The sequence below is a fragment of the Streptomyces sp. MA5143a genome (assembly GCF_900290235.1).
In the GTDB taxonomy this organism is placed as follows: Bacteria; Actinomycetota; Actinomycetes; order Streptomycetales; family Streptomycetaceae; genus Streptomyces.
Map to the genome: position 1 here is coordinate 57,672 of NZ_OLMK01000061.1, position 57,671 is coordinate 115,342.

Annotated in this window: 47 protein-coding genes (2 of these 47 cut by a window edge); 28 read left to right on the top strand and 19 right to left on the bottom strand. The window is 70.9% G+C overall.

Annotation, left to right across the window (positions count from 1 at the left end; genetic code table 11):
• From SMA5143A_RS24385 to SMA5143A_RS24400, 4 genes are all read left to right on the top strand, one after another.
• Window positions 1-634: the final stretch of a sensor histidine kinase gene (locus SMA5143A_RS24385; protein WP_107464984.1), read on the top strand. The gene continues 1,904 nt to the left of window position 1, outside the view; the window shows 634 of its 2,538 coding nt (coding positions 1,905-2,538); its start codon lies beyond the left edge, outside the window; the stop codon is at window positions 632-634.
• Entirely contained in the window at window positions 631-1,068 is a 438-nt protein-coding gene (locus SMA5143A_RS24390; protein WP_107464985.1) for a roadblock/LC7 domain-containing protein, read from the top strand. Before SMA5143A_RS24385 ends, SMA5143A_RS24390 begins: the two co-directional genes overlap by 4 nt.
• A 19-nt stretch (window positions 1,069-1,087) precedes the next feature.
• Window positions 1,088-1,504 carry a DUF742 domain-containing protein gene (locus tag SMA5143A_RS24395; protein ID WP_107464986.1) on the top strand — a complete coding sequence of 139 codons (417 nt, stop codon included), beginning with the start codon at window positions 1,088-1,090 and terminating at the stop codon, window positions 1,502-1,504.
• Between the two features lie 213 nt (window positions 1,505-1,717).
• Window positions 1,718-2,323 carry a GTP-binding protein gene (locus tag SMA5143A_RS24400; protein WP_107464987.1) on the top strand — a complete coding sequence of 202 codons (606 nt, stop codon included), beginning with the start codon at window positions 1,718-1,720 and terminating at the stop codon, window positions 2,321-2,323.
• A gap of 47 nt (window positions 2,324-2,370) precedes the next feature.
• On the opposite strand, the gene SMA5143A_RS24405 is transcribed toward SMA5143A_RS24400, so the two are convergent.
• Entirely contained in the window at window positions 2,371-2,799 is a 429-nt protein-coding gene (locus SMA5143A_RS24405; RefSeq protein ID WP_107464988.1) for a PPOX class F420-dependent oxidoreductase, read from the bottom strand.
• A 96-nt stretch (window positions 2,800-2,895) separates the two neighbouring features.
• On the opposite strand from SMA5143A_RS24405, the gene SMA5143A_RS24410 reads away from it, so the two are divergent.
• Entirely contained in the window at window positions 2,896-3,309 is a 414-nt protein-coding gene (locus SMA5143A_RS24410; protein ID WP_107464989.1) for a roadblock/LC7 domain-containing protein, read from the top strand.
• Window positions 3,310-3,435: 126 nt separating this feature from the next.
• Entirely contained in the window at window positions 3,436-4,389 is a 954-nt protein-coding gene (locus tag SMA5143A_RS24415) for a DUF6397 family protein (protein WP_107464990.1), read from the top strand.
• A gap of 52 nt (window positions 4,390-4,441) precedes the next feature.
• Here SMA5143A_RS24415 and SMA5143A_RS24420 read toward each other — a convergent pair whose 3' ends face one another.
• Both SMA5143A_RS24420 and SMA5143A_RS24425 read right to left on the bottom strand, forming a co-directional pair.
• On the bottom strand, window positions 4,442-5,317 hold the full coding sequence (locus tag SMA5143A_RS24420; protein ID WP_055521406.1) for an acyl-CoA thioesterase: 876 nt from the start codon (window positions 5,315-5,317) through the stop codon (window positions 4,442-4,444).
• Window positions 5,318-5,336: 19 nt separating this feature from the next.
• Window positions 5,337-7,850, bottom strand: a complete 2,514-nt coding sequence (locus SMA5143A_RS24425) for a DEAD/DEAH box helicase (RefSeq protein ID WP_107464991.1) — start codon at window positions 7,848-7,850, stop codon at window positions 5,337-5,339.
• 166 nt (window positions 7,851-8,016) lie between these two features.
• Between SMA5143A_RS24425 and SMA5143A_RS24430 the strand changes: the two genes are divergently transcribed.
• Window positions 8,017-8,811, top strand: coding sequence for a metal-dependent hydrolase (locus SMA5143A_RS24430; RefSeq protein ID WP_099969087.1), 795 nt, complete (start codon window positions 8,017-8,019; stop codon window positions 8,809-8,811).
• 26 nt (window positions 8,812-8,837) lie between these two features.
• On the opposite strand, the gene SMA5143A_RS24435 is transcribed toward SMA5143A_RS24430, so the two are convergent.
• From SMA5143A_RS24435 to SMA5143A_RS24445, 3 genes are all read right to left on the bottom strand, one after another.
• Complete coding sequence (locus SMA5143A_RS24435; protein WP_107464992.1) at window positions 8,838-9,308, bottom strand: DUF5709 domain-containing protein; 471 nt, start codon at window positions 9,306-9,308, stop codon at window positions 8,838-8,840.
• 387 nt (window positions 9,309-9,695) lie between these two features.
• Window positions 9,696-11,477, bottom strand: coding sequence for an ABC transporter ATP-binding protein (locus tag SMA5143A_RS24440; RefSeq protein ID WP_107464993.1), 1,782 nt, complete (start codon window positions 11,475-11,477; stop codon window positions 9,696-9,698).
• Window positions 11,474-13,330, bottom strand: a complete 1,857-nt coding sequence (locus tag SMA5143A_RS24445) for an ABC transporter transmembrane domain-containing protein (protein WP_107464994.1) — start codon at window positions 13,328-13,330, stop codon at window positions 11,474-11,476. The genes SMA5143A_RS24440 and SMA5143A_RS24445 overlap by 4 nt, the downstream gene beginning before the upstream one ends.
• Window positions 13,331-13,624: 294 nt before the next feature.
• Between SMA5143A_RS24445 and SMA5143A_RS24450 the strand changes: the two genes are divergently transcribed.
• The 3 genes from SMA5143A_RS24450 (at window position 13,625) to SMA5143A_RS24460 (ending at window position 17,711) form a co-directional block, all read left to right on the top strand.
• Window positions 13,625-14,335, top strand: coding sequence for a L,D-transpeptidase family protein (locus tag SMA5143A_RS24450; protein WP_181362004.1), 711 nt, complete (start codon window positions 13,625-13,627; stop codon window positions 14,333-14,335).
• Window positions 14,336-14,438: 103 nt separating this feature from the next.
• The gene (locus tag SMA5143A_RS24455; RefSeq protein ID WP_107464995.1) at window positions 14,439-16,133 is read left to right on the top strand and encodes a peptide-N4-asparagine amidase; all 1,695 of its coding nucleotides are present in this window, start codon (window positions 14,439-14,441) and stop codon (window positions 16,131-16,133) included.
• A 144-nt stretch (window positions 16,134-16,277) separates the two neighbouring features.
• Window positions 16,278-17,711 (top strand): cation:dicarboxylate symporter family transporter, encoded by a 1,434-nt coding sequence (locus tag SMA5143A_RS24460; RefSeq protein ID WP_107464996.1) that lies wholly within the window; start codon window positions 16,278-16,280, stop codon window positions 17,709-17,711.
• A gap of 144 nt (window positions 17,712-17,855) precedes the next feature.
• Here the strand turns inward: SMA5143A_RS24460 and SMA5143A_RS24465 are convergent, their stop codons facing one another.
• Window positions 17,856-18,311 (bottom strand): MarR family winged helix-turn-helix transcriptional regulator, encoded by a 456-nt coding sequence (locus tag SMA5143A_RS24465; RefSeq protein WP_107464997.1) that lies wholly within the window; start codon window positions 18,309-18,311, stop codon window positions 17,856-17,858.
• Between the two features lie 199 nt (window positions 18,312-18,510).
• Here SMA5143A_RS24465 and SMA5143A_RS24470 point away from each other — a divergent pair, with 199 nt between their 5' ends.
• Window positions 18,511-20,445: an ABC transporter ATP-binding protein gene (locus SMA5143A_RS24470; RefSeq protein ID WP_258193712.1), complete on the top strand. Its 1,935-nt coding sequence runs from the start codon at window positions 18,511-18,513 to the stop codon at window positions 20,443-20,445.
• Window positions 20,446-20,488: 43 nt separating this feature from the next.
• Entirely contained in the window at window positions 20,489-21,379 is an 891-nt protein-coding gene (gene mltG / locus SMA5143A_RS24475; protein WP_107464998.1) for an endolytic transglycosylase MltG, read from the top strand.
• Between the two features lie 51 nt (window positions 21,380-21,430).
• Here the strand turns inward: mltG and SMA5143A_RS24480 are convergent, their stop codons facing one another.
• The 5 genes from SMA5143A_RS24480 to SMA5143A_RS44790 all read right to left on the bottom strand — a co-directional run bounded on the left by SMA5143A_RS24480 (window position 21,431) and on the right by SMA5143A_RS44790 (window position 25,799).
• Entirely contained in the window at window positions 21,431-22,591 is a 1,161-nt protein-coding gene (locus SMA5143A_RS24480) for an NAD(P)/FAD-dependent oxidoreductase (RefSeq protein WP_258193713.1), read from the bottom strand.
• Between the two features lie 43 nt (window positions 22,592-22,634).
• Window positions 22,635-23,681: an ABC transporter substrate-binding protein gene (locus SMA5143A_RS24485; protein ID WP_107465000.1), complete on the bottom strand. Its 1,047-nt coding sequence runs from the start codon at window positions 23,679-23,681 to the stop codon at window positions 22,635-22,637.
• Between the two features lie 130 nt (window positions 23,682-23,811).
• A complete protein-coding gene (locus tag SMA5143A_RS24490) occupies window positions 23,812-24,585 on the bottom strand; it encodes an ABC transporter ATP-binding protein (protein WP_107465001.1) in 774 nt (257 codons plus the stop codon).
• Entirely contained in the window at window positions 24,558-25,499 is a 942-nt protein-coding gene (locus SMA5143A_RS24495; RefSeq protein ID WP_107465002.1) for an ABC transporter permease, read from the bottom strand. The genes SMA5143A_RS24490 and SMA5143A_RS24495 overlap by 28 nt, the downstream gene beginning before the upstream one ends.
• Window positions 25,500-25,715: 216 nt before the next feature.
• A complete protein-coding gene (locus SMA5143A_RS44790; RefSeq protein ID WP_317992269.1) occupies window positions 25,716-25,799 on the bottom strand; it encodes a putative leader peptide in 84 nt (27 codons plus the stop codon).
• Window positions 25,800-25,973: 174 nt separating this feature from the next.
• On the opposite strand from SMA5143A_RS44790, the gene SMA5143A_RS24500 reads away from it, so the two are divergent.
• Window positions 25,974-26,396 (top strand): secondary thiamine-phosphate synthase enzyme YjbQ, encoded by a 423-nt coding sequence (locus SMA5143A_RS24500; protein WP_107465003.1) that lies wholly within the window; start codon window positions 25,974-25,976, stop codon window positions 26,394-26,396.
• Between the two features lie 309 nt (window positions 26,397-26,705).
• Here the strand turns inward: SMA5143A_RS24500 and SMA5143A_RS43105 are convergent, their stop codons facing one another.
• Both SMA5143A_RS43105 and SMA5143A_RS44080 read right to left on the bottom strand, forming a co-directional pair.
• Window positions 26,706-26,882, bottom strand: a complete 177-nt coding sequence (locus tag SMA5143A_RS43105) for a hypothetical protein (protein WP_181361995.1) — start codon at window positions 26,880-26,882, stop codon at window positions 26,706-26,708.
• Between the two features lie 98 nt (window positions 26,883-26,980).
• Window positions 26,981-27,724 carry a peptidoglycan-binding protein gene (locus SMA5143A_RS44080; RefSeq protein ID WP_258193714.1) on the bottom strand — a complete coding sequence of 248 codons (744 nt, stop codon included), beginning with the start codon at window positions 27,722-27,724 and terminating at the stop codon, window positions 26,981-26,983.
• Between the two features lie 477 nt (window positions 27,725-28,201).
• Here SMA5143A_RS44080 and SMA5143A_RS24515 point away from each other — a divergent pair, with 477 nt between their 5' ends.
• From SMA5143A_RS24515 to SMA5143A_RS43110, 4 genes are all read left to right on the top strand, one after another.
• A complete protein-coding gene (locus tag SMA5143A_RS24515; protein ID WP_107465004.1) occupies window positions 28,202-28,564 on the top strand; it encodes a hypothetical protein in 363 nt (120 codons plus the stop codon).
• The gene (locus SMA5143A_RS24520) at window positions 28,564-30,027 is read left to right on the top strand and encodes a M14 family zinc carboxypeptidase (RefSeq protein WP_146193947.1); all 1,464 of its coding nucleotides are present in this window, start codon (window positions 28,564-28,566) and stop codon (window positions 30,025-30,027) included. The genes SMA5143A_RS24515 and SMA5143A_RS24520 overlap by 1 nt, the downstream gene beginning before the upstream one ends.
• A 280-nt stretch (window positions 30,028-30,307) precedes the next feature.
• A complete protein-coding gene (locus tag SMA5143A_RS24525) occupies window positions 30,308-30,769 on the top strand; it encodes a hypothetical protein (RefSeq protein WP_219923606.1) in 462 nt (153 codons plus the stop codon).
• Entirely contained in the window at window positions 30,769-33,396 is a 2,628-nt protein-coding gene (locus SMA5143A_RS43110; protein ID WP_107465006.1) for an ATP-binding protein, read from the top strand. The genes SMA5143A_RS24525 and SMA5143A_RS43110 overlap by 1 nt, the downstream gene beginning before the upstream one ends.
• 115 nt (window positions 33,397-33,511) lie before the next feature.
• Here SMA5143A_RS43110 and SMA5143A_RS24535 read toward each other — a convergent pair whose 3' ends face one another.
• A complete protein-coding gene (locus SMA5143A_RS24535; protein WP_181361996.1) occupies window positions 33,512-36,130 on the bottom strand; it encodes a DEAD/DEAH box helicase in 2,619 nt (872 codons plus the stop codon).
• A gap of 125 nt (window positions 36,131-36,255) precedes the next feature.
• On the opposite strand from SMA5143A_RS24535, the gene SMA5143A_RS24540 reads away from it, so the two are divergent.
• The gene (locus SMA5143A_RS24540; RefSeq protein WP_219923607.1) at window positions 36,256-39,252 is read left to right on the top strand and encodes a helicase-related protein; all 2,997 of its coding nucleotides are present in this window, start codon (window positions 36,256-36,258) and stop codon (window positions 39,250-39,252) included.
• 141 nt (window positions 39,253-39,393) lie between these two features.
• Here SMA5143A_RS24540 and SMA5143A_RS24545 read toward each other — a convergent pair whose 3' ends face one another.
• The 3 genes from SMA5143A_RS24545 to SMA5143A_RS24555 form a co-directional block, all read right to left on the bottom strand.
• Window positions 39,394-40,995: an alpha/beta fold hydrolase gene (locus tag SMA5143A_RS24545; RefSeq protein ID WP_107465008.1), complete on the bottom strand. Its 1,602-nt coding sequence runs from the start codon at window positions 40,993-40,995 to the stop codon at window positions 39,394-39,396.
• Window positions 40,992-42,200 carry a serine hydrolase domain-containing protein gene (locus SMA5143A_RS24550; protein WP_107465009.1) on the bottom strand — a complete coding sequence of 403 codons (1,209 nt, stop codon included), beginning with the start codon at window positions 42,198-42,200 and terminating at the stop codon, window positions 40,992-40,994. The genes SMA5143A_RS24545 and SMA5143A_RS24550 overlap by 4 nt, the downstream gene beginning before the upstream one ends.
• Before the next feature lie 221 nt (window positions 42,201-42,421).
• Entirely contained in the window at window positions 42,422-43,786 is a 1,365-nt protein-coding gene (locus tag SMA5143A_RS24555; RefSeq protein ID WP_107465010.1) for a pyridoxal phosphate-dependent decarboxylase family protein, read from the bottom strand.
• Window positions 43,787-43,937: 151 nt separating this feature from the next.
• Between SMA5143A_RS24555 and SMA5143A_RS24560 the strand changes: the two genes are divergently transcribed.
• Complete coding sequence (locus SMA5143A_RS24560; protein ID WP_107465011.1) at window positions 43,938-44,420, top strand: MarR family winged helix-turn-helix transcriptional regulator; 483 nt, start codon at window positions 43,938-43,940, stop codon at window positions 44,418-44,420.
• A 212-nt stretch (window positions 44,421-44,632) separates the two neighbouring features.
• Here SMA5143A_RS24560 and SMA5143A_RS24565 read toward each other — a convergent pair whose 3' ends face one another.
• Window positions 44,633-45,538 carry a glycoside hydrolase family 16 protein gene (locus SMA5143A_RS24565; protein WP_107465012.1) on the bottom strand — a complete coding sequence of 302 codons (906 nt, stop codon included), beginning with the start codon at window positions 45,536-45,538 and terminating at the stop codon, window positions 44,633-44,635.
• Window positions 45,539-45,798: 260 nt separating this feature from the next.
• Here SMA5143A_RS24565 and SMA5143A_RS24570 point away from each other — a divergent pair, with 260 nt between their 5' ends.
• From SMA5143A_RS24570 to SMA5143A_RS24605, 9 genes are all read left to right on the top strand, one after another.
• Complete coding sequence (locus SMA5143A_RS24570) at window positions 45,799-48,183, top strand: SpoIIE family protein phosphatase (RefSeq protein ID WP_107465013.1); 2,385 nt, start codon at window positions 45,799-45,801, stop codon at window positions 48,181-48,183.
• Window positions 48,184-48,249: 66 nt separating this feature from the next.
• Window positions 48,250-49,905: an AMP-binding protein gene (locus SMA5143A_RS24575; RefSeq protein ID WP_308812046.1), complete on the top strand. Its 1,656-nt coding sequence runs from the start codon at window positions 48,250-48,252 to the stop codon at window positions 49,903-49,905.
• 98 nt (window positions 49,906-50,003) lie between these two features.
• Window positions 50,004-51,191 carry a YihY/virulence factor BrkB family protein gene (locus tag SMA5143A_RS24580; RefSeq protein WP_258193715.1) on the top strand — a complete coding sequence of 396 codons (1,188 nt, stop codon included), beginning with the start codon at window positions 50,004-50,006 and terminating at the stop codon, window positions 51,189-51,191.
• A 57-nt stretch (window positions 51,192-51,248) separates the two neighbouring features.
• A complete protein-coding gene (locus tag SMA5143A_RS44085; RefSeq protein ID WP_258193716.1) occupies window positions 51,249-51,434 on the top strand; it encodes a hypothetical protein in 186 nt (61 codons plus the stop codon).
• A complete protein-coding gene (locus SMA5143A_RS24585) occupies window positions 51,422-51,793 on the top strand; it encodes a phosphatase PAP2 family protein (RefSeq protein ID WP_258193717.1) in 372 nt (123 codons plus the stop codon). The genes SMA5143A_RS44085 and SMA5143A_RS24585 overlap by 13 nt, the downstream gene beginning before the upstream one ends.
• Window positions 51,794-52,018: 225 nt before the next feature.
• Complete coding sequence (locus SMA5143A_RS24590; protein ID WP_258193725.1) at window positions 52,019-52,900, top strand: cyclase family protein; 882 nt, start codon at window positions 52,019-52,021, stop codon at window positions 52,898-52,900.
• Between the two features lie 157 nt (window positions 52,901-53,057).
• On the top strand, window positions 53,058-55,922 hold the full coding sequence (locus SMA5143A_RS24595) for a SpoIIE family protein phosphatase (RefSeq protein WP_107465016.1): 2,865 nt from the start codon (window positions 53,058-53,060) through the stop codon (window positions 55,920-55,922).
• 117 nt (window positions 55,923-56,039) lie between these two features.
• Entirely contained in the window at window positions 56,040-57,587 is a 1,548-nt protein-coding gene (locus tag SMA5143A_RS24600) for a sugar ABC transporter ATP-binding protein (RefSeq protein WP_107465017.1), read from the top strand.
• A protein-coding gene (locus tag SMA5143A_RS24605; protein WP_107465018.1) for an ABC transporter permease crosses the window boundary here: on the top strand, window positions 57,584-57,671 show its 5' portion. Its footprint extends 1,004 nt past the window's final position; 88 of the gene's 1,092 nt are visible here — the first part of the coding sequence; it begins with the start codon at window positions 57,584-57,586; its stop codon lies beyond the right edge, outside the window. The genes SMA5143A_RS24600 and SMA5143A_RS24605 overlap by 4 nt, the downstream gene beginning before the upstream one ends.

A 57,671-nucleotide genomic window follows, 5' to 3' on the forward strand; every position in this document is an offset into this window, starting at 1 on the left:
AGCCCTCGACCTCTTCGACAGCGACCGTCTCGGACTGTTCGTGGTGAGCCGACTCTCCTCCCGCCACGGCATCAAGGTCCATCTGAGGCCCTCTCCCTACGGCGGCACCACAGCCGTGGTCCTCCTGCCGACCGCTCTGCTGCACAACGGCACGACGGAACGTTCCCCCCTAGCCACCGTCGAGGCACAGCGACAGCCCGAGCAACGGGAGTACGCGCGCGTGCACGCCGGTCCGCGTCAGGACCCCGTGGAGCAGTCCGTCGACCGGCGGGCACTGATGGCTCCCGTGGCCTCCGCCGGGGAGCCCATGGCGGGCGGCCCGCCCGAACCGCCCCCGCCGGGCGTCACCGCCCTGCGGCAGCACCGTCCGCCGCAGGAGCCGGACCCCACAGGTGAACTGCCGCGCCGGGTACGGCAGGCCCATCTCGCCCCCCAGTTGCGCGACCGGCACAGCGGCGGCCCGGACCCGGCCCCGAGCCACGGGGGCGACGACGACCGCACCCCCGAACTCGTACGGGACCGTATGGCGGCCTACCGCGACGGCTGGACGCGAGGCGGCGGCAGGGCACCCGGACGAGGCATCACCCACGCCCCCGCGACGGGCGGCGACAGCAGCGAAGGAGACCCCGCATGATCCAGGACCCGACCACCAGGGCCACCGGACGGTCCGGAGAACTCGACTGGCTGCTGGACGACCTCGTAGTGCGCGTGCACGAGGTACGACACGCGGTGGTGCTGTCCAACGACGGACTCGCCGTCGGCGCGTCCACCGACCTCACACGCGAGGACGCCGAGCATCTCGCGGCCGTCGCCTCCGGTTTCCACAGCCTCGCCAAGGGGACGGGCCGCCACTTCGGCACCGGGGGAGTACGCCAGACCATGGTGGAGATGGACGACGGCTTCCTCTTCGTGGCGGCCGCCGGAGACGGCTCCTGCCTGGCCGTCCTCACGGCCGTCACCGCGGACATCGGCCTCGTGGCGTACGAGATGGCACGGCTCGTGAAACGCGTGGGCGAGCACCTCTACACCGCTCCTCGCGCCGGCGCGCGCCCACCCGTCGCCGGATGAGCGGGAACGAGCCGTGCTCATGACCGAGGACAGCACGAGCGCTCCGCACGAGCCGCCGGGCAGCCAGTGGTACGACCACGAGGCCGGGCCCCTCGTCCGCCCCTACGCGATGACCGGCGGACGCACCGCCCCCGGCCCCGGTGGAGTCCGCTTCGACCTGATCGCCCTGGTCTCCCTCCACATCGGCGCACCCGACGTCGACGGGGACACCTCACTCGGTCCCGAACACCGCACACTGATCGAACTGTGCCGGACCGAGACCCAGTCGGTCGCAGAACTCGCCGCCGGAGCCGACCTGCCGGTCGGCGTGGTGCGCGTACTCCTCGGTGACCTCCTCGAACTGGGCCACGTCACGGTCAGCCGGCCGGTGCCGCCCGCGCAACTGCCGGACGAGCGCATCCTGCGTGAGGTGATCGCCGGGCTGAGGGCACTGTAGTAATGAACAACAGTACGAGCCGTAGGGATGGGCAACGGTGCGGGTCGATCTCGTACGAACTTGTGCATCCAACCGGGCATCGAACACGCACGAGTCGGTCGATGCCAGGAAGAACCGGTCCAACCCCGCTCCGGAGCGGCAGTTGTGATGATGCTGGCTCCGCACAGCAGTACCGATGTCGACCTTGCCCCGCACTCCCGAGAGAAGTGATCGATGGCCTCCGAGCACTCCGACACGACAGACGACGACACGGGCGCCCTGGCATTGAAGATCCTCGTCGCCGGTGGTTTCGGCGTGGGCAAGACCACCCTGGTGGGGGCGGTCAGCGAGATCAAGCCGTTGCGCACCGAGGAACTCCTGAGCGAGGCCGGACAGTCGGTCGACGACACCGGCGCGGTGGACCAGAAGGTGACCACCACGGTGGCCATGGACTTCGGCCGCATCACCATCCGGTCCGGCCTGTCGCTCTATCTGTTCGGCACCCCGGGCCAGGACAGGTTCTGGTTCCTGTGGGACGAATTGGCCCAGGGCGCGTTGGGGGCGGTCGTCCTGGCGGACACGAGGCGACTCCAGGACTGCTTCCCGGCGGTCGACTTCTTCGAGCACCGGCACATCCCCTTCGTGGTCGCCGTCAACTGCTTCTCCGGAGCAGGCGCCTACGGCCCCGACGACGTGTCGCGCGCCCTCGACCTCGACCAGGGCACTCCCGTGGTCCTCTGCGACGCGCGGGACCGCGCCTCCGGCAAGGAGGTACTGATACGCCTCGTCGAGTACGCCGGACGGATGCACACCGCCCGGCTGCTCGACTCGGTGAGCTGACGCGCCCCGATCGGCCCGGTGCCGACAGGTGACGACCGGGTAGGCGCTCAGTCGGAGACGGCGGAGTACGCGAGGACCTTGTCCACACGCACCCGCACGAGAAGCTCGCCCGGTACGCCGTTGCGAGCGCCGAACTCCTCGGCCCGGTCCTCGCCCATGTAGCGGGCGCCTATGCGCGCGGCCCAGTGCCGTACTTCGTCGAGATCCTCGGAGAGCTCCGCCCGGCCTTCCAGCACCACGAAGTCGTACGGCGGCACATCGGAGTCCACACAGAGCGCCACACGGCCGTCCCTGGCCAGATTCCGTCCCTTGACACTTTCCTTGCCGGTGTTGAAGAGCAACTCGTCACCGTGCAGCAAGAACCAGATGGGCGTGACGTGGGGACGTCCGTCGGCACGGGAGATCGCCAGTTTTCCGGTGCGAGTCCCGTGTGAGACGAAGGCCCGCCATTCCTTGTCGGTCATCTTCTTTGCCATGTCCCCATCCTGCTTGCTCCTGCGGCAGCAGTGGGGAAGGCTGAACCGTCGAATCCTCCTCGCCAGGGGGAGCGACGAAAACGGGGAGTAGGAAAAATGCCGCAGAACGCGGGACTCGGTTGGTTGCTGGACGACTTGACCGAGCGGCTGCAACCCGTACGGCACGCACTGGTGCTGTCCAGCGACGGATTGGTCACGGCGGCCAGCACCGGGCTGAGGCGTGAGGACGCCGAGCACCTGGCCGCGGTCTCCTCGGGGCTGCACAGCCTCGCCAAGGGCTCGGGACGCCACTTCGGCGCCGGTGACGTACGGCAGACGATGATCGAGTTCGACGACGCCATACTCTTCGTCACCGCGGCGGGCGCGGGCAGTTGCCTGTGCGTGCTCAGCGCCGCGGAAGCGGACATCAGTCAGATCGCCTACGAGATGACCTTGATGGTGAACCGTGTCGGCGAACACCTCGGCGTGGACGCCCGACAACCCGAACCTTCCACCGCCAGGGACCTCTGACCTGCGGGTTCGATGGTCGGATGCAAGTTATCCACAGGCCCGCCACGACTTCCCGTGAACGGGCTACGGTTTTCCCGAGGCGACGCGCACCGGCGTCGCGGCACCACCGCACGGGGGAGAACCACCATGTCCGGCAACACCATCACACGACCTGCCCCACCCACCACGGCGGCCGTCGCCGCAGTACCGGCCGGCGCGGCCGACCGGCCACTCGCCCAGAGCCGCGCCGCACGTGAACTGAGCCTGAAACGAAGCGAACTCGACCTGGCCGTCCACCTCGGATGCGTACGAACCGTCCCCGACGAGGGAGGCGGAGGACGCCGAGTCGCCCGTAGCGAGATCGACCGGCTCCGCGCCGAGGAGGGCTTCCCCCAGACGCTGCGCGCACGGGTCCAAGCCGTCGGCTCCAAGGACGCCGCAGCGATCCTGGAGGTGGCGCCGACGCGTTTCGTCCGCCTCGCACGGCTGGGGCTCGTCACACCGGTCAAGTTCTATCTGAACCGCTACCGTGCCGTCGTCTGGCTCTATCTGGCGGACGAAGTACGGCGGTTCGCCGCCGACGAGAACAACGCCCCGTGGCTGACGGGGCGTCTCCCCCAGGAGCTGAGGACCCAGTTGGACGACGGCCTCGATCTGCGGCCCAGGAACTGGCGAGGGCGCCATCTGGGATTCCTGCTCCGGCAGGCCGAAGATCCCTGGGCGCGTGCCGCCGCGCCGGCCTCCCTCCTCGACCCCGTTCACCTCGCGGAGATCGTCCGGGATCCGTACGAGCGCGCCCATCTCAACCGCCACCGGCCCCCACGAACCGACCAGGGGCCGACCGACTCACCCGCGGCCCGGCTCACCGGCACGATCATGACGGCGGACGACCCCGACGAGATCGAGTGGCTTCGAGCGGACCTCCGGCAGGCTCTCGTCGAGGCCCGCGCCCACCGCCTGGCGCCGAGGCCCCGCAGGAAGGAACCGGCCCCGCGCCCGGCGAGGAACGTGAAGCGTCCCGCGAACCGCCCCGAGACACCGGGTCCGGCATCCGAGAAGCGCCACGGCCTGCTCGGCTGGCTGACGCGCAGACACCCCTGATCCGTCGACCGGGCGCGGTACGACCGGCCGCGGCCGCCGGCCGACGGACGCGTCAGGAACCGAGCTTGCGGAACAGTCCCTCCTGGACGACCGACACGAGCAGGCGCCCCTCCAGGTCGTAGATGCGGCCACGGGCCAGACCACGTCCGCCCACCGCGATCGGCGACTCCTGGTCGTACAGGAACCACTCGTCCGCACGGAACGGCCGGTGGAACCACATGGCGTGGTCCAGCGACGCCATGTCGAAGCCACGCGGTCCCCACAACGGCTCGACGGGAAGGCGGACGGCATCCAGCAGCGTCATGTCGCTGGCGTACGTCAACGCGCACGTGTGGACGAGCGGATCGTCCCCCAGAGGGCCCACGGCCCGCATCCACACCGCGCTCCGCGGTTCCGCGTGCTCGACCTCCTCGGGGGTCCAGCGCAGCCGGTCGACATAACGGATGTCGAAGGGCTGACGCCGCGCCATGCGCTGCAACTGCTCGGGCAGCGCGCCCAGATGATCGGTGATCTCCTGCGTCAGCGTCGGCAGTGACTCCGGGTCCGGCACCTCGCGGGCCGGTGGCAGCTGGTGCTCGAAGCTCCCCTCTTCAGGCTTGTGAAAGGAGGCGGTCAGATTGAAGATCGTGCGGCCCTGCTGCACGGCGGTGACCCGGCGCGTGGTGAACGACCGCCCGTCGCGGACCCGCTCGACCTGGTACACGATCGGCACCCCAGGACGGCCCGGGCGGAGGAAGTACGCGTGCAGCGAATGCACGGGTCGGTCGCCCTCGGTGGTGCGTCCGGCGGCGACCAGCGCCTGGCCCGCCACCTGGCCACCGAAGACCCGCTGCAAGGACTCCTGCGGGCTGCGCCCGCGGAAGATGTTGACCTCGATCTGCTCCAGGTCGAGGAGGTCGACGAGCCGCTCGGCGGGGTTGGTCGTCATCTGCCGGCCTCTCCAGTGCTCACAGTTGACCGACGTCGGTGACCCGGACGACGGCTCGGCCCTCGGCGTCGGAGGCCGCAAGGTCGATCTCCGCGCTGATGCCCCAGTCATGATCGCCGTTCGGGTCGGCGAAGGTCTGACGGACGCGCCACAACCCGTTCTGCGGCTCCTCCTCGATCATCAGCAGGCGAGGACCGCGGGCATCGGGACCGGTGCCGAGCTCGTCGTACTCGTCCCAGTACTTGTCCATCGCCTCACCCCACCGCTCGGCGTCCCAGCCGGACTCGGCGTCCAACTCGCCCAGTTGGTCGACCTGGTCGAGGGCGGCCAGCTCGACACGCCGGAACATGGCGTTGCGGACGAGGACACGGAAGGCGCGCGCGTTGGAGGTGACCGGCTTGACCTGGTCGGCCTTCTCCTGGGCCTCCTCGGCGGTCATCTCCTCGGGGTTGGCGAGCTGCTCCCACTCGTCGAGGAGGCTGGAGTCGACCTGGCGGACCATCTCGCCGAGCCAGGCGATCAGATCCTCCAGGTCGTCCGACTTCAGGTCGTCGGGGACGGTGTGATCGAGGGTCTTGTAGGCGCCGGCCAGGTAGCGCAGCACGATGCCCTCGGTGCGGGCCAGCTCGTAGTAGGACACCAACTCGGTGAAGGAGAGCGCCCGTTCGTACATGTCCCGGATCACCGACTTCGGGGACAGCGGATGGTCGCCGACCCACGGGTGACTCTTGCGGTACGTGTTGTACGCGTGGAAGAGCAACTCCTCCAGCGGCTTGGGGTAGGTGACGTCCTGGAGCCGTTCCATGCGCTCCTCGTACTCGACGCCGTCCGCCTTCATCGCCGCCACGGCCTCACCGCGCGCCTTGTTCTGCTGGGCCACGAGGATCTGCCGCGGGTCGTCGAGCGTCGACTCGACGACGGAGACCATGTCCAGGGCGTACGACGGCGACTCCGGGTCGAGCAGCTCGAACGCGGCCAGCGCGAACGTGGACAGCGGCTGGTTGAGCGCGAAGTCCTGCTGGAGGTCGACGGTCAGACGGACGATGCGGCCCTCGGCGTCCGGCTCGTCCAGCTTCTCGACGATGCCGCCGTCGAGCAGCGAACGGTAGATGGCGATGGCCCGCCGGATGTGGCGCAGCTGCTGCTTGCGCGGCTCGTGGTTGTCCTCCAGCAGCCGGCGCATCGCCTCGAAGGCGTTGCCCGGCCGGGCGATCACCGACAGCAGCATCGTGTGCGTCACCCGGAAACGGGATGTGAGCGGCTCCGGATCGGAGGCGATGAGCTTCTCGAAGGTGTTGTCCGTCCAGCCGACGAACCCCTCGGGCGCCTTCTTGCGGACCACCTTGCGGCGCTTCTTCGGATCGTCGCCCGCCTTCGCGAGCGCCTTCTCGTTCTCGATGACGTGCTCGGGCGCCTGCGCCACCACGAACCCGGCGGTGTCGAAGCCCGCCCGTCCGGCGCGCCCCGCGATCTGGTGGAACTCACGGGCGCGCAGCGTCCGCACCCGGCTGCCGTCGTACTTGGTCAGCGCGGTGAACAGCACCGTGCGGATGGGGACGTTGACGCCTACGCCGAGCGTGTCAGTGCCGCAGATGACCTTCAGGAGACCGGCCTGGGCCAGCTTCTCCACCAGACGCCGGTACTTGGGCAGCATCCCGGCATGGTGGACACCGATACCGTGCCGGACGTAGCGGGAGAGATTGCGGCCGAACTTGGTGGTGAACCGGAAGTTGCCGATCAACTCGGCGATCTGGTCCTTCTCCTCCCGCGTGCACATGTTGATGCTCATCAGCGCCTGCGCCCGCTCCACGGCCTGCGCCTGCGTGAAGTGCACGATGTAGACGGGCGCCTGCTTGGTGGCGAGCAGCTCCGTGAGCGTCTCCGTCAGCGGCGTCAGGACGTACTCGTACGACAGCGGCACGGGGCGGGTGGCCGAGCGGACCACGGAGGTGGGGCGGCCGGTGCGCCGGGTGAGGTCCTTCTCGAACATCGAGACGTCGCCGAGGGTCGCCGACATCAGGATGAACTGGGCCTGCGGCAGCTCCAGGATGGGGATCTGCCAGGCCCAGCCGCGGTCGGCCTCCGCGTAGAAGTGGAACTCGTCCATGACGACCTGGCCGACATCGGCGTCCTTGCCGTCGCGCAGCGCGATGGACGCCAAGACCTCGGCGGTGCAGCAGATGACCGGAGCGTCGGCGTTCACGGACGCGTCGCCGGTGAGCATGCCGACGTTCTCGGTACCGAAGATCTTGCACAGCTCGAAGAACTTCTCCGAGACCAGCGCCTTGATCGGGGCCGTGTAGAAGGTGACCTCGTCACGGGCGAGGGCGGCGAAGTGCGCGCCTGCCGCGATCATGCTCTTGCCGGAGCCGGTGGGTGTCGACACGATCACGTTCGCGCCGGAGACCACCTCGATGAGCGCCTCCTCCTGATGGGGGTAGAGGGTGAGACCGCGTTCCACGGCCCACGACTCGAAGGCTTCGTAGAGGGCGTCGGGGTCGGCGGTCCGCGGCAGCTGATCGATGAGGGTCACGCCCCCATCTTGCCTGCCCGCGCCCCCAACGCGGGAATCGGATACCCGGCCGAAGATCGCGAACGCTACGCTGTGGCGCCGACGGAGCGTCGACGCATGTGGACAACTGGACAGCGGCCCGGGGCAACTGGACAGCGGGACAGAAGGAATGGGGCGGGGCACGGCCATGATGGGACCAGCACACTCACTGTCCGGGGCCGCGGCCTGGCTCGGCGTAGGGGCGGCGGCAGCCGCGACCGGGCACACCATGCCCTGGCCGGTCCTCCTGGCCGGTGCGCTGATCTGCGCGGGCGCCGCGCTCGCCCCGGACCTGGACCACAAGGCGGCGACGATCTCCCGTTCCTTCGGCCCGCTCTCCCGCTGGGTGTGCGAGATCGTCGACAAGCTCTCGTACGCCGTCTACAAGGCGACGAAGAAGCAGGGCGACCCACGCCGCTCAGGCGGGCACCGCACGCTCACCCACACCTGGCTGTGGGCGGTGCTGCTCGGTGCGGGGGCCTCCGCCTTGGCGATCATGGGTGGCCGCTGGGCGGTGTTGGCCATCCTGTTCGTGCACATGGTGCTGGCGATCGAAGGGCTGCTGTGGCGGGCGGCCCGCGGGTCGAGCAGCGACGTGCTGGTGTGGCTGCTGGCGGCGACCAGTGCCTGGATCATCGCCGGCGTCCTGGACAAGCCGGGCAACGGGGCGGACTGGCTGTTCACCGAGCCGGGCCAGGAGTACCTGTGGCTCGGCCTGCCGATCCTGCTGGGCGCGCTGGTGCACGACATCGGCGATTCACTGACCGTCTCGGGCTGCCCGATCCTGTGGCCGATACCGGTGGGCCGCAAGCGCTGGTACCCGATCGGTCCGCCCAAGGCGATGCGGTTCCGGGCCGGCAGCTGGGTGGAGCTGAGGGTGCTCATGCCGGTGTTCATGGTGCTCGGGGGCGTGGGAGCCGCCGCGGCCCTGAACGTCATCTGACAGCGCGGGCCGGCAGCCGGGCAGGGTCAGCCCGACACGGAGTCCTCGTCCACGATGTGCATCGCGGCCTCCTCGGCGGAGGCGGCCGCGCCGTCGATGCCCACGTCGGTGGCGATCAGCCCGCTCTCCTCGTCCTCGTGCGCACCCTCGTCGGGGGCGACGAGACGGCCCGAGCGAAGCCCTCCCACCTCGTTGTCCACCAGCTCACCGTCGGTGTCCTGCGCATCGCCGATGCCGTCCCCGTCGACCGAGGTGACGTCCGGCAGCTCCTCCGCGAGCCGCTGCTCCAAGGTCTCGCCGCGCAGCCGCTCCGCGGCGGTCACACCGGTGTGCTCCACCGCCCATGGCCGCTCCGGTGGCGACCAGCCCCGGTCGAGCGGGTCGTCCACACCGTCGGCGACCAGGGTGTCCTCGGCGTCCAGCAGCCCGGCGTCGTCCTGGATCTCCGATCCATCCGGCTGGTAGACGTCGTCTCCCCATCCGCCGGCTCTGTCCACGGGTACCTCCAGTGGTGGGACGGGCCCGGTGCCACCGTGCGGCGACGGTGGGCGCACGAACCCCTGGGCGACGGTCCGACCCCCGCGAACCGGGCGGTTCACGGGCGTCCCCCGAATCAGTGCCCACCACCAGAGTTCCACTCGCCGTCGGCACCACGCAACGTCAGGGGACGGGGCCCGGCAGCGAGCGCACTGTCTGCCTCGGCCCGGCGGCCCGCGTCCTGGCGGTGCGGCGACCGTGAGGCGTCAACCGCACCGACCCCCGCTACCGCGCGGCCCACGACAGGGCGTGCGCGACGGCCGACGGAGCGCGATCGGCCGACGCGCCGCCCTGTCGGCGAGGACCGGCTCGGAGGCGGTGGCCTCCTGAGCCGGCCGGGCACCGGCTCAGCCGTGCCAGGACCGCCACAGGGCCGCGTACGCGCCGTCCGCCGCGACGAGCTGGTCATGGCTGCCCAGCTCGCTGATGCGGCCGTTCTCGACGACGGCGATGACGTCGGCGTCGTGGGCGGTGTGCAGACGGTGGGCGATGGCGACGACGGTACGGCCGTCGAGGACACGGGCGAGGGAGCGTTCCAGATGCCGTGCCGCACGCGGGTCGAGGAGCGAGGTCGCCTCGTCCAGGACCAAGGTGTGCGGGTCGGCGAGGACCAGCCGGGCCAGCGCGATCTGCTGGGCCTGCGCCGGGGTGAGCGTGAACCCGCCCGAGCCGACCTCGGTGCCCAGGCCGTCGTCGAGCGCCCGCGCCCAGGAATCGGCGTCGACCGCGCCGAGCGCCGCCCACAGCTCGGCGTCCTCGGCGTGGGTGCGGGCGAGCCGCAGGTTGTCGCGCAGGGTGCCGACGAAGACGTGGTGCTCCTGGTTGACGAGGGCCACATGGGAGCGGACGTCCTCGGCGGGCATCCGGGACAGCTCGGCACCGCCGAGGGTGATCCGGCCGTCGCGGGGCGCGTAGATGCCGGCGAGGAGCCTGCCCAGCGTGGACTTGCCCGCCCCGGACGGGCCGACGAGGGCCAGCCGGGTGCCGGGCGCGACCTCCAGGGACACCTTGCGCAGCACGTCGACGCCCTCGCGGTACCCGAAGCGCACCTGGTCGGCGTGGACATGGCGTCCGTCGGGAGCCACGTCCGGGTCGCCCGCGCCCGGTTCGATGTCCCGTACGCCGACCAGCCGGGCCAGCGACACCTCGGCGACCTGGAGCTCGTCGTACCAGCGCAGGATGAGGTTCACCGGCTCGACGAGCATCTGGGCGATGAGGGCGCCCGTCGTCAGCTGGCCCAGCCCGATCCAGCCCTGGAGCACGAACACACCGCCGACGATCAGCACCGCGCCGAGGACCATGGTGTGGGTGAAATTGATGACCGGGAAGAGCACCGAGCGCAGCCACAGGGTGTACCGCTCCCAGGCGGTCCACTCGCGGATGCGCTGGTGGGACAGGTCGATGCGGCGCGTGCCGAGGCGGTGGGCCTCGACGGTGCGTCCGGCGTCGACGGTCTCCGCGAGGACGGCGGCGACGGCCGCGTACCCGGCGGACTCGGAGCGGTAGGCGGAGGGCGCCCGTTTGAAGTACCAGCGGCAGCCCGCGATCAGCAGGGGCAGGGCCAGCAGGACGGCGAGCGCCAGCGGCGGAGCCGTCACGGCGAGCCCGCCGAGGAGGAGGGCCACCCAGACCACGCCGATCGCCAGCTGCGGCACGGCCTCACGCATCGCGTTGCCGAGGCGGTCGATGTCGGTGGTGATCCGGGACAGCAGGTCACCCGTTCCGGCCCGCTCCAGGACCCCCGGCGGCAGGCCGACCGACCGGACGAGGAAGTCCTCGCGCAGATCGGCCAGCATCCGCTCGCCCAGCATGGCTCCGCGCAGCCGCACCTCCCGTACGAACACCGCCTGGACGACCAGGGCGACGACGAACACCCCGGCGGTCAGCTCCAGATGGAGTTCGCGGGCCCCGTCGGAGACCCGTTCGACGAGTTCGCCCAGCAGGTAGGGGCCCGCCATCGAGGCCACGACGGCGATGGTGTTGACGGCGATGAGCAGGGCGAAGGCCCGGCGGTGGCGGCGGAACAGTTCGGCCACGTAGGCGCGGACGGTCGCGGGAGCGCCGACGGGCAGGGTGTTCGCCGTCGTCGGGGCGGCCGGGTCGTACGCCGGTGGAGCCACGCCGATCATGCGGTCTCCTCGATTTCTTCCAGTTCGTCCAGCACATCGCTGAGCGCGGTCCTGCGGTCCTTCGGCACGGTGTCCTCGCGCGGCGCGGCACCACCCCGGCCCAGGGCGTCCGCAGCCGTCTCCTCGTCCGTCTCGCGGGTGACGACGGCCCGGTATCGCGGCTCCCTGCGCACGAGTTCGCGGTGCACGCCCACCGCCGCGACCTCGCCCTCGTGCACCAGGACCACGCGTTCGGCGAGGTCGAGGAGGAGCGGGGAGGAGGTGAGGACGACCGTCGTGCGGCCCGCGCGGAGGGACCGGATGCCGTCGGCGATCCTCGCCTCGGTGTGGGAGTCGACGGCGGAGGTCGGCTCGTCCAGGACCAGGACCTCGGGGTCCGCGATCAGGGAGCGGGCCAGGGCCAGCCGTTGGCGCTGCCCACCGGACAGGGACCTGCCGCGTTCGGTGATGCGTGCGTCCAGTGGGTCCTCGGCGCCCAACGAGCCCTGCGCCAGGGCCTCCAGGACGTCATCGCACTGGGCGGCGGCCAGCGCCTCCTCGGCGGTGACGTCGCCGGAGGCGGGTACGTCGAGCAGTTCGCGGAGGGTGCCGGAGAGCAGCACCGGGTCCTTGTCCTGGACGAGGACGGCCGTGCGGGCGGAGTCGAGCGGCAGTTCGTCGAGGGGGACACCGGCCAGGAGTACCGACGTGCCCTCCTCCGGGGCGTGTCCGCCGAGCCGTTCCGCGAGCCGCCCGGCGGCGTCCGGGTCGCCGCACACCACGGCGGTGAGACATCCGGAGGGGGCGAGCAGTCCGGTCGCCGGGTCGTACAGGTCCCCGGACGGCACGGCGGCCTCCCGCGACCCCTCGGTGGCGGTGGTCCGTTCCAGGGACAGCACCCGTGCGGCCCGTTTGGCGGAGGGGCGGGAGAAGGAGTACGCCATCGCGATCTCCTCGAAGTGCCTGAGGGGGTATCCCAGCAGCATCACCGCGCTGTACACGGTGACGAGTTCGCCGACGGTGATCCGGCCGTCGCGGGCGAGACCGACGCCGTACCAGACGACCGCGATCATCAGCAGCCCCGGCAGTAGGACCTGGATGGCGGAGATCAGGGCCCACATACGCGCGCTGCGGACGGCGGCGTGGCGGACCTCCTGGGAGGCGCGGCGGTAGCGGTCGAGGAAGAGGTCCTCGCCGCCGATGCCGCGCAGCACACGCAGCCCCGCGACGGTGTCCGAGGCCAGTTCGGTGGCGCGTCCGGCCTTCTCGCGCTGTTCGTCGGCGCGTCGGGTCGCGCGGGGCAGCAGCGGCAGTACGGCGAGTGCGAGCACGGGCACGCCGATGGCGACGACGATGCCGAGCGCGGGCTGGTAGACCACCAGGGCGACACAGACCAGTACCACGGTGAGCGCCGCCGCGGTGAAGCGGGAGACGGCCTCGACGAACCAGCCGATCTTCTCGACGTCGCCGGTGGAGACGGCGACGACCTCGCCGGCCGCCACCCGGCGGGTCAGCGCGGAGCCGAGCTGCGCCGTCTTGCGGGCCAGCAGTTGTTGGACTCGGGCGGCGGCGGTGATCCAGTTGGTGACCGCGGTGCGGTGCAGGAAGGTGTCGCCGAGCGCGATGGTGAGGCCGCACAGCGCCAGCAGCGCGCCCGACAGGGCCAGCCGGGTGCCGGAGCGGGCGACCACGGCCTCGATGGCGACACCGACACAGAACGGCAGTCCGGCCACGGAGGTGAAGTGCAGCAGTCCCCACGCCAGCGCCTTGAGCTGTCCGCCGAGCTGGTTGCGGCCCAGCCACCACAGGAATCGGGGACCCGAGCGTGCGTCGGGCACGCCGGGGTCTTGGAACGGAAGGTCTTGAATCTGCATGACGTCCCTGTGGGTCGTGTCAGAGGAGGGGGGATAAAGGTGCAAAAGGGGCGATGGGGCCCGGCGGCCGGCCGTGAAAGGTTCGCGTCACCGCGCGGTCGGAGGCAAACGGTTTTCCGTCGACGGGCAAAGTTTCGGCCTGGACCGCCCCTGTGACGCCGGGCGCGCGGGGGCGGTGGACGCGGAGAGCCGGCGCGCGGTGCGACGATGGAGCGCATGCGAATAGGCGGTACGGGGTGGAGGGCGGTCGGCGGTGCGAGCGGGGTCGAGGGCGTGAGGCGAGCCGGTGCGGTGATGGTGGTCTGCGGGGCACTGGTGGTGTCGCTGGCGGCGTGTGCTGGTTCGACCGAGACGGGCACGGCCGGCAAGGGCGACACGGGCTCGGGTGGCAGGGCGGGGCATTCCGAGGCGCGCAAGGCCGATCCGACCCGTATCCCCGACGTGGGTGACCGCCTTCAGAAGCAGATTCCCGCCGACTCCCGTCAGGTCGTGGCCGTCTACGGAGAGGGCGTGAACGACGCCGACTCCAAGATCGTCCTGTACACGAAGAGCGGTTCCGCCTGGAAGGAGACCAGGACCTGGCTGGGCCACAACGGCAAGAAGGGCTGGACGGCCGACCACCACGAGGGTGACAAGCGCAGTCCCGTCGGGGTGTTCACGCTCAGCGACGCGGGTGGCGTCCTCGCCGATCCGGGGGCGAAGTTGCCGTACAGCCAGTCGCCGTCGTTCCAGGCGCCGCACTACTGGGCGAAGTCGCACTGGAACGACTTCGACTACGTCATCGCCATCGACTACAACCGGGTCAAGGGCACCTCGCCGATCGACCCCACACGCCCCGAGGGCCAGTCGAAGGGCGGCAGCATCTGGCTGCACATGGACCACGGCAGCGGAACGTCGGCCTGCGTCAGCCTGTCCAAGTCGGGGATGGAGTACCTGCTGCGCACCCTCGATCCGGCCGCGCACCCGGTGATCGTGATGGGGGACAGGGCGGCGCTGAAGGCCTGAGCGCCAGGAGGTCTGCGGTCAGGGCTCCGGGAGGTGTCTCCGGCCACTCATGTGGCCGGGGGTGTCATTGTGTGCGGCGTCGACTGCCCGTAGAACTCCGCCCATGAGAAACCGGATCATCATGTCCATGCTCACCGGGGCGACCGTCCTGGTGAGCACTCTTCTGGGAGCCGCCCCGGCCCGGTCGGCCACCCCGGACCCACCAGCCACCGCGACGGCCGATGCCGCGGTGGCCGCGACGGCCCCCACCGCCACCGTCGCCGGCGCTGCGCTCGACGTCCCGGCCGAGTTCGGCAGCGACTGGCACGACCCCGTCACCGCAGCCCCGCCCGTCATCCGGCCCGAGCACGCGAAGTCCTGCGAAGTGACCGTCGCCAAGGCTCAGTTCAGGGACTTCACGCCCTACAAGGGCACCTACGCACCCCCGGCTGGGTGCGGGAAGCGCTGGAGCAAGGTCGTCCTGCGCCTCGACGGCAAGGTCAAGGGCCGCCAGTACGACCGCCTCGGCCATCTCCACATCGGCGGCGTCGAGGTCTTCCGCACCTCCACGCCGCAGCCCTCGCCCGACGGCATCGCGTGGTCCGTCGAGAAGGACGTCACCCGCTACAGCGACACCCTGCGGACGGCGCAGCCCGTGGAGATGCTCATCGGCAACGTCGTCGACGACACCTACACCGGCGTCCTCGACGTCAAGGTGACGCTGACGTTCTACGCGGGCAGGCCCACGGCGAAGGCCGCCGCGACCGTCCCCGACCGCGTCCTCACCCTCCAGGACGGCAACACCCTCACCACCCCGCGCAACAGCGAACGCGTCGTCGCCGAGGTGTACGCCACCGGCTCCGGCGGCGGCTGCGAGGAGTACTGGTATCTGACGGTGCCCGAGACGGCGCCCTACTCCTGCACGGCCCACGACGGGCCGTACCGCGAGGTGCGGATCGAGGTCGACGGGCAACTGGCCGGGATCGCCGCGCCGTTCCCGACCGTGTGGACCGGTGGCTGGTCCAACCCCTTCCTCTGGTACGTGGTCCCCGGCCCCCGGGCATTCGACATCCAGCCCATCCGCTACGACCTCACCCCCTTCGCCGGCCTCCTCAACGACGGGCGCCCGCGCCGGGTCGAGGTCTCCGTCGTCGGCGTACCCGAGGGGCAGAGCGGCTGGAGCACCCCCGTGAACGTACTGGTCTGGCAGGACGAGAAGAGCGCACACGTCACCGGTTCCCTGACGGAGGTGCGGGCGGGCGACCTGGCCAACTCGTCCACGTACACGCCCGGTACGGAGCACCGGCTCGACACCGAGGGGAGCCACCGGCTGACGGTCACCGGACATGTGGACACCTCGCACGGCAGGGTGACGACCACCGTGCGCCGGAGCCTCGCCCACACCTCCGTGCACACCTGGTCGGACGGTGAGAATCCCGATGCCCTCGACGGGCGGTGGAGCGACGACGAGACGGTCACCGTTGACGGGCGCGGCCCGGCCCGAACCACCCGCACCCAGCGGTCGTACACGATGGACGGGACGACGACGCTCGGCGCTGGCGACCGGCTGCGGACGGTGCTCACCCTCGGCGACCGGGCGACGGTCACCGAGACGTACGGCGGTCGGCGTACCGCGTGGTCCCGGCTCGACGACAGCTACACGGGTGACGCCACGTACACGGCGTTCGTCCCGCGTGACCAGCGGCATGCCGTCGGCACGACCAGGGAGCGCTACCGCCTGTACGGGACGGGCGGCTGCTACGACCGTTCCCTGGTCTCGGTACAGGGAGTGCTGACGGAGGACCGAAGGGCCTGCTGACACCAAATGCGTGTGTTGTGACGTCTGTTCGATGATTTACCTCGCGGAAACACGAGGGTCTTCCCCGTGAGCGGCAACTCCCCGATAGTGATCAGCGCGGAAGTGCTTTTCCGCATACCAGAAAGTCCCCTCGGAGGAGTGCCCGTGCCGCAGTCCGTACCGTCCCTGCCGCGACGCGTCGCACGCATGCTGCGTACCTCACTGTTCGCCCAAGTCGGTGTCGCGCTGGTGCTCGGCATCGTTGTCGGGAGGTTGTGGCCGGACACGGCCACGACCTTCCAGCCGCTCGGCGACGGTTTCATCCGGCTCATCAAGACCGTCATCTCGCCGCTGGTGTTCTGCGTGGTGGTCGTCGGCATCGCCAAGGCCGGCAATCTCAAGGCCTTCGGGCGGATCGGGCTCAAGGCGCTGATCTGGTTCGAGGTCGCGTCCACGGCCGCGCTGCTCATCGGTCTGATCGCCGCCAATCTCTTCGGCCCCGGCGTGGGCATGAACGTCGACCCCTCGAAGCTCGACACATCGGCGGTGGACGCCAAGACGGCGGGCGGCGAACTGCCGACGACCGCCGAGTTCATCCTGAACGCGCTGCCGCAGAGCGCCATCGGCGCGTTCGCCGAGAACGCGCTGCTCCAGGTCCTCGTGCTCGCCTGTCTCACCGGTGCGGCGCTGCTGCACCTCGGCCACACCAAGGTGCCGAAGATCCTGCCCGCCATCCAGCAGGCCCAGGAGGTCATCTTCGCGATCGTCGGCTTCGTCATGAGGCTGGCCCCGCTCGCCGTGTTCGGCGCGATGGTCCACCTCGTGGGGGAGTACGGCCTCGGCGTGATGAAGACCTACGCCAAGCTGATCGTCCTCTGCTACGCCGTCGCCGCCGTCTTCCTCGTGCTGCTCGGTGTCGCGCTGAAGCTGATGACCGGGCTGAGCCTGTGGAAGTTCGTCCGCTACACCCGTGCCGAGATGCTGCTCGCGCTGGGCACGGCCTCCAGTGAGAGCGTCATGCCCCGCATGATGCAGAAGCTGCGGCAGGCGGGCGCGCGGGACGACGCGGTGGGGCTGGTGCTGCCCACCGGGTACTCGTTCAACCTCGACGGCGCGTCCATCTACCTCTCCGTCGGGACGCTGTTCATCGCGCAGGCCGTGGGGGTGGACCTCAGTCTCAGCCAGCAGGTCACCGTCGTCCTCGTCCTCATGCTGACCAGCAAGGGCATGGCCGGCATCCCCGGTTCGGCCTTCCTCGCCCTGTCGGCCACCGCGGCCTCGCTCGGGGCGATCCCCGCCGGGGCCGTCGCCCTGCTCCTGGGTGTCGACCGGATCATGGACTCGATGCGTGTCGCCACCAACCTGCTCGGCAACTGCGTCGCCGTCTTCGCCGTCTCCAAGTGGGAGGGCGCGCTGGACACCGTACGGGCGAAGAAGATGCTGGACGGAGAGATCGAGTTCGTGGAGGAAGAGACCGCGGACGAGGACAACACGCCCACGGCGCCCGCCGCCTCGACCGTCGCCGCCGTGAGTACCGTCAAGGCAGTCCCCGCGCAGCCCGGCGGTGAGGTCAAGGAGCCTGCCTCCGGGGCCAGTTGATCGCCGTCACCGACGACAGGGGCCCGGCGCCGCACCTCGGCGCCGGGCCTTTCCCTGTGCGGCGGCCGGCGGTGGCCGGCGGCGGCCCGCGCCGACCGTCACCGGCGAGCGCCGCTCCGTGTCACCGCGCCCGTGGACCGGGGCTCAGCACGCCCGTTCCGCCCCCGGAGGCCCGTCCACCAGGGTGTCCAGGAGGCCGCCCAGTATCTCCCGCTGGCCGTCCGACAGCGGCGAGAGGATCTCCTCCGCGGCGGACCGGCGGGCGCGGTGCAGTTCCTCCAGGACCTTGCGACCCTCGTCCGTGACCTCGATGCGGATGACCCGCCGGTTGGTGGGGTCGGGCACCCGGCGTACCCGGCCGCTCGCCTCCAGCCCGTCGACCAGGGTCGTCACGGCGCGCGGCACCACTTCCAGGCGCTCGGCTAGATCGGCCATGCGCGGGGGCGCGTCGTAGTGCGTGAGGGTCCGCAGAAGCCGGGACTGGGCAGGGGTGATGTCCAGCCCGCTCTGCAGAAGATGGTGCTTCTGGATGCGGTGCACGCGGCGGGTCAGCCGCAGCAGCTGCTCGGCGAGCAGCCCGTCGGCATCGGGGGCGGTCATGCGGGAACAATATCAGGATGATGTTCATTGTGAGTATAGGTAACAATGAGCTAGGCTCCGAAATCGTCTCCGTGTGATCCGGAGCCATCTCGCCGCACCGCACCGAATTCATGACCGGCTGAATCCATCACCGCACGTGCTGCCGAAGCTATGAGCTGACAAGAGCCGTAGCGGTCCATGACTCACCCCGTAGGAGCCCATGCATCCCGACGACCAACCCGCCTGGACCCCCGCCCGCACCGCGCCCGCAGGCGCCGAGGGAGCCGGCGACGCTCCGGCGCCGCGGCAGGTCCGCCGCATCCTGAAGCTCTTCCGCCCCTACCGTGGCCGGCTCGCCGTGGTCGGCCTGCTGGTCGGCGCCGCCTCGCTCGCCTCCGTGGCGACCCCCTTCCTGCTCAAGGAGATCCTCGACACCGCGATCCCCGAGGGCCGTCTCGGCCTGCTGAGCCTTCTCGCGCTCGGGATGATCCTCAGCGCGGTGCTCACCAGCATCTTCGGCGTGCTGCAGACGCTGATCTCCACGACCGTCGGCCAGCGTGTGATGCACGACCTGCGGACCGCCGTCTACGGCCGCCTGCAGCGCATGTCGCTCGCCTTCTTCACCCGCACCCGCACCGGTGAGGTGCAGTCCCGCATCGCCAACGACATCGGCGGCATGCAGGCGACCGTCACCTCCACGGCCACCTCCCTGGTCTCCAATCTCACCAGCGTGGTCGCCACGATCGTCGCCATGGTCGCCCTGGACTGGCGGCTCACCGTCGTCACCCTGCTCCTGCTGCCGCTGTTCGTGTGGATAAGCCGCCGGGTCGGCGACGAACGCAAGAAGATCACCACCCAGCGGCAGAAGCAGATGGCCGCGATGGCGGCGACCGTCACCGAGTCGCTCTCCGTCAGCGGCATCCTGCTCGGCCGCACGATGGGCCGTTCCGACTCGCTCACCCGGTCGTTCGCCGAGGAGTCCGAGGGGCTCGTCGACCTGGAGGTCAGGTCGAACATGGCCGGGCGCTGGCGCATGGCGATCATCACGATCGTCATGTCCGCGATGCCCGCCGTCATCTACTGGACGGCCGGCCTCGCCTTCCAGTTCGGCGGCCCGTCCGTCTCCGTCGGCACGCTGGTCGCCTTCGTCTCGCTCCAGCAGAACCTGTTCCGGCCGACCGTGAGCCTGCTGTCCACCGGCGTCCAGATCCAGGCCTCGCTCGCCCTGTTCCAGCGCATCTTCGAGTACCTCGACCTGCCCATCGACATCACCGAACCCGACGAACCGGTCCGCATCGACCAGGTGAAGGGCGAGGTCCGCTTCGACGACGTCGAGTTCCGCTACGACGACGGCAAGGGCGCCTCCCCCGCGATACTCACCGGCATCGACCTCACCGTCCCGGCGGGCGGCAGCCTCGCCGTCGTCGGACCCACCGGCGCGGGCAAGTCGACGCTCGGCTGTCTGGTGCCGAGGCTGTACGACGTGACCGGCGGCGCCGTCCTGATCGACGGCGTCGACGTCCGCGACCTGAGCTTCGACACCCTCGCCCGCGCCGTCGGCGTCGTCTCCCAGGAGACGTACCTCTTCCATGCCACGGTCGCGGACAACCTGCGCTTCGCCAAGCCGGACGCCACCGACGAGGAACTCCACGCCGCTGCGCGGGCGGCACAGATCCACGACCACATCACCTCCCTGCCCGACGGGTACGACACGGTCGTCGGTGAGCGCGGCCACCGGTTCTCCGGCGGGGAGAAGCAGCGCCTCGCCATCGCCCGCACCATCCTGCGCGACCCGCCCGTCCTCATCCTCGACGAGGCGACCAGCGCCCTGGACACCCGTACCGAGCACGCCGTGCAGGAGGCCATCGACGCGCTCTCCGCGAACCGCACCACCATCACCATCGCGCACCGCCTCTCCACCGTCCGCGGCGCCGACCAGATCGTGGTCCTCGACGGCGGGCACGCGGTCGAACGCGGCACCCACGACGAGCTGCTGGAGCGGAACGGGCGCTACGCGGCCCTCGTGCGCCGTGACGCCCAGCTGGAGCCCGCCCGCACCTCGCAGACGGAGCCGGCATCCGTCTCCGCCGCCGATCCTCTCGACGCTCCGGGCCAAAAGGCTTCGCCGCTACGGCCGATGGAGTCGACAAGATGAAGATATGTCGGGTTTGAGGTGATATGCGGGATACCGTGCCCGCATGCAGATGAACACTCCGCCACGGAGCACGATTCGACTGACACGCCGGGGCCGGGCCGCCCTCATCGCGACCGGAGCGGTCGTGGCGGCCGCCGCCGTGGCGGTGCCGCTGCTGCTGAGCGTGGGCAGCGATGAAGGCGGGGCCGAGCGGCCCACGTCCCTGGTGGTCCCGGAGGGGCGACGAGCCGTACAGGTCTACGAGGCCGTCGACAAGGCGCTCGGTCTGCCCGCCGGATCCACGAAGAAGTCCCTGGCCAAGGCCCGGCTCTCGCTCCCCGCGGAAGCCCAGGGCAACCCGGAGGGCTACCTCTTCCCGGCGACGTACCCCTTGGCGAAGAAGACGACGCCGGAGTCGCTGCTGACATTCATGGTCGAGACCGCGCACAAGAAGTTCAACGGCGGCCAGGTCACGGCCGGGGCGCAGCGCAACGCGATGAACGTCTACCAGGCGGTCACGATCGCCAGCATCGTGCAGGCCGAGGCCGCGACCACGGCGGACATGGGCAAGGTGGCCCGCGTGGTGTTCAACCGGCTGGAGCGCGGGATGCCGTTGCAGATGGACTCCACCCTCAACTACGCGCTGAACCGCTCCACGTTGGACACCAGCGTCGCCGACACGAAGATCGACAGCCCCTACAACTCGTACCGGCGCATGGGGTTGCCGCCCACGCCGATCGCCAACCCCGGCGAGGACGCGATGCGCGCGGCCTCCAACCCGCCGCCGGGCGACTGGCTGTACTTCGTCACGGTCAAGCCGGGCGACACCCGCTTCACCGCGAGCTACGAGGAACACCTGCGCAATGTCGCCGAGTTCAACCAGCGCCGCGGCGGGCAGCCGTCGTCGGCGTCCACGGGACCGTCCGCCGCGAGCCCCTCCCCGACGTCCGGTTGAGTCGAGTGCCAGTGCGAGCGGAAGGAGGCCGACGAGGGCGGGCGTCGGACTTCAGACCGCGGTCGGAGCGACGCTCGGCGCAGTGACCGGTGAGGGCCGGGCGGCGAGTTCAGCGGTTCCGGAGAGCGGCGTGGTGCGGGTGGCGGCCGGCGTGTCCCTCAGGAGCCGTCGGATGTCCCGGACCGCGGCGCGGCCCGCCCGGTTGGCGCCGATGGTGCTGGCCGAAGGGCCGTAGCCCACGAGGTGGACGCGGGGGTCGACGGCCGCGCGGGTGCCGTCCACGCGGATACCGCCGCCCGGTTCGCGCAGCCGCAGCGGGGCGAGGTGGTCGATGGCGGCGCGGAACCCGGTCGCCCACAGGATGACGTCCGCGTCGACGCGGCGCCCGTCGTCCCACGCCACCCCGTCCGGTGTGATCCGGTCGAACATCGGCAGCCGGTCCAGGACGCCGTCCGCGATGCCCTGCCGGATCGCGTCGTTGAGCGGCAGGCCGGTCACCGACACGACGCTCTTCGGCGGCAGGCCCTGCCGGACCCGCTCCTCCACGAGGGCGACGGCGGCGCGCCCGGCGCCCTCGTCGAACGGACCCTCGCGGAAGACGGGCGGGCGCCGGGTCACCCACGTGGTCGCCGCGGCATGGGGGGCGAGCTCCAGCAGGTGCTGCGTCCCGGACGCGCCCCCGCCCACCACGATCACCCGCTGCCCCGCGAACTCCTCGGGGCCGGGGTACTGCGCGGTGTGCAGCTGACGGCCTCGGAACGTCTCCTGGCCGGGGTAGCGCGGCCAGAACGGCCGGTCCCAGGTGCCGGTGGCGTTGATCAGCGCCCGCGTCGACCATGTGCCGTCCGAGGTCTCCACGAGCAGTCGGCCGCCTTCGCCCTCACGCACCGCGCGCACGTCCACGGGACGCCGTACCCGGAGGTCGAAGGTGCGCTCATAGGTCTCGAAGTACTCCCTGATCACCTCGGAGGACGGTCGCGCGGGATCGGCGCCGGTCAGCTCCATGCCCGGCAGGGCGTGCATCCCGTGGACCTTGCCGTAGGTGAGCGACGGCCAGCGGAACTGCCAGGCGCCGCCGGGCCCGGAAGAGTGGTCCAGCACCACGAAGTCGCGCTCCGGTACGAAACCGGTGCGCCGCAGGTGATAGGCGCCGGCCAGTCCGGCCTGACCCGCGCCTATGACGACTACCTCGACCTCGCGCATATTGTTCACACTTCTACTAACCAGGCGCGGTCCTCGGATCTTCCCCGGCCGTTCAGGATCCCTCCGAGGGGCGGGGTGCGGTGGTCGACGGCGGGAGGTCGCCGTTGAAGCGCCGGTCGGTGAAGGCGCCGAAATCGACCTCGCGGGGGATGAGCTTCAACCGGGTGAAGGCGTCGGCGATGGCCTGCTCGGAGACGATGAGCGGCTCGTCCACGGCGACCGCCACCCGCGTGGCGTACGTCCGCTTCACCGCCGCCAGCGCCACGTCCCGCGGGAGGCCCGTGTCCTTCGCCCAGACCTTCGCCCATTCCTCCTCGTGCGAGTACACCCACCGGTACGCGCGCCGCAGCCGCTCCAGGTAGTCCTTGATCGCGGCGGACTTCCGCTTGTCCTCCAGCGCGCCCGGCGCCGCCACCTGGAAGGTCAGCCCGTTGGTGACGCCGTCCCCGGTGGTCAGCACCCGCCCCTGCTTCGCCTTGAGCACCTGGGAGGTGTACGGGTCCCACACCGCCCACGCGTCGACCTTGCCCGAGGTGAACGCGGCGAGCGCGTCGGCCGGCTGGAGGTACTTGACATCGACGTCGCCGAGCGACAGGCCGGCCTTCTTCAGGGAGGCGACCAGCTGGTAGTGCGCCGACGACCCCTGGGACACGGCCACGGACCTGCCCCTGAGCTGCTCGGTGTCCGTTAGCTTCGAGTCGTTCGGTACGAGGATGGCGTCGCCCTTGGAGGTGCCGTGCCATGCGGCCACGACCGTGATCTTCGAGTCGGCCCCCGCCGCGAAGACGGGCGGGGTGTTGCCGACACCGCCGATGTCGACGGCCTTGGCGTTGACGGCCTCCAGGAGCGGCGGACCCGAGGTGAACGTGGACCACTTGATCCTGTAGTCGAGGTCGTCGAGTTCTCCGGCGGCCCGCAGGATGGCTTCCGAACCGCCCTTCTGGTCACCGACGTTCAGTGTGAGCGAGCCCTTGCCGTCGGTGCCGTCACCGGTCGAGGTGCTGGCGGCGGAGTTCCCGCCGCAGGCCGAGAGGAGCAGGGCCACGGGGAGGAGCAGGACCACGGGGAGGAGCGGGGCGGGGACGAGACGTCGTCGCATGGGGATTCCGTTCGGTTGGTTCACGTGGTGGGGATGTGCGGCCCGGCACGGCCCGGTCTGGGACGGCCGGTGCGAGCGGGTTGGGGGCCGGAGAGGGGCGGGCGGAAGGGCGTGCGCTCCGGACGGGCAGTCAGGCCGCCTCGGCCGCCGTGTCGACGCCCAGGCGTTCGAGAAGTCGGGCGCGCAGCTCGGCGAAGCGGGGGTCGGTGATGTCGCGGGGGCGCTCCAGGCCGATCCGCGTCTCGTACGCGATGACGCCCTCGTCCATCACGAGGACGCGGTCGGCGAGCAGGACCGCCTCCTCGACGTCGTGCGTGACGAGCAGCACGGCGCAACCCCGCCGCTGCCACAGCTCGCCCACCAGCCGCTGCGCCTTGACCCGGGTGAGCGCGTCGAGGGCGCCGAACGGTTCGTCGAGCAGCAGCAGATCCGGCTCGCGGACCAACGCCCGTGCCAGGGAGGCGCGCTGCGCCTCGCCGCCGGAGAGCGTCTTGGGCCAGGCGCCGCCGCGATGGTCGAGGCCCACCTCCTTGAGCGCCCGCTCGGCGAGGGACCGTTCGGGCTTGCCGGGCAGCCCGAGGAGGACATTGCGCCACACCCTCTTCCACGGCATCAGCCGCGGCGCCTGGAACGCGACGGCCTTGCGGCGCGGCACCAGGACGGTGCCCTCGATGTCACGGTCGAGACCGGCGAGGATGCGCAGCAGGGTCGACTTGCCACAGCCGCTGCGACCGAGCAGTGCCACGAACTCGCCCGGCCGGACGTCGAGTCGCAGGTCGTCGATGACGGCGCGGCCGTCGAAGGAACGCGTCAGCCCTTCGACGTGCACGGCGTGGGGAGCGGGGGTGCCGGGGGCCGGGGCGGCCGTCTTCGGGGTCACCGGCCGGTGAACGTCGGTCGCCATTGCAGCAGCAGCCTTTCGAGGGAGCGGACGATGAAGTCGGCGAGCAGACCGAGGAAGGCGTAGACGATCAGGCAGACCACGATCACGTCGGTGCGCAGGAAGTCGCGCGCCTGCACCATGAGGAAGCCGATGCCGGAGTCCGCGTTGATCTGCTCGGCGAACACGAGGGCGAGCCAGGCGATGCCGAGGGAGTAGCGCAGCCCGGTCATGGCTCCGGGCAGCGCACCCGGCAGCACGACATGCCGCACGAGTCCCCAGCGCGACAGTCCGAGGGACTCACCGGCCTCGATCAGCTGGGAGTCGACGCCGCGGATGCCGGCGTACACGTTCAGATAGAGCGGGAACGACACACCGAGGGTGATGATCGCGACCTTCGGGGCCTCGCCGATGCCGAACCAGATGATGAACAGCGGGATGAGACCCACGAACGGCACGGTCCGCAGCATCTGCACACTGGCGTCCACGAGGTCCTCGCCGACCCTGAACAGCCCCGAGAGCAGGGCGAGTCCGGTGCCGACGACGGCGCCGAGCACCACTCCGGCCGCGACCCGCCGCAACGACGTACCCATGGCGGAGGGCAGCGACCCGTCGGCGATCAGATCACCCGCGACCCGCGCGATCCGCCCCGGCGAGGCGAGCACATCGGGCGTGAGTGCCCCCGTGGCGCTGAGGATCTGCCAGAGCAGAAGCAGCAGCAGCGGCCCTGACGTGCGACGCAGCCATCGGGGTACGCGGGTGCGACGGGAGGAATTCGGCCGGATGGGTTCGAGGTCGAGGTCGAGGTCGAGGTCGACGTCGGGGGTGGGGACCGGGGGAGCGGGGGATCCGGGGGAGGCGGCGCCACCCTCGATGGATGCGGGGTTATCCGGAATGTCCGGCGAAGACGAGTCGGGCGGGGCGTGGCTGATGCTCATGAGGGCTCCACGGGGAGGGAGGAGAGCGACCGGCGGACGTGGGGCGGGCGCGGGGTGCCGCCGCGTCGGGCATCGGTCCGCGCGCGTCAGTTCACCCGGTCCACGGACGGGGCCACCGTGGACAGGGCGGAAGGTGGGAACGCGAGCCCGATGTCAGACGTGCGGGCAGCGGGCGACGCACGATCCGGGGCAGGGGAAGAGAAGGATGAGAAGGCGTCAGCAGCCGCGACAACAGGCGGCGGAGGCCACCCGCAGCAGGTCGATGTGACCGCGCGAAGTGAGCAGGGCTGAACGCGACATGCCGTCGAACGTAGCCAGCCCGTCCGCGTACGGTCAATGGCCGTCTCGCGGAGTGGACCTACCGTCTCACCGGCGGCCGGCTCGGCAGGCGTTACGACTGGTGTACGGGAGACGGTGCCGTTCGGCGGGTGGTCGCTCCCGTGTCTCCACCTCGGGGTGCGCGAGGATGGACCCATGTCCGATGCCTTCACCACCCGAGTCCTGAACGTCGCCACCGGCTCCCGTGAGCGGGTCGTCGATCTCACCCGCGACTGCGAGGCGTTCCTCCGCGAGGCGGCCGCCGGCCGGGACGGTCTCCTCAATGTCTTCGTCCCGCACGCCACCGCCGGCATCGCCGTCATCGAGACGGGAGCCGGCAGCGACGACGACCTCCTCGCCGCCCTCCACACCCTGCTGCCCGCCGACGACCGATGGCAGCACCGCCACGGCAGCCCCGGCCACGGCCGCGACCACGTCCTCCCGGCGTTCGTGCCCCCGCACGCCACACTCCCCGTCGTCGGAGGCAGCCTCCAACTGGGGACCTGGCAGTCGGTGTGCCTCGTCGACACCAACAAAGACAATGTCGACCGTCAGGTTCGACTGAGCTTCCTGGGCTGAGCAAGATCGTCCTGGGCGCGGCCGCCGCCAAATCTCCGTACCTTGCGTGTTCGAAACGGAGAAGCCTTGCGCGGTACGGACCTGAACATGATGGGCCATCAGCCGGAGCACGGCGCTGTCGGGCGAGGGGAACGGCGGGGACGGCATCGGTAAGTCGCACGTCATGGCCGGCAGCCCATGGGCGGGACCGACTGCCGGATAGCCGCACGCGGTGCGTCGTGACGGGCGGTGCCGTGGAGGTCGAGACGTCACGGGCCTCGGCCTGGCCGAAGGCTGCCTGCGCCGGAGCGGTTCGTTGCGTCAGCGGTATCAGTCGCTCTGCCAGCGGAACGTCACCCGCGCCCCGTCAGGCAACTGGTCCAAGTTGCCCAGGGAAAGGACGTCCCCCATGAGTCCGAGGCCCTTCATCTTCCTGAACAGCAGGCTGCCGCCGGGGAGCTGGTCACGACAGAGCCCGTTCCGGTCGCTGCGTTGGGCGTCCTGCACCCCGATGGTCCAGCTGGCGCGCCGGCGCCGTCCCGCAGCACCAGTTCCTTGCGCCAGGCCAGTGCGTCGCCGAGCCGGTGAGACGCACCAGGGAACGGCTAGGTGTCCTGTCCGGGGACGGGGTGTGAATTCACGAACTGCGGCCACGAGCCGGGATCGACATGGTCGTTCTCGGGGACGTGGGCGTGTGCGTACCAGCCGCCCTTGGTTTCCCAGACGCTCTCGCTGCGGTGCGAGGTGAAGTCGGTCGGACGGCCCATGGGCCAGGTGTCTGGCACACCCCAGGACCGTATCCACGCGTCGAGTTTGTCCCAGCCCTTGCACGGCGTATCGGTCAGCTTGGCGTACACCTTGCCGTCGAGGCGGCAGTGAGGGAAGAACAGTGCCTCAATCTGGATGACCACCTTGCCGGCACGGTTCGTGCGGGTACCGCCAGGCTTGTCGAACACAGCCTTACTTCGGGAGTCGGCGGGAAAGAACTGGGCGAACGCGCCAGTGAAGGGGTCCCACAGAATGTGCGGGGCCACTCCCTTGCCGCTTCCGGTGAAAAAGCTCTTGAGGTTGGCGAACGGCACCAGATCTATGGGGTGCGCGGCGGTGGCTTCCTTGTCCGCAGTGATATGCGCAATCGCCTTTGCTGGGAATTGTGCGTCACACGGGGCGTGATCGCCGATATCCGCCTTGATGGCGCCTGGCATCCACTTATCGGCCATGGTCGCAATCCTTCCGTATCCAGGTTTCAGATGGGCGGCGAAGGACTTCACGTCGCCGGGGCCCCATACGTCGGCGTTGGCGCTCGACTGGTACCGGTTGCAGCCTTCGGTGACGAGCCGGTGGTGCATTGCGGCTATGATCGGTGATTTCTTTCCGGTGTCTCCCCGCCGGACCCACTCAGGGTTGCGGCAAACTCAAGGGACCCGGCTGCAATGCCGAGACGGCAAAGGCCATCAAGGACGCACACAATTGGCGCAGCTCGGTCAGGCTCATTCTCATCTTCCGGCACCCCTCCAACGACCGGGAGGGTAAGGGATATCGCGGATCCTCTTAGCTGCATCTCCGTGGAGTGCGAGGCGGCTTTGCGAGGCGCGAAAGACAAGTGATTTCCAGCGTATGACGAGGTCAGGGATCGTGCAAACGGAGCGTGACAAGCTCCAGCTCGTGCACAAGCATGCGGCTTCAGTCGTTCTGGAGGCATCGACTGACAGCTGTGGCACCGAAGTTGACAGTGAACCAACTCCGTCTCAGTATCGTTATTGGTGGCGGATTGTCTGGTGCGGATGACAGGTGGAAACGCAACCGAGGGGATGGAGGAGACGGAAATGAACGAACCGTCCGAACGCCCGCAGCAGCCTCCGATCCGAGATGCCCGGGACGCCCGGGACAGCGTGGGTGAAAACCCCACGCTGCGTTTCGATGCCACGGTCCACCCCGGTGTGACGAACCGTGAACTCCTCGGCGTCGCAGACCTCGATCTGGATCGGATCCCCGATCCGGAGGGTGAGGTCCGGGTGGTCGTCACCGCGGAGGAGTGCCGTCGTCTACTGGAGAGCGGTTACGAAGTCCGTCTGCATGCCCAGGTGCCCGTGCGGCCCCTCCCTGCCGAACTCGTGGAACAGGACGACTCGGTGAGGGCGTGGCTGGAGGAGCGCGTCCAGGGCATCGAGCGCTCGGGAGGTGTGTGATGTACCGAACGGTCCCCCAACTCGACTCGGTGACCTCGCTGCTCGCCACGTGGTTCCCGCAACTCTGCACGAGGACCCAACTACCCGAGGTCTCCACCCAAGGTCACCCGGTGTTCGCCCTGCGGTTGCGTGCCGGCGGGGACGGAGACCGTCGTGGTGTCCTGTTCGTGGGCGGTACCCACGCACGCGAGCTGATGAATCCGGACGCCCTGGTGGAATTCGCCGTCGACCTCGTCGTGAGCTACCTGAACGGCACCGACATCGTGTACGGCGGCCGCACCTGGACGGCTGAGGACGTCAAACTCATCCTGGAGAGCCTCGACCTCTGGCTCATACCCTGCTCCAACCCCGACGGCCGCACCAAGGTGCTGACCGTTGACAATATGTGGCGCAAGAACCTCCGTGACAACCCGGGGACGACGTGCGACGGGGTCGACCTCAACCGCAACGCGGCCATCCTCTGGGGAGTGACGGAGGGTCAGACCTCGTGCAGCCCCTGCGCCGATATCTACGTCGGGTCCGACGCCTTCTCCGAGCCGGAGACCCGAAACGTCAAGCACCTGCTGGACACAGAGCACATCCACACTTTCGCGGACGTGCACTCGTTCTCGGAGCTCGTCCTGTACCCGTGGGGCCACGCCGAGAACCAGACCACCGATCCGGCGGCACAGCGGTTCACGAGCCTGCCCACCGGAACCTGCGCGCCCATCGGCATCCCGGGCTATCAGGAGTACATCACGCCCCAGGATCTGCTCCGCTTCACCACGGTCGCGCAGCGGCTCGTCGACGCGATCGCGGCGGTACGCGGGAGCGCCTACACACCGCAGACAGGTCGGACGCTGTACGCCACCACTGGGACCCAGAGCGACTACGCCTACAGCCGCCACATCGCGGACCCCGCGCTGGGCAAGACATACGGCTTCACCATCGAGACGGGCCCGCGGGTCGCCAGCGTCGAGGACTCCTTCCACCCGCCGGACCCCACGTTCATCAAGCTCGATGCCAAAGCGGGCATGCTGGCCCTCGCCCAGGAGAGCATCTGCGCCTTCGACCTGATCGGCATGCAACGGCTCAACCGCCAGACCGAGGTGGACACGTTGCGCCGGGTCCGTGACGACGTGCTCGCGAACACCGAGGCCGGCCGCGACTGGATCACCCTCGTCGAACGAGCCGAACTGCCCGTCGCCTCCCTGCTGTTCACCGACGATGGCTTGGCAGACCAGGCCGCCACGCTGATCGAACGTGCGGGGAAGCTGTGTGAGGACGAGCAGTCCGTCGTCAGTGACGAGGACGTCGACCTGGGACGCGCCCTGCTGACCGAACTCACCGAGCGGGTCGGAGCCGAGAACGCCCAGGTGCGCACGGATCTGCAGGCCGTCGGCGCGGCTCTGGAACAGGCGAGAAGGTTGCCGATCGCCGAGGTGCTGAATCAACTGACGAACCGCGGCCCGCTGCCGAAGTAGAAGCGAGCCGGGACCGACGGAGGCGCCCACAGGCTCCCGCGTACTGCTGTTGTGCTGAGCCGTCGGCCAGGGCGGGACCTGGAGACCCCACAACCCGCACCGTCAGGTCCGGTTGAGCTTCCTTGGTCAGGGCCCTGGTGGGACCGTAGAGGGGGCCCGAAAGCGGGTACTGCCGCCGGGCATCGTCGACCTCGGGCCGTCGGCTGTTCGGGGCCACGGCCCTGGCATACGCTGATGGTCGCGATGTGTTGCCAGTCTGCGGTGGAGAAACGGGGAGCGGATGACGACCGAGCCGACACCTGTGGAGAGCGGCCGTTACGAGGTGCAAGCGCGGGATGTCACTGGACAGTTCGTGGTGGGTTCGCACAACACGGTGATTCGGTCCGAGGGACCGCGAGAGGGTGCGGAACCTGTCACTGAGGAACAACTGACGCAATTACGTCAGGAGTTCGAGCGCGTCAGGGCCCAACTCGCCGAGCTGGGACCGGGTGGGCGTGGGGCGGGGGAGCGACTGGACGAGCTGGAGGAGGCCGTCACGGCCGAGGAACCGGACGTCTCCGTCATGGTGTACGTGCGGAACTGGTTCCTGCGGACGCTGCCCGCGCTGGCGGGTGCGGTGACCACGTTGATCAGCGACCCCGTCGTCGGACAGCTCGTGTACCAGGCGGGCGACCAGCTGGCCCTCGAGTACGACCGCCAATTCGGCACCCATCGGCCCGAGAGCAACGCGCCGAACCGCTGATGGAGGACTCCAGAAACCCGGTTCGGATCAGCGGAGACGTCCGCGGCCAGGTCGTCGTGGGAGACCACAACATCGTGGTCTCCGCCGAGCAGTCGGTCGTCACCATCCTCACCCCGGCGCAGCGGCCCGAGTGCCGGCGCCGGGACGACCCGCAGCTGCTGCCGCGTCGCCCCCGTACAGCCGTGGGCCGAGAAGAAGAGCTGGCGGTGATCGAGGCGGGGATGGACGCCGGCGGCCCGATGCAGGTGTACGGCCCGTCGGGGATTGGCAAGAGCACGGTGCTCCGGATGGCTGCTCACCGGCTGAGTGGCCGGCGGGACGGCGTGGTGTTCGTGGACGCCGCGAGCCGGGAGACGGGAGATGTGCTCCAGGACGTCTTCGAGGCCTGCTACGACGCCCCCGGGTACCGGCCCGGTGCGATCGAGCTGCGGCGGCTGATGGCGGACGTCGGCATCAACCTCGTTCTCGACGATCTGGAATGCTCCTCGGACGAGCTGGACGCGGTACTGGACACGGTCACCGCTGCGGCGGTGTTGTACTCGGCCGCCTGGCGCAGTCTGTGGGGCGAGGGCCCGACCCTGGCGCTGGGCGGACTCGGCCACGACGAGACGTCGGTCCTGCTGGCCCAGCAGTTGGGCCGCCCCCTTCGCGCGGACGAACTGCCGGTCGCCGAGGAGCTTTGGCGCGCGACGGCCGGCTCGCCGGGGCAGCTGCTGCGCGCTGTCGTGGGAGAACGCCTCCATCACCCGGCCGAGCTGAGGGACCTGCTGCCGAATGTCCTCGCCGGGTTGACGGGCGCCGAGCAGGAGGTTCTCTCGCTGCTCGACCTGGCAGGAGCCGGCGGGGTGAGTACCGACCTGCTGACTGCGCTGGTGGCGGGCGTCGAGGAGAGGGCTGGCTCGTACGAGAGGCTGGTCACCCTGGGGCTGGTCGTCCCCACCGTGCTCGGCTTGCGGATTTCCGCGGATGTCGGCGCCACCTTGCCGGCGCGCCTGGATCTGGACACCTCCGCGCTGACGGCGCTGTGCGAACGGCTGCGGCACTGGGTGGAGGACCCGGACCGCTCCCCGGTCGCGGTGGCCGGCGACGGAGCGCTGATCACCGCCGCCATCGACGCGGCGGCACGTGCGGGTGCCGCGGGCGCGGGGGCCGGGTTGGCGCGCGCGGCGGCCCCTGTGGTCGCCTGCTCACTGCGGCTGGGCGTGTGGGGCCGAGTACTGGAGTTGGGCGGGGTGGCGGCCGAACGGGCTCGCGACAACGGCGTCCTGGCCTATCTCACCCATGAGCAGGGCATCCACCGACTGGTCACCGGCAGGCGGGCGGCCGCAGCCACGGCGTTCGCCGCGGCTGCGGAGATCTGGCGCCGGCTCGGCGACAGCGGTCATGCGGGCACGGCCGAGGACGCCGGGGGTCTGTGCGGGCCGGACTCCGGGTCGGCGTCGCAGCCCACCGGGCAGGAGAGCATGGCTCCGCAGGATCCGTCCGCCGGTCAGGACGTGGGCTCGACGGGTGACTTCGGCACGGAGTTCGCCCAGGATCCGTCCGGCGGCCTGCCGTCCACGCCGCCGGTCGACCCCGCTACGGCAACCGCCGGTGCCAAGGGGGCGACCACCGTCGGTGTCAAGAGTGGCCTGGGCCTGACGGCCAATGTCGTCATCGGCGGGGGACTGGCCGTCGTCACCGGCGTCGGAGTGGTCCTCGGACAGCGGGCGCCGACTCCGGAGACGGTGCCGGTACGGGTCACGGTCACCACGCGGGTCGTCGAGGTGTCGATGCCTGTCGAAAAACAGGACGGCTGCCTGATCCAGGACGGCTCGACCGACTGCACCAGCGTCGTCGTGTCCAAGAAGGGCGAGCGGGGTCCCATCACCGTCGAGCCGACCGGGCAGTTGCCGGACGGGGAGTCCATCCTCTACTGGGGCTGCGACGAAGGCCCCGAGGCCACGTCCTGCACGGTACGGGCCGACAGCGCCAGAACAGTCTGCGTCAGTACCACCAGCCCGGCCGACAGGGCGGCCAGGGAGAACTGTGCCGAGGAGACGGGGGCGCCGCCGCCCAAGGTCCGCACCGAGGCGATCACCGTCGTGGCGGTGGACGCGACCGGAGAAGCGAGGCCGGGCTACACGGTCGTCGAGCAGACGGGGGCGGACAACAACGTGCTCGGGTGCCTCACATCTCCCGCCGCCAAGGGCCCGGACATCGTCTACTGTTCGCCCAACGCGGCCACGGCAGATGTCTGCTGGATCAAGGACGACCGGGCAACCGTGCTCTGCGGTGACGATCCCTGGAAGAAGAGGCTTTTTCAGTACGTCGTGAACGACGGGCCCGTCCCGGCGACGAAACCGGACGCCGACCCCATACCGTGGGCCATGGAACTCGCTGACGGAACGCGCTGTCGACTCAGGACCGGTGGCGCAGGTCCCTCCCTGCCCGACGGGATGGTGGCCATGTACTACTGCGCGGACACCGACATCCTTGTCGCGCAGGGACCACGAACACCGCTCCTCGACACCTCCGCACCGGGGTGGACGGTGCAGACGATGGACGAAGCAGCGGTGTCGCGGGGCGACGACTCGATCCCACCGAGGACGGAGGTCGTCAAGGTCTACTACGCGGGCAGGGGCTGATCGGTACCTCCTCCGAGGCCGAGGTCCGGGCCGCCTCGACCGGTCCGACATCTGCGGTGGCTGAGCGCCTGCATGGTGGCGCCTCGGGCGCCCTGTGGGATCAGTCTCGCGTCCGTCAGCCGTTCGTAAGCAGGCGCTCGCGCTCCGCCGCCACGATCTCCCGTGCCATCTCAGCGTCCGTGATGTCGAAGGCTTCCGGGGCGCTGTCGGCGGTTTCGGAAACGCGGGCGAACTCCGCGAAAAGCTGGTTCTTGCGCGCCAGGATTTCAATGATCCGCTGGTCGACGCCTTCTTCGGAGAGCAGGCGGTGCACTTGTACCGACTCCAGCTGCCCCATCCTGTGGGAGCGGCCGATGGCCTGCCATTCGGTCGTCGGCTTGAGCTGGGGCTCGCAGATCACTACGACCGATGCCGACTGGATGTTCAGACCGACGCCGCCTGCCACGATCTGCGCGACGAGGACTGCCCCATGGCTGGCTCGGGAGAACTCATCAACCATGCTCTGTCGCTTCGCGGCAGGAACGGAGCCGGTAAGGGGCCCGAACACCTTCCCAGGAAGGACCGACGCCACTTCGTCGAGGACTTCACGGAAGTACGAGAAGACCAGCACCTTACGCTCGTTGTCCGCTGCCTCCTGGACGATGTCGATGAGTCGCCGCATTTTCTCCGACTTGGCGCCGGCGCGTAGCGCGGCTTGGCGCATGGCCATGAAGTTGCCTTTGATGACAGCCGCTCGGTAGTGCTGTTCGTCGGCGCTGGACATCGGCATCCACTCGTCGACGTCGAACCGCTCCGGGAGCTCTGTGAGGACATCTTCCTGATTGCGCCGTAGATAGGCCGGCGCCACCTGCTTCCGGAACTGGCGAGGAGCGATCTCCGAGGCACTGATCGACAGGTCCGGCCGAAGATAGCCGACGAGATTGCGGAATTCCTCGATCCGGTTCTCCAGTGGGGTGCCGGTCAGGAGGATCGTTCGCTCCAAGCCATCGATCAAGGTCGTGGAGCGCCGGGTTCGCTGGGCGCCCGGATTCTTGATGTAGTGCGCTTCGTCGAAGACCAGGCACGCGGGTCTGGCGCGTTCGGGGATCCGGCCTTCCAACCAACCGAGGATGTCGTAGGTGGTGACCGCGACTCCACCGTGGCGGATCCAGGACTTCAGTGCGTCGTCGCGACCGGGCCCGTGCAGGCGATACGCGCGCAGATCGGACTTGGCCCGGACTTCGCGTACCCAGTTGGTCACGACAGCGGCTGGGCACACCACCAGGAAGTGGGAGGAACCTTTGGCGCGCAAGTGAGCGAGTGCGGCGAGTGACTCGACCGTCTTGCCCAGCCCCATCTCATCGCCGATGATGACCTTGCGTTGCACGATCGCGAAGCGGGCACCGAACGACTGGTATCCACGAAGGGAAACCTTCAGGTGGCTGGTGTCGAGCTTCAGTGCCCTGACCGCCTCGATGATGTCGGTCGGTATGTCGCCGTGCATCTTCTCGGCGTCGTCGGCCAGGAATCCGAGCTCCGAGAGCATCGCGTAGTAGTCGGCCGGGCGCACGATGAAATCTTCCCAAGGGTCACCGCTTGTGGCGTCGTCGCCATTCAGCATCGCCCCGCGGCGCTCGACGGCCGCCAATGCGGTACGCAACTCGGCGACAGTCCGTGCCTGGGGGACGAGAACCACGTGGGAGGTCTTGGAATCGAGGCTGCGCAGGAGCGGCCGAACCGTGTCGGCGGCGGCGAGGTCGGCTGTCGCGCTGCGGATCGAGCGTGCCGCGTCCCAAGCCTGCATCGCCTTGAGGAGATGCGTGGTTTCGCGGGAACGGTTCTTGATGTCGATCCGAACCGGCATCTCATCCAGTGTGGTCTGCCATATGGTTCGGGCGGCACCGATCATCCGCTTGCCCGTCGTCTCACCGACTCCCGGGAGCGATCGAATCCGTGTCTGGTGGTCGAGGACCTGCTGGACATTCCTGATCCCGGCATCGATCAGCGCCGTGATGCGCAGTTGGCCGCTGGTCGCTTCCTTGAGCCGCTCGACGGGCATTTCGGCGACCAGTTTGCGAGCCTCGTCCTGGCGGACGGCGTTGCCGGCGACATCGACTGCTGTTCTGCGCTGATCCTCGCGCTGCAAAGCCTGGTCGATCGCGCCGATCGCGGTCTCGGCGGCGTCCAGTTCGTGTCGCCCGACAAGTTCGGCCCGGCCGCCGAGGAGCTGGGCGAAGCCGACCGTGTCGTCGAGGACAGCTGAGACCCCGGTCGCGGCAACGGCCTTCCTGTCCCAAGCCGTCAGGCTTTCCAACTCGGTGACGAGTGAAGCGCTCACAGCCCACTCGTGGAAGGATGCCAGGTATGCCGCAGCTTGCCCTGCTTCGCCTTTGCGGCTCTTGCCCGACAGGAATCGACGGGCACCGAACAGTGCCCGAACCGCCCTCAGCGCCGGGCCCACGTCGGTGGTCAGCTGGTGGATGCCCTGACGGGCATTCGCCGTGAGCGTCGGGAGGGCCTGACGGCAGGCCAGAGAGGTCACCAGGTCGGCATCGGCCGCCGACACTTGAAGAACGCGCCACGCGGTGATGGATCCGGGCCCGAGGGAAGTCACTCGGCCGAGCAACTGCCTGGCGGCGTCTTGCGCCGCGGCCTCGACGGTCTCACGTTCCTCGGCGATCCCCGCCGCGAGCTTGTGCCACCCGCTGACCCGCTCCACCACACCACGGAGGTGCTGACGTTCTTCCCGCTCCATTGCCCCCGCCGCCTCGCAAGACCTCTGCGAAGATTAGCGACCTCTGTTGACCAAGTCGACGGGATCAGGAAATCGCCGGAACGTCCGGGTAGCGTTCGCGGGCCGCCAAGCGGGAGGTTGTGTAGGTGCTGCTCGAGGAGCTCAAGCCGGGGCTGAGGATCGACGGACTCATGCCGGCGGAGGCCGTCACGGTCATCGCCGCCCAGTGGCACGGATCCAACGCGGTCGAGCTGACCTACAAGACCGCCGGGGGCGGCCTCGACCAGCGGGTTGTCTTCCGCAAGGACGAGGACAGGCTGAGCGTCGCTCACAGCGGCAGCCGCCCGTTCGACGCGCCCGCCGGCGACTTCAGGCTGGCCGCGGAGGCCCAGCGGATCTCACTGGCCGGCCTGTTCGACCCGATGCTCGCGGTGGCGACCAGCGATGTTCAGCCGCTCCCGCACCAGATCCGCGCCGTGTACGGCGAGCTCATGCCCCGTACACCGTTGCGCTTCCTGCTCGCCGACGATCCGGGCGCGGGAAAGACGATCATGGCCGGGCTCTACATCAAGGAGCTCCTGCTGCGCGATGACATCAGTCAGTGCCTCATCGTGGCTCCGGGAGGCCTGGTCGATCAGTGGCAGGACGAGCTCTTCTTCAAGTTCGGCCTCCGTTTCGACCTGCTCACGAACCAGCTCGTCGACTCCCAGCCCCATGCCAACGTCTTCGAGACCCACCCGCTGCTGATCGCCCGCATGGATCAGCTCTCCCGTAACGAGCGACTGAAGGCCCAGCTCCAGGAGACGGAGTGGGACCTGATCGTCGTCGACGAGGCGCACCGCATGGGTGCCCGCTACTTCGGGGGCAAGGTGGAGAAGACCAAGCGGTTCCAGCTCGGCGAGATCCTCGGCGAGATCACTCGTCACCTGCTCCTGATGACGGCGACCCCGCATTCGGGGAAGGAGGAGGATTTCCAGCTCTTCCTCACCCTGCTGGACCGTGACCGGTTCGAGGGCAGGCAGAAGAGGAGCGCCGACGTCAGTGGGGTCATGCGGCGCATGATCAAGGAGGACCTGCTCACCTTCGAGGGCAGGAAGCTCTTCCCCGAGCGCATCGCGGAGACCGTCCCCTACGAGCTCACGGCACTCGAGTACGACCTTTACGAGGACGTCACCCACTATGTCCGCGAGGGCATGAACCGCGCCGGCCGGGTCGGTGGCAAGCGCAGGAACACGGTCGGTTTCGCGCTCACCGTTCTGCAGCGACGCCTGGCCTCCAGCCCGGAGGCGATCTACCGGAGCCTCGTGCGGCGTACCGAGCGCCTGGAGCACAAGAGGCAGGAGATCCTCGACGGGACCTCTCGCGAGAGTGTGCCCGTCATCGATCCCGCCGACTTCGACACTGACGAGCTGAATGCCGAAGAGATCGAAGAGCTGGAGGAGGAACTGCTCGATGCCGCGACGGCGGCGCAGACGGTCGAGGAACTCGACGTCGAGCTCATCGAACTGAGGGCGCTGGTGAAGACGGCGCAGCGGGTCAGGGAGGCAGGTGCGGACCGCAAGTGGACCGAGCTGTCCGCCCTCCTCCGGGACCACGCGCTGGTCACGGACGTCCAGGGCCGGCCTCGGAAACTCATCATTTTCACCGAGCACCGCGACACCCTCCGATACCTACAGGGCAAGATCGGTTCGCTGCTGGGCAAGCCCAATGCCGTCAGGGCCATACACGGCGGTGTACGCAGGGCGGAGCGGAGGCAGATCACCGAGGAGTTCACCAAGAACCGTGATGTGCGGATCCTGCTGGCCACCGACGCCGCGGGTGAGGGACTCAACCTGCAGGCCGCACACCTGATGGTCAATTACGACCTTCCCTGGAACCCCAACCGCATCGAGCAGCGCTTCGGCCGCATCCACCGCATCGGCCAGGAGGAGGTCTGCCGGCTCTGGAACCTCGTCGCCTCCAACACCCGCGAGGGTGAGGTTTTCACGCGCCTGCTGGAGAAGCTCGACCAGATGCGCGAGACGTACGGCGGGAAGGTCTTCGACGTCCTGGGGCAGGCCTTCGCGGAGACCCCGCTGCGGGAGCTGCTCCTCGATGCCATCCAGTACGGTGAGCAGCCAGCTGTCAGAAATCGGATGTACGAGGTCATCGACAGCACGGTCGGAGACGGCCTCGCAGGCCTCCTGGACGAGCGTGCGCTCGCTGTGGAGCACTTCTCGGACGTCGATCTCCGCGCCCTGCGTGCCGCGATGGACGAAGCCCGCGCCCAATGTCTTCAGCCGCACGACATCGCATCGGCCTTCAAGGACGCCTTCACCCGGCTCGGCGGCCGGATCGTCGCGCGCGAACAGGGGCGCCACGAGATAGCTCACGTGCCGCAGCGCGTCCGCTCGGCAGGCAACGGGCCCATCGCCACCAGCTACGATCACGTCACCTTCGACCTCGGCCGCGTCCGGCCCGACGCCCGCGTCCGCGTCGACCTTCTCGTCCCCGGCCACCCGCTGCACGACGCCGTCATGGCCGAGACCATCCGGACCTTCGAGGGCGCCCTCAACCGGGGCACCGTCCTCGTCTCGGCCACCCTCGAGGAACCGCACCTTCTCGTCGGGGTGGTCGAAGAGGTCGCGGATGCCACCGGTGCGTCGGTGGCCCGACGGTTCGCCTACGTCTACGTCGACAGCCGCGGCACTGTGTGGCCGGCCGGCCCTGCTCCCTACCTCGACTGCGCCGATGCGCCCGACGGCGTGTCGGCCGACATCGCGTACGGTCTTCCCTGGCTCGCGGATGCCGAGGCCAAGGCAACCAGCTGGATCATCGCCAACCGGCTTCCCGCGTATCTGGCCGAGGTCCAGCCCCGTCGCCTGGCAGAGTTGGTCAGGACCCGTGAACTGGTGACCAAGCGCCTGACCTCCGAGAAGGAGCGGCTGCTCCTCGACGCTGCGGCGGCCTCCGAGAAGGAACGCAGGGGTGAGAAGCCCAAGGAGTCCTCCGCGAGCCTCCACCGCAAGGCTGCCGGACTCGATGTACGGCTCCGGAAGCGTCTCGCACTGCTCGACCAGCAGCAGTCGATGTCGACGAAGCCGCCGCGGATACTCGCCGCGGCGCTTGTGCTGAGCGTTCCCGGTGCACCCTCTCGTGTGTGATCACGGGCCGGCGTGCAGCGCGACGGAATTGCGCTTCGGGCTGATCCGCAACAGGTCGAGCCACCGGTTCCCGCTTGCTGAGCAGCCCTCCAGGACTGGACCTGGAGCCCCCTCACCCGGTCGCCGTGGCCGCCGGTCCCCCTAGCGGCCCGACGCCCGGTCGCAGGTGATGTCGGTGGACGGCAGGTGACCGGTGGCCAGGTAGGTGTTGACCGTCGTGTCGACGCAGGCGCTGCCGAAGACGCCGTACACGGCGTGCTGGTCCGCGTCGCGGAGGGTGACCAGGCGGGAGGACGGCCACATGCGGCGCACCGTCAGTGCGTTGGCGTGGACGGTGCGCGGGTCACCGGTCGCGTTGACCAGCAGGGCCGGCAGGTCGTCCCGGACCTTCGTCGGGCGTTCGCGCGGCGGGTCCCAGAACGCGCACGGCCCGATGTTCTGGGTGACGGGACCGAACAACGGGTCCTGCGCGCGGACGCGTTCGACGTCACGCCAGTACACCTCGGGGGAACGCGGCGCCGTTGCGTCCCCGCACAGGATCGCCGTCTGGGCACTGCCGTAGGCGGACGCCGATCCGTCCAGCAGGAAGGCGAGGGTGGCCGCGAACCCCGGTGAGGGGGTGACCGGATGGCCCTCGGCGGCACGCCGCATGTCCCGTACGGCCTGCGCGAGATCGGCGTAGGCGGCGTCGTTGTCCTGGGAGAGGCCGCTGAACACGACGACGGGCAGCACATGCTCGTCCACCCGGTGGTCGCCGATCAGCAGCGGGGAGCGTCCGGCCGACGCCTGGACGCCGTCGACCACCGCCAGGACCTCGGTCCGGGTCCGGCCCAGCCCGTAGGCCGCGTCGCGTGCCGCCGCCCAGTCGGCCCAGCCCTGAAGGGCGCGCCTGTTGGCCCGCTCCGTGCCGCGCAGCAGCCGGGGGTTGTAGCGGTCGGGGGCGACGAGGCCGTCCAGGACGACGCGGTCGGTGCGGCCGGGGAACATCGTGGCGTACACCTGGCCCAGGTAGGTCCCGTACGAGTAGCCGAGGTAGGAGATCCTGCGTTCGCCGAGCGCGGCGCGGACGACGTCCAGGTCCCGGGCGGTGTTCCTGGTGGTGGCGTACGGCAGGATGTCGCCCTGGGTGGTCCGGCAGCGTTCGGCGAGGTCCTTCGCCTGGGTCACCATCCGATCGAACCCCGAACGGTCCGTCCCCGCGCCGCGGATGAAGGAGCCGGTGGGCCAGTGGCAGTCCAGCGGCGTGCTGCGGCCGACGAAACGGGGGTCCACGCCCACCACGTCGTAGCGCTCGCCGACCTGCTTCATCGACGTGCGCACCCACGGCGGGTCACCGATCGTCTGCCCGCCGGGTCCGCCGCCGTTGAGGAGCAGCGCGCCCACCCGACGGTCCGTGTCGGTGGCCTTGATCCGCGAGATGGCGACGGTGATCGTACGGCCGTTCGGCTCGGCGTAGTTCAACGGGACGGTGACGTCGGCGCACCGGGCGCCGGCCTTCCGGAGCTCCTCGCCGGTCTCGTCGTCGGGCCCGAGCACACAGCTCTTCCAGTCGAGGTGCTGGCGGTGGTAGCGGGCGAGGGGGTCGGTGGGCGCACCCTCGGGTTCCGCCGCGGCGGGCGACACGGAGACGGTGAGCGCCCCTACGAGGAGGAGGGCGGCCCCCGCCGCGGCGCGCGACACGAGTCGGCGCGGACGGCCCGTCGCAGGGGCGGGGGAGAGGGAGGGGGAGGGGGAGTCGGTCATGCGGAGGTCCTTTCGGAGGGCCTGCCCTCGCAGAGGGACTGGTCGACGAGGTTCAGGAAGTCGGACTCGGCGCGGAGCGAGGCGGGCACCTGGTTCAGGGCGACGGCGACACTCCGGCCGCCGGGCCCGACGGCGACCAGCGCCCGGTGACCGCCGGGCACCGTCCCCGCGTGCCCCCACCACAGGCCGCCGCAGGTCAGCGGTGTCGAGATCAGGCCCAGTCCGTAGCGGGCGCCCGGCCAGAGCCGGTCCGTGTCGACCTCCACCGTCCGCCGCATCTCGGCGAGTTGGGGCGCGGGCAGCAGACGGCCGTCGAACAGGGCGGTGGCGAACCGTGTCAGGTCGCGCTGCGAGGAGACGAGGGCGCCACCGACTCCGCCGAAGGTCATGTTCCAGTCCGTGCCGTCGACGCGGCGACCACCCCCGTCGGTGAAGTAGCTGCGCGAGTGCGGTCCTCGGAGACGGACGTCGCCTCCTGGCCAGTGGGTGTCACGCAGGCCGAGGGGCTCGATGACACGTCGGGTGATCTCCGCCTCGGCGGATCGGCCGGTGACCTCGCGGACGATCATTCCGAGGACGAGGTAGTTGGTGGTGGCGTAGTGCCAGGTGCTCTCGGGGCGCGGGAGCTCGAGAGCGCGGGCGACGAGGTCACGCGGCTCGAAATGGCGGTAGCGCAGCCGTTCGAGGTGTGCCCATTCGGGGGCGTCGAGATAGTCGGGCAACCCACTGGTGTGCCGCAGGAGTTGTCGTACGGTGATGGGGCGGCCGTCGCGACCGTCCGCCGGGAGCACGCCGGGCAGGTAGCGGTCGGCGGGGGCGTCCAGGGAGAGGCGGCGTTCGGCGACGAGTTGCAGGACGACCGCCGCGGTGAACGTCTTCGTCACGCTGCCGGCCCGCAGCCGGTCGGTGGCGTTCATCGGGCGTCCGGTGCGCAGGTCCGCCGTTCCGGCGGTCTCCGTCCAGCGCGCGCAGTGCCTGCCGGCGGTGGGGTCGGTCACCAGGACGGCGGCCCCGGCGATGCCGTCATGGTCGGTGAGGGCGCGCAGCGCCTGACGGGTCCGGTCGTGTGGGCCACAGTCGACGGCCACGCGTGGGTCGGGTGCCTGCGCGGTCGCCGTCGGGCCGGTGGCCAGGACGACGGCCGACACCAGGGCCGCGAGACCGACGCGCCGGGCGGTCGCCGTTGGGGATAAGAAGGTTGGCATGCCACAGCACGGTAGGCACGCGCCGACCCGAGATCACTCCGGCAGGCATGCGCGTGGGCGTTGGCGCCAGCCGGAGCGACGGACCTGGAGCGGGCCCCCTGGACGCGCCGGCCAACTGCTGCTACGGGCGGGCGTGTTCGTCGGCACCCACCGGGTCACGCCCCATGTGCCGCGTGGCGGAGCGGGACCCCGTTGCCGACTCCGCCCCCCGCGGCAGGCGCTCAGCGTGACCGGATGAGCTGCTCGACCCGGCCGTGGAGGCGCTCGACGTGCTGCTCCGACTCCGGCTTCATGAGGACGCTGCGCAGGATGCGTGCCCCGTCGGCATCCGCCGCGACGCCGGGGTGGCGGGCGGCGAAGGCCGCGCGGCCGGCCTTGAGGGTGCTCAGGAACACCGGATCGGGATGAGCCATGCCGTCCGCCAGGACGCGCGCGGACGCGGCGTCGACGGCGGTCAGCGTCGCCGGTTCCACGGCGGGGAAGTAGCCGACGATGTCCAGCTCGGGCCGCTGGTACAGCTCCAGGACGTCGGACGCGTCGATCAGGTCGGCCCAGCGGAGCGCGGCACGGCGCCCGGCCGCGAGAACCCTGCCCAGACCCGCCGGCGTGGGCGGTAGGAGCTGGAAGGTCAGCCACAGGGCGGCGGCGGAGGCGCCCGCGCGCGAGCACTCCAGGCTGATCTCGCCGAGATGCAGCTCGTCGGAGGTGAAGTACGTGTAGGGCGAGTCGTGCAGATAGAACCGCCCCACCTCGGGGTCGCGGAAGAGGACGGCACCGCACCCGTACGGCTGGAGCCCGTGCTTGTGCGGGTCGACGACCACCGAGTCGCACCGGGCGATCGCCCGCCAGGGCTCGGCCGGGAGTCCCTCGGGGCCGTCGGCGCCGGCGAGCAGGGTGAAGAAGCCGCCGTACGCGGCGTCGACATGGACACGGACGCCGTAGCGGTCCCTCAGGGCGAGCACGGTGTGGATCGGATCGACGGCGCCGAGGCCGGTGGTGCCGGCGGTGAGCACGACCGTGCCCACGTCCCCGGTGCGCAGCACGTCCTCCAGGGCGTCGAGATCGATCCGGCCCTGCCCGTCGGCGGGCACCGGGTGCCCCTCGATGCCGAGCACATGGCACATGCGGCCGTGCGTGTAGTGGGCCTCGGAGCTGTACGCGACGCCCCGGCCGGGGTGGAGTTCCCGGGCGACGAACAGGGCCTCCAGGTTGGCGATGGTGCCGCTGGTGGTGAGATGGCCGAGGTGGGTGTCGAAGCCGAACATCTCGGCGAGGCGGGCGACAGCCTCCCGCTCCATCGCGGCGGTGGCGGGGCCGCCGTCCAGGGCGTGGTTGTTCGGGTTGATCAGCATGGCGGTGAGATGGCCGACCACCGCGGCCGGATGCGGAGGCTTGAGCATCTGCCCCGCGTAGCTCGGGTGGAAGAACGGGTAGTTGTCCCTCAGCCGCGTGGTGAACTCGTCGAAGACGGCACCGAAGGTGTCGTCGTCCACGTGCAGGGACGGGTGGGGCTCATAGGGGCCGAAGGTGCCGGCCCATTTCTGGATCGTGTCGTCGGCTCGTCCCAGCCAGTGCTTCAGGTCCACGGACGTCCCCTCTCTCGGACTCTCCCGGCGGTGCGCCCACGATACGATTTCATTGACTACTCAGCAATTGATTGCTCAGTGATTGAGATGTCGGTAGGTGACCAGGCAGTAAAGTTCGCGGGTGAGCCGGGCAAGGAGAGGACGCGCACCCATGGATGCCGAGACCCAGCGGGCGGACGAGACGGTCCGCGCCGCCAACAGTCGGCTCGTCCAGGACTTCGGGCTGCTGATCAAGGCCGCGACCCGTATGGAACAGCGGATCGACAGCGTCCTGAGGCGGGAGTGCGGCATCAGCCACACCATGTTCGAGGTCCTCATCAGGCTCTGCCGGCAGCCGGGCGAGGAGGTCTCGCAGCGGGCGCTCGCCGACGACCTCACCCTGACCAGCAGCGGCATCACCCGGCTCGTCGACCGCATGGAGACGGCGGACCTGGTCCGCCGGGTGCCGTCGCCCGAGGACCGCCGGAGCGTTCTGGTCGAGGCGACCGAGCACGGCCGCACCGTCTTCCTCCGGGCCGCCGAGGCGCACGGGCAGGTCGTCGAGCGGTACCTCGTGGCGCCGCTGGCCCCCGCCGACCACCGGCGACTGACCATCTCCCTCAACGAGATCAACACGGCACTGCGCGACGACTGACCCCCGCGACAGCGCGAGGGCCCGCCCGGCTCCGCCCGGGGCCACCGTCCCGGGAGCGGACCGTCCGCCGTCAGCGTTCGAACAACCGGGTCCGGGGTCCGCGACCGGGTCGGCGCCGCTGTCTCGGCCGAACGGCCGATCCCGCCGGTGTCCGGCCCCCGCCGCGCCCTCCCCGCCGTACGGAGTCGGCGGTACAGGGGGCGCGGGCCGGTCTACTTCCAGTCGTACGCGTAGGCCGCGACCCAGGTGATGTCGAGCTGGGCGCTGCTGCCGGGGGCGGCGCCGGGGCCCCGCAGCGCGCTCTCGTTCTGGAGCACCCACGACAGGGGTCGGTCCGGTACCTGCCGCGTGTCGTGACCGACCAGCCTGCCGTCCACGAAGAACCGCACCTGACCGGGCGTCCACTCCGTGGACACGGTGTGCCACTCCGTCCAGTCGTCGGCCCCCGGGAAGGAGCCCTGCCCACCACCCCCGCACGGATGATGGAAGGCGGTGAGGTCGTCCGTCCACTCGCCCTCCGGATGGTCCATCTCGCAGCCGCCCCCGTAGTGGAGCCAGGCGGACTTGTAGCCCGGAGCGAGTGCGGTGACCTTGATGCGGGCGCTGTACTTGCCGTACCTCATCTGCATGACGGCACGCGGTACCACCGCGGCGGCGTGCACGGGACCTCCGTCGGTGGGCCGCCACATCCGGATGAACATCCGTCCGTCGCCGTTCTCCGCAGGACCCACGCTCACGGTGTCCTCCGGGTGGTAGACGCCGACGACCTCCCGGCCCCGTTCGCCGGCCGTGTCGGGCCAGCCCGTCGGATAGGCCCACCAGTTGTCGCGGTACGCGCCGCTCAGCCCCCCGCAGTACGCGGCGGACGTGTCGACCTCGTGCGCGCAGTCGTCGAACGACCCCAGCGGCACCCGGTCACCGTTGAAGTCCTCCGCGAGGACCTGCCAGAACGGCCCGCAGTCGCCGCGCGGCAACGCGGTGCCCGTGGTGCGGCAGGCGTCCGCCGACACGGGCGCCCCCTCGGCCCGGGGGACACCGAGGAGGACGGCCAGGAGCAGGAGAACCGTCGGCGCCCACAGCGCGCGTCCACCACGACCCGGTGCCGCATGAGCCCCCATCGCCGGCCCCCTCCCCGTCCGGGCGGGTGTCCACCGCCGCGACGCACGGCAGGATGTGTCGCGCGAGGAGGCATCCTCGCCGCAGGACCGGTGGGACACCACCCCCGCAACCGGACGCCTTCCGGACCGTCGTGCTCCGCGGTCGCGCGCCGTGGGGACTGCCCGGCGCACAATGAACCCGGGAAGCAGTGCGAGCAGTCGATCTCACGGAGCCGCCCACGGCGGCTCCGGTCGTCGAGAGGTCGTGGAGAGAAGGAACGATGGGCGAGCACGGTGTCGCCTCGGCCGCGGTGGACGCCCGGGGGGTGATCGTCGCGTGGAGCACCGGCGCCCGTGACCTGCTCGGCTACGGGCCCGAGGACGTCCTCGGCCGACCGGCCGCCGAGCTGCTGACCGGCCCCCTTCCCGCCTCGGCCCGGCGCCGTCTCACCCGGCGGGCGCAATGGCGCGGCCCCCTCGACGCCCGGCACCGGGACGGCCACGGGGTGGAGCTGGAACTGGTCGCCCACCCCCTGACGGACGCGGCGGGGGAGGCCCGGTGGTTCGTGACGGCCACCGTGCCGGAACCCGTGGCCCGGCTGCGGGGCTGGGCCCTGGACCAGCTGCCCGTACCGATCGCGCTGTTCGACCAGGACGGGCTCGCCGTGGCCACGAACTCCGCCATGGAGGACGTGATGGGCCGGCCGGAGAAGGACCTGCTCGGCCGACGGGTGGGGGAGTCCGTCGACGGCAGGCGCAGGCTGCCCGGCTTCGAAGGGCTCGACGCCGCGGTACGGCGCGTCCTGGACACGGGCGAGCCGGTGCCCTACGAGGCCTGGCTGCACGCGCCCGGCGAGGCCCGCGAGCACGCCTGGCTGGTGTCGCTCAGCCCCCTGAAGGACGACGCCGACGCGGTGCGCGGCATGTGCCTGGTGGCGCTGGACAGCACCGAGCAGTTCCTGGCCCGCCGCCGCCTCACCATGGTCAACGAGTCCGGCGGCCGGATCGGCTCCACCCTCGACGTGGCGCGTACCGCGGAGGAACTCGCGGAGGTGTGCACCGACTACTTCGCCGACTTCGTCATGGTGGACCTGCTCGACTCGGTGCTGGCCGGCGAGGAGGCGCCCCTCCTGCCCGGCGCCGGCCCCCTGCTGTTCCGCCGCACCGCCCAGCGGTCCGTGCTGGAGGGCTGCCCCGAAGCCGTCATCCCCGTCGGCAGCCGGCACACCTACGACGAGGACTCACCTCCGGGCCGCGCCCTGACCAGCGGCCGCGCCCTGCTGTACGACGTCGACGACATCACCCGGCGCCTGTGGGTCGCGGACACACCCGCGCGGGACCGCAGCATCGACGCCCACGGCATCCACTCGCTGATGGCGGTGCCGCTGCGGGCCCGCGGTGTCACGCTCGGCCTGTCGCTCCTCGCCCGCCACCGCACCCCGGAACCCTTCACCGAGGACGACCTGCTGCTCGCCGAGGAGCTGGCCGCCCGCGCCGCCGTGTGCGTCGACAACGCCCGCCGCTACACCCGCGAGCACGCCATCGCCCTCGGACTCCAGCGCAGTCTGCTGCGCCACCACGCGCCCCGGCAGGCCGCCGTGGAGATCGCCTCCCGCTACCAGCCGGCCAGCTCCCGCGCCGGGATCGGCGGCGACTGGTTCGACGTGATCGCGCTGTCCGGGGCACGGGTGGCGCTCGTCGTCGGCGACGTCGTGGGCCACGGGGTGCAGGCCTCCGCGACCATGGGCCGGCTGCGGACCGCCGTCCGCACCCTGGCCGACGTGGACCTCGCCCCGGACGAACTGCTCACCCAGCTCGACGACATCGTCCTGCGCCTCGACACCGAGACGGCGGCGGACGGCGACGCCGACAGCCCCGGCGAGATCGGCGCGACGTGCCTGTACGCCGTCTACGACCCGACCACGCGGCAGTGCACCATGGCCCGCGCCGGCCATCCGTCGCCCGCCCTGGTCGCCCCCGACGGCGAGGTGGAGTTCCTCGACCTGCCGACCGGGCCGCCGCTGGGCGTGGGCGGGCTGCCGTTCGAGACGGCGGAGTTCGACCTCGCCGAGGGCAGCGTGCTCGCCCTGTACACCGACGGCCTCGTCCAGACCGCCGGCCACGACATGGACGACGGGCTCACCCTGCTGAGGGAGGCGCTCGGGGGGAAGAACCGGCCCTTGGAGGAGACCTGCGACGGCGTCCTGCGCGGCCTGCTGACGGACCGCCCCGCGGACGACGTCGCCCTGCTGCTGGCCCGCACCCACGGCCTGGCCGCCGACCAGGTCGCCACCTGGGACGTCCCCGCCGACCCCACCTTCGTCGCCCAGGCCCGCAAGCTGGCCTGCGAACAGCTCGCCGCCTGGCAGCTGCACGACCTCTCCTTCGTCACCGAAGTGATCGTCAGCGAACTGGTCACCAACGCCATCCGCTACGGCGACGCCCCCGTGCAACTGCGGCTGATCCGCGACGCCACCCTCATCTGCGAGGTGTCCGACTCCAGCAGTACCGCCCCGCACATGCGCCGGGCACGCGCCTTCGACGAGGGCGGCCGCGGTCTCCTTCTCGTCGCCCAGCTCAGCCGACGCTGGGGCAGCCGCCACACCCGCACCGGCAAGACCATCTGGGCGGAACAGGCACTGCCGGACGAGACGCCGGTCCCGTAGCCCCGGGTCCGTTCTCACCGGTGGCCGCCCGGTGGGACGCCGTCCGGTTTCACCGGTGGCCACCCGGTGGGACGGTGGGACGACAAGGAGTTCTCCGGAGCGCTCGGCGAAGCCGGTACGACAGCCAGCGAAGGAGCCGCCGCCATGGCCGCCGTCGACATCAGCCCCGCAGCGGCTCTGCACCGCAGGGCGAAGTACCCCACCCCGACCGCCCTCCACTACGAGGGCCAGGAGTTCTCCGCCGCCCGGCTCAGCCGGACGGCGGTCGAGCTGGCCGCGGGACTCGCCGAACAAGGGCTGCGCCGCGGCGACCGGATCGCCTACCTGGGTCTGAACAGCGCCGCCTTCTTCCACACCCTCTTCGCCGCCGCCCACCTCGGCGCCGTCTTCATCCCGGTCAACTTCCGGCTCGTCGCCGAGGAGGTCCGCGACATCCTCGTGGACAGCGGGGCCCACACCCTGGTCGTCGAGGACGGGCACCGCACGCTCGTCGAGTCCATCGCCGACGACATCCCGGCCCGCCGTCGCCTCCTCGTCGACACCGACCCCGCCTGCCCCGCCCCGGCGACGGCACCGGCCGGATGGACACCGTTGTCGCTGCTGCTCGGCCCCGGCCGCGCCGAACGGCCGCCGGTGCCCCTGCACGAGGACGACCTCGGTGTGCTGATGTACACCTCGGGCACCACCGGCCGTCCCAAGGGCGTCATGCTCACCCACGGCAACCTCTGGTGGAACGCGGTGAACGTCGACAGCATGGTCGACACCCGCTCCGACGACGTGAACCTGGCCGTCGCCCCCCTCTTCCACATCGGGGGCCTCAACGCCCTCACCCTGCGGACCCTGCTACGCGGCGGCACCGTGGTCGTACGCCGCGTGTTCGACCCGGCCCAGTGCCTGGACGACCTCGTACGCCACCGGGTCACCGGTCTTTTCGCGGTGCCCGCCATGTACGCCGCCCTCTTCCGCGTGCCGGGCTTCGCCGAGGCCGATCTGAGCGCGCTGCGGTCCCCGATCGTGGCGGGCGCCCCCGTGCCGCCGCGGCTCATCCACGACTGGGCCGAGCGCGGTGTGCTCCTCCAGCAGGCGTGGGGGCTCACCGAGACGGCTCCCTTCGCCACGTATCTGCCGGCCGCGCTGACCCGCGAGAAGACCGGCTCCGCCGGCGCCCCCATGCCGTACACCGAGATCCGCGTCGTCGACCCGGTCACCGGGGACGGCGTCGACGAGGCCGACACCCACGGCGAGATCTGCGTCCGCGGCCCCAACGTCACGCCGGGCTACTGGAACAACCCCGAGGCGACCGCCGCGGCCTTCGACGACGCCGGCTGGTTCCACTCCGGGGACGTCGCCCACCGCGACAAGGACGGCTTCTACTACATCGTCGACCGACTCAAGGACATGATCATCAGCGGTGGTGAGAACATCTACCCGGCCGAGGTGGAACGGGTCCTCACCGCCTGCCCCGGCGTCCTGGAGGCGGCAGCCCTCGGCGTTCCCGACCCCACCTGGGGCGAGACCGTCCTCGCCGTCCTCACCTGCGCTCCCGGCACGCGGCCCACGCTGGAGGAGGTCCGCGCGTTCGCCGGCCGCCACCTCGCCGACTACAAGCTCCCCACCCGGCTCCTGCTCCTCGACCGACTGCCGCGCAACGCCAGCGGCAAGCTCGCCAAGGCCGAACTGCGCCGCCTGGTCGCGTCCCGGCCCGCGACGGACAGCCTCTGACCTCGGCCGGGCGACGGAGAGGCAAGCCCGGCACCCCGCGACCGACATTTCTTCCCAAACAAGCGCATAGGTGCTCGGCGCACGGATACGCGTGCGGCATGGTGCGGACACTGAAACAACTCAGAAGGCATGGCGAACACCACGCGCACGACCGCGAGGCCGATGACATGGAGGAACGGGTGGACCGGCGGGCGTCTCAGGAACAGCCCCTCGGTCCCGAGGACCGGACGGAGCGAGCGCCCGAGGAGCGGTCCGTCGGACCGGAGGACGAGGAGCGGTCCGCCGGGCCGCCCGGGGACCAGCGGTCCATCGGGCCCGACGAGGACGTGGAGCGCCGGGCGCCGGACCAGCCGACGCAGGTGCTCAGGCGTTCCTGGTCCGCTGTGCTGAAGGGGACCCTGAAGGAGTTCAAGGACGACGAACTGACCGACCGGGCCGCCGCCCTGACGTACTACGGGATCCTCTCGCTCTTCCCCGCGCTGCTGGTGCTCGTCTCCCTCCTGGGGCTCACCGGCCGCTCGGCGACCCAACAGGTGCTGGACAACATCCAGAGCCTCGCCCCGGGTTCGGCGCGGGAGATCCTCCAGGACGCGGTGCGACAGCTCCAGGGCAACGCCGGGATCGGCTCCGTCATGGCGGTCGTCGGTCTGCTGCTGGCGGTGTGGTCGACCTCCGGCTACGTCGCCGCGTTCATCCGCACCGCCAACGCCGTCTACGACATCCCCGAGGGCCGCCCCGTCTGGAAGGTGCTGCCGATCCGGGTCGCCGTGACGGTCGTCCTGCTGGTCCTCGCGGTGATCAGCGCGCTGATCGTCGTGTTCACCGGGGCCCTGGCCCGTGAGGTGGGCTCGGCGCTGGGCATGGGCGACACGGCCCTGACGGTGTGGTCGATCGCGAAGTGGCCGGTGCTCGTGGCCCTGGTCACCGTCATGATCGCGCTTCTCTACTGGGCCACCCCCAACGCCAAGGTGCGCGGCTTCCGTTGGGTGACTCCCGGCAGCCTCCTGGCCCTGCTGATCTGGATGGTCGCCTCGGCCGGGTTCGCGCTGTACGTGGCCAACTTCGGCTCGTACAACAAGACGTACGGCACCCTCGCCGGTGTGATCGTCTTCCTGGTGTGGCTGTGGATCACGAATCTCGCGATCTTGCTGGGACTGGAGTTCGACGCGGAGCTGACCCGCCAACGGGCCGTCGCGGGAGGCCATCCGGTCGAGGAGGAGCCGTACGTCCAGCCGCGCGACACACGGAAGTGGACCGAGGAGGACCGACGACGGCTTCGCACCTGAGCGCCCGTGAGCGCCGGGTCGCCGCCCCCGGGCGGCGCGGACGGGAGGACGCCGCCCATGAAGGTGATGGGGCAGCTGCGCGCCGCGGACCGACGACTGGCCCGCCGGGTCATCGACGGCGGGCCGGCGTGGGCGAGGCGGGTACTGCCCGCGGTCGAGGAGGCGGCCGAACACACGAAGGTGTGGTGGGCCGTGACGGTGCTGCTGGCGGCCACGGGAGGGCGCGGCCGGTGGCCGCGGTGACCGGCGCGGCGGGCATGACGACGGCGCTGCTCCTGTCGAACCTGGTCACCAAGCAGCTGTACCGGCGCCGCCGCCCGCCCTCGGAGTGGGTCCCGCCGGACGCGCTCCGGGGCCGCCCCGAGAGTTCCTCCTTCCCTTCCGGGCACACGGCCGCCGCCTTCGCCTTCGCGGGCGCCGTCGGCTCGGTGTGGCCGCCCGTCGGCGCGACGTGCGGGGCGCTCGCGGTGCCGGTGGCCGTCGAACGCGTGCACAGCGGTGCGCACTACCCGTCCGACGTGGCGGCCGGCGCGGCGCTCGGCCTGGCCTCGGCGGCCCTGGTCCGAGCCGCCCCCCGGCTGCTGTGGCGCCGGGTGCTCTGACCGGTGCACGGTGGACCCGTGGAGAGTGCTCGTGAACATCCGCGGGGAGTGCCGACGGGGACCCACACCGAACCCGGTGACCCCGGTCGGGCGACCCATGCCGAGCAGCCCGGCCCCGGCGGTGACGCCGCCTCGAAAGGCCCCGACGGCGAAACGGCCCCGAATGGCCTCGACGGCGACGGCCCCCCGAACGGCCCCGTCGTCTCCCGGCCGGAGTTCGACCGGATCTTCGAGGCCGTCCGTACCTGGGGGCGCTGGGACCCCGCCGACCGGGGCGCGTGGAACCGGGTGACCGAGGAGCATGTGCGGCGCGCCGCCGGGCAGGTGCGGTCCGGGCTGGTCGTCCCGATGGCGTTGCCCTGGAACACCCGGCCCGGCCCCGACAACCGCAAGCCCGCCCTGCACCACATGACCGACCTCGGGGACGTGGAGAGCCCGGAGCCCACGACCCACAAGGACTTCCTCGCCGCCGACTACCACGGCAAGGGCGTCACCCATCTGGACGCGCTGTCCCACATCGCCTACCGGGGGCGGCTCTACGACGACAGGGCGGCCCACGAGTCCGTCGACGCGGCAGGTGCCCGCTTCGGCACGGTGGCCGCGCTCGGCCCGCTCGTCACGACGGGAGTGCTGCTCGACCTCCCCGCCGTCCTCGGCGTCCGCTGGCTGGAGCCGGGCCGAGCCGTGCGCGCGAAGGACGTCCTCGCGGCGGAGAAGGCGCTCGGGGTGACGATCGGCGAGGGCGACGCGGTGCTGCTGCGCTCCGGCCAGGTCCGCCGCCGCGCGGAACTCGGCGCCTGGGACCCCGACACCGCGAGCGCCGGGTTCCATGTGGACGCCCTGCCCCTGCTGGCCGAACGCGGTGTCTGCCTGCTCGGCGGTGACGGCGACAGCGACGTACGGCCCTCGCCCGTCCCCGGGGTGCACTCACCGGTCCACGCCCTGGCCGTGACCGCGATGGGCGTGCCGCTGCTGGACAACCTCGATCTGGAGGCGCTCGCCGCGGCCACCGCGGAGGCGGGGCGCCATGCGTTCCTGCTCGTCGTGGCCCCGCTGAACGTCCCCGGCGGCACCGGCTCACCCGTCAACCCGGTCGCGGTCCTGTGATCGGCCCGCCCCCGCGGCGGGCTCCGGCCCCCTCCGGGCCCGCCCGCTCCGTGCGCGCCTCGATGGCCGACCGTGACTCGGGTTGCGGATGCCCGTATCCTCGTCAATGCCGGATACTTCCGATAAGCGGGTTATCGAAGGCGCGTGTGAGGCGAGCGTGGTCAGGTCCGACGGCGAGCCGATCCTCACGGGCCGTGCGACACAAGGCACGGGGCCCGCTCGTTTTCGTGAGCGTTTTCTCCAGGGCGAACCGGTCGAGACCGGGGTGCGGACCTCGATCCTGCACTCCTGGCGGCGCTCCCGGTCCCTGGGGCTCTCGCCGAACCAGTCCGAGCTGCCCTTCAGCGACGACTTCGACCCCGACGGCCGTATCGTCCGCGCGGCGACGCCGGTGCTCGACCGGCTCCAGGCCCGGTTCGCCGGCAGCGCCATGAACATCTCCCTGGCCGACGGGACCGGGACGGTGCTGATGCGCCGGTTCGGCCGGGCGTCGATGGCCCGGAGCCTCCCCGCGATCCAGACCGTGCCGGGGTTCGTCTTCGCCGAGCGGTTCGCCGGCACCAACGGCATCGGCCTCGCCCTGGCGGAGCGAAGGCTCATCGGCGTCTACGGCGCCGAGCACTTCGCCGAACGCTCCCAGGGCAGCGCCTGCCGGGCGCTCCCCGTCCGGGACCCGCTGAGCGGCCGTATCGAGGGCGTCCTGTGCTTCGGCTATCCCCGCAGCGCGGAGGACCCGGCGCTGACCCCCGTGATCCGCAAGGCCGCCGCGGCCATCGAACGGCGGCTGCTGGCGCAGAGTTCCGCCCGTGAACGCTCACTGCTCCAGGCGTACTCGGCGGCCGAGGCCATGGCCGACGGCGGCCTGCACCACAGTGTCCGGATGGACGCCCTGGCCCTCGAACTCCACCCCGGCGACCGGGCGATCCTCATGGAGAAGGCCGCCGAGCTGATCTCCCGCGCCCAGCGGGCGGCCGTCGAGGTGCCCCTGCCCGACGGCCGGCGGATCACCCTCGTGAGCCGTCCCGTGACCAGCGCCTCCGGGGTCGAGGGCATGGCCATCGAGGCCGTCCTCCCCGGCCCCTCCCTGGCGCTCCCGGACATCCCGCGCCAGTTCGAGCAACTCCTCCGACCCCTCGCCGCGCCCGCCGGCCCCCCGCCGCTGGACGGCACCCCCCTGGTCGCGGCCCCCGCCGGACCCGTCGGCGACGGAACCCTCGCCCCGTCCGGTCCCGCCCCCGGCACCCCGGAAGCCCCCGCCGCCGTGTCCCACGACGTCGACGGCGCCCCGCACGAGCCCCCGCGCCCCGCGCCGCCCGCGCGCGAGCTGCTGATGGTGGGGGAGCCGCACGTCGGGACGTACGCCCTGGCCGCGCGCCGCCGCCTGGAACTGCTGTCGGAGGTCGGCGCCCGCATCGGCACCACCCTCGACGTGCGCCGTACCGCCCAGGAACTCGCCGAGACGATCGTCCCGCGGCTCGCCGACCACGTCGTCGTCGACCTGGCCGAACCCGTCCTACGGGGCGAGGAGGCCACGGACCCCCGCGTCGACCTGCGGCGCACGGTGGTCCACGGCGTCAGCGACGAGCCGCCCTTCAAGCCCGTGGGCAAACAGGCCGAGTACGGTCCCACCGCACCCCAGCTGTGCTGTCTGGCCTCCGGGGAAGCGATGCTGGAGCCCGATCTGACGACCGCCGCCGACTGGCTCGCCCAGGACCCCGAGCACACCGACCGGCTGCTGCGCCACGTCCGCTCCCTCATCGCGGTGCCCCTGGTCGCACGCGGGGTCGCCCTCGGCGTCGCCACCTTCTACCGGTCCCACGACTCCGCGCCCTTCGACGACGACGACCGGCGGCTCGCCCAGGAACTCGCCCACCGCGCCGCGCTGTCCCTCGACAACGCCCGGCGCTACACCCGCGAACGCACCATGGTGCTGGCCCTCCAGCGCAGCCTCCTCCCGCACGGCGTGCCCGACCAGGACGCCGTCGAGGTCGCCCACCGCTATCTGCCCGCCGAGTCCGACGTCGGCGGCGACTGGTACGACGTCATCCCGCTCTCCGGCGCGCGCATCGGCCTCCTCGTCGGTGACGTCGTCGGCCACGGCATGTTCTCCGCCGCCACCATGGGCCGGCTGCGCACCGCCGCCCGCAGCTTCGCCGAACTCGACTTCCCGCCGGACGAGGTCCTCACCCACCTCGACAACCTCGTGAACCGGCTGGACCGCGAGGACCCCACCTCCCACGGTGCCGGCATCATCGGCGCGACCTGCCTCTACGCCGTCTACGACCCGACCACGCAGCAGTGCAGCATGGCCCGCGCCGGCCACCCGCCGCCCGCGCTGGTCCGCCCCGACGGCACGGTCTCGTTCCCCGACCTGCCGGCCGGGCCGCCGCTCGGCCTGGGCGGCCTGCCCTTCGAGGCCGTCGAGATCCAGCTGCCCGAGGGCAGTGAACTGGTCCTCTACACCGACGGGCTCATCGAGGACCGCACCCGCGACGTCGACGTGGTCCTCGACCAGCTGAGCACCGCCCTCGCACAGGCCGAGCGCACCCCGGAGGAGACCTGCCGGGCGGTCCTCGACACCGTGGCACCGGCCCATCCGGCCGACGACATCGCCGTGGTCGTGGCCCGCACCCACGCCTTCGACCCCGGCCGGATCGCCACCTGGGAGCTGCCCGCCGACCCGGCCCGCGTCAGCGAGGTCCGCGCCTCCGCCCTGCGCACGCTGACCGAGTGGGGCCTCGACGAGGCCGCCTTCGCCGCGGAGCTGATGCTCAGCGAGCTGGTCACCAACGCCATCATCCACGGCAGCGGCCCCATCCGGGTCCGGCTGCTGCGCGACCGCTGTCTGATCTGCGAGGTCTCCGACACCAGCAACACCGCCCCGCACCTGCGCCGGGCGGCCAGCACCGACGAGGGCGGCCGCGGTCTGTTCCTCGTCGCCCAGCTGGCGCAGAGCTGGGGGACGCGCTACACGCCGGAGGGCAAGGTCATCTGGGCAGCCTGCGACCTCGACGGAATCTGAGCCATCGGCACCGGCCGCCTCGAACGCGGCGAAATGCCAGAATTAGTGTGATACGTACGGTTACTATCGCTGACGCGAGTCATGAAGGGCTCGCCAGGCCGACCCCCGGAGCTGTCCGTGCACGACGTTCACGACACCTCTGCGCAGGAGGTCCCCGCCGACGGGACGGAACCGCTGGTCCGCATCCGCGGGCTCACCAAACGGTTCGGCGGGACCCTCGCGCTGGCCGGGGTCGACCTCGACGTCCACGCCGGCAGCGTCCTCGCCCTCCTCGGACCCAACGGGGCCGGGAAGTCCACCCTCATCAAGATCCTCGCCGGCGTCCACCGAGCCGACGCCGGACGGATCACGGTCGACGGACACCCCCTCGGCGGCCAGGCCGCCACCCACCGCATGTCCTTCATCCACCAGGACCTCGGCCTGGTGGAGTGGATGACGGTCGCCGAGAACATCGCCCTGAGCACCGGGTACGCCCGCCGCGCCGGGCTGATCTCCTGGCGCCGGACCCGGGAGCGCTGCACCGAGGCCCTGCGGAGCGTCGCCGGCCATCTCGACCCCGACACCACCGTGTCCCGGCTCGCCCCCGCCGAACGCTCCCTCGTCGCCGTCGCCCGTGCCCTCGCCGCACGGGCGAAGCTCATCGTGCTCGACGAGCCGACCGCCCGCCTTCCCGCCGCCGACTGCGCCCGGCTCTTCCGCGTCCTGCACACCCTGCGCGACCGCGGCCACGGCCTCCTCTACGTCAGCCACCGCCTGGACGAGGTGTACGAGGTCGCCGACACCTTCGCGGTCCTGCGCGACGGCCGCCTCGTCCGCCAGGGCCCCCTGGCGGGCCACGCCCCCGGCAGCCTCGTCCGCGACATCACCGGCGAGGAACCCGCCGGCCGCCGCCGGGCCCCGGCCCGCGCCGACGGCCCGCCCGTCCTGCTGCTCGACGGCGTACGGACCGCCGGAGCCGGACCGGTCGACCTGGACCTGAGGGCGGGGGAGGCCGTGGGCCTGGTCGGGCTCTCCGGCGCCGGACACAGGGACCTCGGCCGCGCCCTCGCGGGCGCCCGGCCCCTCCTCGGCGGACGCGCCCTGCTGGGGGGCCGCCCCTACCGCCCCCGTACGGTCCCGGAGGCGGTCGCCCTCGGGGTCGCCTTCGTGCCCGGCGACCGGCAGCGCGAGGGCTGCCTCACCGCGCTGACCGTGCGGGAGAACCTGCTGGCCAACCCGGGCGCGGCGGGCGGGGTGGCGCCACGCTGGATCCGGCCCCGCCGGGAACGCGCCGACGCCGTCGCCCTGATCGACCGGTTCGCCGTCCGGCCCCGCGACAGCGAGGCCGGCATCGCCACCCTCTCCGGCGGCAACCAGCAGAAGGTCATGCTCGGCCGCTGGCTCCGCACGGCACCCGGCCTGTTGATCCTGGAGGAGCCCACGGCGAGCGTCGACGTCGGCGCCAAGGCCGCCATCCACCGGCTCCTCGACGAGGCGCTCACCCGGGGCCTCGCCGTCCTGCTGCTCTCCACCGACTTCGAGGAGGTCGCGGGTGTCTGCGGGCGCGCCCTGGTCTTCGTCCGCGGAACCGTGACGACCGAGCTGAGCGGCCCCGCCCTCACCGTCGACGCCCTCACCCGGGCGGCCTCGGCCCTGCCCCCCTCCCGAACTGCCCGGACCCCATGACGGCCCCGCCCTCCCCGTCCCCGCCGCGCCGCCGGAACCCGCTGAGCCGAACGGGCCGGCGCCGCCGCTCGGCGCGCCGCGCCG

What these genes read in the sequence shown, in the direction of transcription:
- SMA5143A_RS24395 (WP_107464986.1), top strand. Translation starts at nt 1,088, where the DNA reads ATGACCGAGGACAGCACGAGCGCTCCGCACGAGCCGCCGGGCAGCCAG.
- SMA5143A_RS24465 (WP_107464997.1), bottom strand. Translation starts at nt 18,311, where the DNA reads ATGACCGCCCCCGATGCCGACGGGCTGCTCGCCGAGCAGCTGCTGCGG.
- SMA5143A_RS24515 (WP_107465004.1), top strand. Translation starts at nt 28,202, where the DNA reads ATGAACGAACCGTCCGAACGCCCGCAGCAGCCTCCGATCCGAGATGCC.
- SMA5143A_RS24570 (WP_107465013.1), top strand. Translation starts at nt 45,799, where the DNA reads ATGGGCGAGCACGGTGTCGCCTCGGCCGCGGTGGACGCCCGGGGGGTG.
- SMA5143A_RS24560 (WP_107465011.1), top strand. Translation starts at nt 43,938, where the DNA reads ATGGATGCCGAGACCCAGCGGGCGGACGAGACGGTCCGCGCCGCCAAC.
- SMA5143A_RS44080 (WP_258193714.1), bottom strand. Translation starts at nt 27,724, where the DNA reads ATGCACCACCGGCTCGTCACCGAAGGCTGCAACCGGTACCAGTCGAGC.
- mltG (WP_107464998.1), top strand. Translation starts at nt 20,489, where the DNA reads ATGCAGATGAACACTCCGCCACGGAGCACGATTCGACTGACACGCCGG.
- SMA5143A_RS24450 (WP_181362004.1), top strand. Translation starts at nt 13,625, where the DNA reads ATGGTGGTCTGCGGGGCACTGGTGGTGTCGCTGGCGGCGTGTGCTGGT.
- SMA5143A_RS24400 (WP_107464987.1), top strand. Translation starts at nt 1,718, where the DNA reads ATGGCCTCCGAGCACTCCGACACGACAGACGACGACACGGGCGCCCTG.
- SMA5143A_RS24525 (WP_219923606.1), top strand. Translation starts at nt 30,308, where the DNA reads ATGACGACCGAGCCGACACCTGTGGAGAGCGGCCGTTACGAGGTGCAA.
- SMA5143A_RS24520 (WP_146193947.1), top strand. Translation starts at nt 28,564, where the DNA reads ATGTACCGAACGGTCCCCCAACTCGACTCGGTGACCTCGCTGCTCGCC.
- SMA5143A_RS24485 (WP_107465000.1), bottom strand. Translation starts at nt 23,681, where the DNA reads ATGCGACGACGTCTCGTCCCCGCCCCGCTCCTCCCCGTGGTCCTGCTC.
- SMA5143A_RS24565 (WP_107465012.1), bottom strand. Translation starts at nt 45,538, where the DNA reads ATGGGGGCTCATGCGGCACCGGGTCGTGGTGGACGCGCGCTGTGGGCG.
- SMA5143A_RS24550 (WP_107465009.1), bottom strand. Translation starts at nt 42,200, where the DNA reads ATGCCAACCTTCTTATCCCCAACGGCGACCGCCCGGCGCGTCGGTCTC.
- SMA5143A_RS24545 (WP_107465008.1), bottom strand. Translation starts at nt 40,995, where the DNA reads ATGACCGACTCCCCCTCCCCCTCCCTCTCCCCCGCCCCTGCGACGGGC.
- SMA5143A_RS24440 (WP_107464993.1), bottom strand. Translation starts at nt 11,477, where the DNA reads ATGATCGGCGTGGCTCCACCGGCGTACGACCCGGCCGCCCCGACGACG.
- SMA5143A_RS24390 (WP_107464985.1), top strand. Translation starts at nt 631, where the DNA reads ATGATCCAGGACCCGACCACCAGGGCCACCGGACGGTCCGGAGAACTC.
- SMA5143A_RS24415 (WP_107464990.1), top strand. Translation starts at nt 3,436, where the DNA reads ATGTCCGGCAACACCATCACACGACCTGCCCCACCCACCACGGCGGCC.
- SMA5143A_RS24495 (WP_107465002.1), bottom strand. Translation starts at nt 25,499, where the DNA reads ATGAGCATCAGCCACGCCCCGCCCGACTCGTCTTCGCCGGACATTCCG.
- SMA5143A_RS43110 (WP_107465006.1), top strand. Translation starts at nt 30,769, where the DNA reads ATGGAGGACTCCAGAAACCCGGTTCGGATCAGCGGAGACGTCCGCGGC.
- SMA5143A_RS24430 (WP_099969087.1), top strand. Translation starts at nt 8,017, where the DNA reads ATGATGGGACCAGCACACTCACTGTCCGGGGCCGCGGCCTGGCTCGGC.
- SMA5143A_RS24490 (WP_107465001.1), bottom strand. Translation starts at nt 24,585, where the DNA reads ATGGCGACCGACGTTCACCGGCCGGTGACCCCGAAGACGGCCGCCCCG.
- SMA5143A_RS44790 (WP_317992269.1), bottom strand. Translation starts at nt 25,799, where the DNA reads ATGTCGCGTTCAGCCCTGCTCACTTCGCGCGGTCACATCGACCTGCTG.
- SMA5143A_RS24470 (WP_258193712.1), top strand. Translation starts at nt 18,511, where the DNA reads ATGCATCCCGACGACCAACCCGCCTGGACCCCCGCCCGCACCGCGCCC.
- SMA5143A_RS44085 (WP_258193716.1), top strand. Translation starts at nt 51,249, where the DNA reads ATGAAGGTGATGGGGCAGCTGCGCGCCGCGGACCGACGACTGGCCCGC.
- SMA5143A_RS24445 (WP_107464994.1), bottom strand. Translation starts at nt 13,330, where the DNA reads ATGCAGATTCAAGACCTTCCGTTCCAAGACCCCGGCGTGCCCGACGCA.
- SMA5143A_RS24405 (WP_107464988.1), bottom strand. Translation starts at nt 2,799, where the DNA reads ATGGCAAAGAAGATGACCGACAAGGAATGGCGGGCCTTCGTCTCACAC.
- SMA5143A_RS24535 (WP_181361996.1), bottom strand. Translation starts at nt 36,130, where the DNA reads ATGGAGCGGGAAGAACGTCAGCACCTCCGTGGTGTGGTGGAGCGGGTC.
- SMA5143A_RS24410 (WP_107464989.1), top strand. Translation starts at nt 2,896, where the DNA reads ATGCCGCAGAACGCGGGACTCGGTTGGTTGCTGGACGACTTGACCGAG.
- SMA5143A_RS24500 (WP_107465003.1), top strand. Translation starts at nt 25,974, where the DNA reads ATGTCCGATGCCTTCACCACCCGAGTCCTGAACGTCGCCACCGGCTCC.
- SMA5143A_RS24420 (WP_055521406.1), bottom strand. Translation starts at nt 5,317, where the DNA reads ATGACGACCAACCCCGCCGAGCGGCTCGTCGACCTCCTCGACCTGGAG.
- SMA5143A_RS24455 (WP_107464995.1), top strand. Translation starts at nt 14,439, where the DNA reads ATGAGAAACCGGATCATCATGTCCATGCTCACCGGGGCGACCGTCCTG.
- SMA5143A_RS24580 (WP_258193715.1), top strand. Translation starts at nt 50,004, where the DNA reads ATGGTGCGGACACTGAAACAACTCAGAAGGCATGGCGAACACCACGCG.